Raw genomic sequence first — 41,096 nt, 5'->3', positions numbered from 1 at the left:
AGAACCGCGGGGCACGCGGGGATAGCTTATTGATACTTAGCCCTATCGGGTTATTGAGTAAGAAGCCCCTACTTCAAAGCTTTAGGGCTTAAGTAGTGGGAGCATGTCACAAATCATCCATTTAAGGTCAAAGAAGATGAGGCTATGGCTCAGCTCATGGAAAGCATTGAGCGATATGGAATTATGAATCCGTTGATCGTGATGCCGACGAGAGAAGGAGTATATCAGATCGTTTCCGGACATCGAAGAAAGTATTGTGCCGAGAAGCTTGGATATACTCAGGTGCCGGTAATCATCCGATACATGAAAGAGGATGATTCAATTATCTCCATGGTAGACTCCGTGCGCCCGTAAGGCGCTTGGGGTGGACACCCAAGCGGCGTGGGTCATTATGATTTTGCTCTGAGAAAGCAATAAGAAAAATTATCAAGTGTGAAAAACACAATCTTATCGCCAACAACTAACCTCGAGTGGAAACATAAAGGGGACAACAGCACGTTTGTAAAGGCACAAGTCAGCGAAGCTTCCAAGCTGCGACTGAGTGTCGAGGCGAAAGGTACTATATGAGGATGAAGGCTACACTGCTTGAAGGAAAGTCAGAGGCTGGAGCTAACCATCTCCACACCGAAGGGAAGATGTTACGGTGGTGCATTGGCGGATTAGTATTTTGCTGTCTGCAATCCGTGGGATAATCGATGCAAGCTAGCCATAAGTAATGGAAAATGACGAAAACTCCCATACCGACAATAGTACAACTTATCATAATGATGCTAAACGGGGATTACCTAAACTGAAATGCCCATGGGCTATGAGTAATGCCGAAAGGTGATAAATCTCAAGTGTAAAAAGCAAGAGAGATGACTCTGAATATTCAGCATGGTAACGGAGCCGTCGTAGTAGTCCGCGGACCTTGGATTGACAAGGATAGCCGTAAAAACCATTCATCTTGGAATATAGCATGTATAAGACCTTTGGACTTAAATATCAAAAGAGCGTTTACAAGATACAGAGAAAATACCGTTCCGGTATGGCTGCTCCTTGCTTTTAACGGAGTATGTGTCAGCGCAGTCGTGAATCTCTACTGCGTGGCAAAGGGACTTGCTGGTCTGCTTCTTGGAGCAATGCTTGTGTGTACCTTTATCTGGTACCGCACCCGGTTCATGAACTATATCCTTTTGGGAGTTGCTGAATTCATGCTGGCAGGAGTATTGGCTGCAGGAGCATTTATCCTGGCACTTGTAACAGAAGCAAGAGACGGTGTAGGAAGATTTATTATCGGAGGTTGAGAAGATGAGAAAAGAAAAATATATTCAGTTGCCGCCAATTCCAGAAGAACTGGATGGAAATGTCGTTCGTATGATTTGGGAATATACAAAACTTCCAGAGAAGGAACAGCAGTTTGTTTATGAGCAGTATAAAGTATTAAGCGATGATCCCAGAAACGAAAGTGATGTGGACGCTGTTTTAATTAAGCCTGATTATCCGGAAAATATAGAAGAATTCGGAAATAATATGAAGGCTGTCATTGCAGAATTATTCCGGGAAGCGGTAGGATTAGCCCAATATGTTTATGAGGAATGTTTTGTAAATGGTAAAGACGTAGAAGAAATTTTGAGTGATGATCCCAGAAAGACGGAAGCTATTCTTGCAACGTATATGCTGTTTTTGAATAATGGGAACGGAGATGTAGGGATGCCGTCATAATAATTCAATAACATATAATATCACCACAGAAGAATTCTGAATTTATAAACAAAAAGACTGTTCGCAATTACCGGACAGTCTTTTTTTTATGGACATGCTGTAGATTTAATTTACGATTGCGAGTACAATATATAAATAGATCAACATAGAGAAAATATAAAAATGAGGAGAAGATATGCAGACAAGGCAGGAGGCAATACAATATTGTCATTCATTTCAAGATGTATATGAAGATTATCCTTTTCATGATGATAACTGGTGTGTTATGCGTCATAAGGGAAATAAGAAAACATTTGCGCTTATTTATGATAAAGATGGTTATGTATGGATAAATGTAAAATGTGATCCGGAATGGAGAGAGTTCTGGAGAAATGCTTTTGAATCTGTTGTCCCGGCTTATCACATGAACAAAACACACTGGAATTCTATTATCCTGGATGCCTCTATTCCGAATAAAGATATCCAGCGTATGATTGGGGAAAGTTATGATCTGACGAAAGGAAAGAAAAAATGAGGATATTAGTAGATGCGGATGCCTGTCCGGTAGTGTCCATCGTAGAAAAAACAGCAAAGAAATATGAAATTCCGGTTGTTCTCTTATGTGATACAAACCATGTTTTATATTCAGATTACAGTGAAGTGATCACAGTGGGAGCCGGAGCCGATGCTGTAGATTTTAAACTGGTCAGTCTGTGCCAGAAGGGAGATATTGTTGTAACACAGGATTATGGTGTGGCTGCAATGATTCTGGGAAAAAGTGCTTACGGTATTCATCAGAGCGGTAAATGGTATACAAATGAAAATATCGACCAGATGCTGATGGAACGTCATCTGGCGAAGAAGGCAAGAAATGCAAAGAAAAAGCATCATTTGAAAGGTCCGGCAAAACGGACGGAGGAAGATGATCAACGATTTGAAGTATCTTTGGAGAAACTCATCTCAGTAGTAGATCGAAATCCCCTACTGAGACAAAATTAGAATGAGAATGAAAAAACCTCGCTATGGTAGAAATATAATATTGTTGATATAATCACTATATGGTTCGGAGGGATTGAAAAAGAGATAATATGACATGGAGGAATGAAAGATGGTAAAACCGATAATGAAAGATGTGTTCTTTCTGGGACAAAAATCAGAACCTGCTACAAAGGCAGATCTGCAGGTAGGAAAGGATTTACAGGACACTTTACAGGCAAATCGTGCCGGTTGTGTAGGTATGGCTGCAAATATGATTGGTGTGAAAAAGAGGGTGATCATTGTAAATATGGGATTCGTAGATGTTGTGATGTTTAATCCGGTTCTTCTGAGCAAGGATACTCCGTATGAAACAGAAGAAGGATGTCTGTCGCTAACCGGTGTGAGGAAAACAACACGATATGAAAATATCGAAGTGGAATATTATGATATGAATTGGAAAAAGCAGCGGCAGAAACTGAGTGGATGGCCGGCACAAATTTGTCAGCATGAGTTGGATCATCTGGAAGGAATTTTAATTTAAGAATATCAGATGGAATATGACTTCCGCTTCTTCAGGCGGTGAACAAGAAATATATATCAGTGGCGGGTGTCAATCCCCATCTGATATACGCTCCGCGAGGATGCGCAGGGATTCGGATTAGTGTTTTGTCTGCTTTGCAGACCCGAATCGAGGATCTGGTGGATGAGATGCTTGCAATCTTAAGTGACAGAGATGCAATCATTCAGAAAAAAGAGATGGAACATGCCCAGGCGGTGATCAATGAGATTTACAGAAATGGGTTGTAAAAAAGTTTAGTAATTATGGTATAAGAAAAATGATTCGAAGATTTGAAACAAGAGATCTGGATGAGATAATGGAATTATGGCTTCATGCAAATATAGAGAGCCATTCTTTTATAGAAGCAGATTACTGGAAAAAGAATTATGATATGGTCAGAAAATTGATTTCTGAAGCAGAAGTATTTGTGGCAGAAGAAAATGAGAAGATTCAGGGATTTATTGGTTTGACGGATACTTATATAGCCGGGATCTTTGTAAAGGAAAAAGAACAATCAAAAGGAATCGGAACAGAACTGCTTCGCACCGTTATGAAGTTAAAGGATCAATTGAATCTTAACGTGTATAAGAAAAATATGAGAGCGGTAGTGTTCTATCAGCATCGTGGATTTAAAATTGTGAATCAGAAAATAGATGAAAATACATCAGAAGAAGAATATACGATGGAATGGCATCGTCAAGCGGGAGGTAAAAATGAAGACAGTAATTATTTATGCGTCTGTACATCATGGAAATACAAAGAAACTGGTGGAGAAAATTGCAGAGGAATGCAAGGTTGATCTGATTGATGCCGTGCAGCAGCCAAAGGCAGATTTGTCGGATTATGACCGGATTGGTTTTGCATCCGGTATTTATTTTTCAAAATTTCATCAGACAATCTTAAAGTTTGCTTCAGAAAATCTGCCGGAAAATAAAAAGGTATTTATGATCTGTACTTATGGTGGAAATGCAGCTTATAAATCACTGGAAGTTATTTTGAAAGAAAAGAAAACGGACATTATTGGAAAATTTGGCTGTAAAGGATATGACACTTTTGGACCGTTTAAATTGGTGGGTGGTATTGCAAAAGGTCATCCGGATGAAAAAGATCTGGAAGCAGCGGTCTCCTTCGTGGCTGGATTGCAGTGATCAGAATGATAAGAAAATCGGGATTTGTGGAGGAGAGTAATTTGCTGGTATTAAATAAATTAGAGCGGTTGCTAACGGTATGTAAAGTCAAAAACATTGATGATATAGATTTAAGCAAGGAATTCTACTTCATTGGTAAAACAGATGAAGAAATTTCTCTTGTGTGTGAAACAAATGACGTTCCTGAAAACACAATAGAACGTGAAGATGGGTGGCGTGGTTTCCGTATTCAAGGAATTTTGGATTTTTCACTCATTGGCATTCTTTCAAAGTTGTCTGGAATACTTGCAGATAATGAAATTGGAATTTTTGCGGTATCTACATTCAACACAGATTATATTTTAGTGAAAGATGCGGATTTTGAAAAATCATTAGCTGTATTATTAAATGCCGGATATACAGTGATATAGATTTCAGATGCTTTAAACCCAAAGAAAATTATACGAGGAGTGAATTATTAGCATGAAAGTTCAGCATATTGCAATCGAAGGAAAATGTTTCTTTATCAACACTGATATGATTATCAGACGCAGTTCATACCCTTCTGATCTGCAGGAGTATAATATCGTATCTAAACTTCCAGGACTTGCGTGCAGAGGAGGAAGCTGCATTATTGATTCATATGGGCATTATTTGACAAAACCTGTCTGGGATAAAGAAACTATCATTTACGCAGAACTTGATATGAATTTGCCTGCCGCCTGCAAAATGGAGCATGATGCAATCGGACATTATGCCCGTCCGGATGTACTTGAATTAAAAGTCAATGAAAAATAACAATAAAAAAACACTAAAGAAATTGGCAATCCTTGTAATAGGTTCTATAATTGCGGCTTATGGAATTACACTTGCACTGTATGCTGGATTTGGCGGAGCTACGCTTGCGGTGCTGTGGCAGGGGATTGCAAGAACATTTCACATAAGCATTGGCACAGCATCTTTTGTTGTAGCATTGGGAATGATTTTGTTTGCGCTCATTTACGATAAAAGTCAGATTCATATAGGAACTGTGTTGTACCAGATTGTATACAGTACCTGTGTAGATTTGTTTGCTAACTGCCATATTTACAGTACCTATAAGTGGATCAATTTTTTAATTATGTTGTTAGGAGTGGTTTTGTTTGCTGTCGGAACAGGACTATATGCGTCGGCATCCCTTGGTAGAGGCTCCTATGAGGCAGTCACTTTTGCTTTAGCAGAAAAAAATCACTGGCAGATTAAATTTGTCCGAATGGCATTGGATATTTTGGTTGTTGTTACAGGTGTTTTGTTTGGCGGAAAGTTTGGTGTATGCACGCTTATTACAGTTATCATTTCAGGCCCAATTATCCAATTTGTTAATGCGAAAGCAAAACAAGTTTTAAAGATATGATAGTAAAGAAACATACAACTTAGAAATTGGAGGGATAGATTTCTATGATTATCAGATATGCAGAAGAGAAAAATTTTATAGAATTGCGACAGTTTTATGACGGTATGTGTAAAGTTTTGAGCGGAAAAGATTTTCTGCCGGAGGGAGATAAAGGTGGTTTCCCTCCAGATGAAATGATCAAAGATGCAATCAAAGAGAGAAATCAGTTTATCGGTATTGAAGATGGTCGAATTGTTGCGGCGTATATTATGAATCATGATCGTGATGAGGCGTATCACGCAGTTAAATGGCTTATTGATGCAAATGATAACGAGACAGTAGTTCTTCATGCCTTGCGTGTCCTTCCGGAATATGGGGGTCGTGGATACTCGAAGCAGTTAGTTCAACACGCAATAGACACAGCAAGGGAAAGAAACCTTAAATCAATTCGTCTTGATTGCATAGAGGGAAATGATATTCCACAGAAAATGTATATGTCGTTTGGATTTAAGTATGTGGATAAGGTTGAAATCACATATGTTGATATTGGAGTACCGAGGAAGTTCCTCTTATATGAGTTTGTACTCTAATCAAGACATAATAACAGTTATATCTTGAACATTGTACAAACAAATTCCAGTTTGCCGAATAAATTTGCTGATCAAAAGGGATCATTTCTTACCAGCGCGATACACTCAGAGCGTGACATCAGAAATGGTGTTACGATCCGTTTATTTCGTTATGTGGTGTTCGCTGCGCGATTGACTCAGAAGCTATAAAACGGACACATTCAGCTGAATAATTTGCCTATCAGGAAAATGAAAGATAATGTAGAATGAATATGTAAGCCGAGGAGGATACCTTTATGAATATAGAAGCGCAATTTAATTCAATAGCTAAAGAATATGATTGTAATCGTAAAAAGTTCATTCCATGTTTTGATGATTTCTATGAAAATTCAACAAAATTTGTTCTTTCAAGTATAAAGAAGCCAAAGGGAGTACTGGATTTAGGGGCAGGAACAGGTTTGCTGTCTTTTTACTGGTATGAACAATGCCCGTCAGCGGAATATATATTGGTTGATATAGCTGACGAAATGTTTGATGTATCGAGAAAGAGGTTTTTTGGATTAAATAATGTCGCGCATATAATAATGGATTATACAAAGACACTTCCTGAAGATGATTTTGATGCTGTTATATCAGCATTATCCATTCATCATTTGGATGATGCTCAAAAAGAGAAATTGTTTATAAAGATTTATGACATGCTGCCAGAGGATGGAATATTCGTGAATTATGATCAGTTTTGTGCGGATACACCTGTGATGAATGACTTATTTGATACATATTGGGAGAGTCAGTTGTATTCCAGTGGATTGACTGAACGGGATATCGAATTATGGAAAGAACGAAGAAAATTAGATAAGGAGTGTTCTGTAGAAACAGAAATACAAATGCTGGACAGATGTGGATTTTCAGAAGTCAAGTGCATCTATTCTTATCACAAATTCTCTGTCATTATGGCATTTAAGTAATTATTATGATAACTACAGATTCCATATTTCAGATCTGAATCTATAGGAAGTTGATTGATTAAAATGTTAATCATGCCATATGGCTTGATTATAAAAGCAAAGATAAAAACGCAATGTGCATTGAAAAAATGTGCTAGAGCTGGTAGGTAGCCCAGCCGTCCTATTTTAATAGGGTAAGTAACCTGCCCCTCCGGGTTGTCCATTCTTTGTTCAACAAATATTTAGGAGGGATTCTTATGGACAAAGTAAATGGAAAACTGACAGTATACTTTGAAGAGCCTTTTTGGGTGGGTGTATTCGAACATATTGAAAATAGCAGGCTGACTGTAGCAAAGGTGACTTTTGGTGCAGAGCCGAAGGTTTATGAAATTCAGGAATATATTCAAAGATACTATTTCAGTTTGAAATTCAGTCCGGCTGTTGATACTGTTGTAAAGGAGACAAAAAGAAATCCCAAAAGAATACAGCGCGAAGCGAAAAAACAGATGCAGGAAACAGGCATAGGAACAAAATCGCAGCAGGCGTTGAAGTTACAACAGGAACAAAATAAGCAGGAGCGTAAAGTGAGAAGCCGCGAGAAGAGAGAAGCGGATCAACTGCGAATGTTTGAACAAAAACAGCAAAAGAAACGGGAAAAGCACAAGGGGCATTAGTGCCTCTTGGCTTTTTTCTCATATTGGGACTATTTGAAATGAAATATATGATTTTGATGGTAAATTTTTATGTAAGGAATGATAATGGATTTATATAACAAAATCGGAGAATAAAACCTATGGAATTTAGACTGGGAACAATGAATGATTTATAGAATATATGCAACTTGGTAGCGGCGGCAATCGAAACGATGGAAGAACAGGGAATTCACCAATGGGATAAGGTGTATCCGACAAGGGAGGATTTTGCCAATGATATTGCCAACGGTACTCTATACACAGTAGAGGAATAGGAAAAATCGTATTAAATCATATAGAAAATCAACTTCAGAATATAGGGTTTGAATCTGTGCGTCTGGATGTGTTTTCGGAGAATCCGTATGCAATCAGCCTGTATAAAAAAAGCGGATACAAAAGGTGTGGATATGCAAATTGGCGAAAAGGGCGATTCTGGCTGATGGAGAAGAAGTTGTAGGAAATAGAAAACTTCTGGTTTTTAGAACTCGAGAGATCGGAATTTGCGGAGAATAATAATCACAGAATGAGAGGCAAAAAATATGGAATTAAAATTTTGTGCAAAAGTTCTTCAAAATGAGAATATGGATGCCGCCTATGTAGAGGTTCCTTACGATATCAAAGAGCTTTTTGGAAAAGGTCGTTTGTTGGTAAATGCTACATTTGACGGTATTCCGTATCGTGGACAAGTGGTAAAAATGGGAACTCCGTGTTACATCATCGGTGTTACAAAACAGATACGCAAGCAGATTGGCAAGAGTTTTGGAGATATGGTTGAAGTGGTTCTTCATGAAAGAGACAGTGAGAAAAGCCCAATGTGGCAATGTCCCAAATGTGGTAGGGAGTTTTAGAAAAAAGGGCAAAGTCATTACTGCGGTGAAAAGCCAAAGTCGATTGATGAATATATCCTGAGCCAGGATGAGGAGAAACAGGAAGATCTGCGCTATATCCGTCAGATTCTTCGCAGCGCATTACCGGAAGCGGAAGAACGCATTTCATGGAGTATGCCGACCTACTGGAAAGGTCATAACATTGTTCATTTTGCTGCTTCGAATAAACACATCGGCTTGTATCCGGGCCCTGCAGCAGTCGAAGAATTTGCTGAAGCATTGAAAGGGTATAAGACGGATAAAGGAACGATTCGCATTCCGTACGGCAAGGTCGATGCAGAGTTGATAAAAAGAATTGTCTTGTGATGCTGCGAAACCGGAAACCATGCATGAGGAGGAATATCATGAAGCAGATAGAAGAGATCATACGAAATACAACAGAAGAAGAACAGGAAAAGGTGGACTGGACCAAGGCCTGGAGTACAAAGTATCCTGTGCTTGCCACTTATCAGAAAGAAGTGGATATTCCGAAGTATGCCGCTGAGATCCGTCGCATGTTCACGGAACTGCAGGAAGATTACAATTATTCAGAACAGGATGCCATGCTGGTTCTGAAGGATATCCTGGCTCATGAGTACATGGATAACCGACCGAAGAAAAATAAAAAACACAAGTAATGGAGAAAAAGAATCATGGAGAATGAAAAGGTATTTGCTATGTCCTTTTCCAAAGTATATGGCCTTCTGATAGCAAAAGCTGAGCGTAAAGGACGTACCAGAGCAGAAGTTGAAGAAGTCACCTCCTGGCTTACCGGGTACACCGCACAGCAGATTGATGAGCTCATGGATAGTGAGATTTCCTATGGCGATTTCTTCCGACAGGCTCCGGAAATGAATCCGAACCGGGAGAAGATTACCGGCGTTGTATGTGGTGTTCGAGTCGAAAATGTTGAGAATTCGCTGATGCGTGATATTCGGTATCTCGATAAGCTGGTGGATGAACTTGCCAAAGGCAAGGCAATGGAGAAAATATTGAGGGAATAGAAAGATTTAATCCGATGGGATATACAATGGAGGAACTGGGAAGCACAGGTGAAGATCCGGAGATGTTGGAACTTCTTGAAAATCTGATGGAACAGCTTGAAATCTGTACGAATAAGGAGTTTTTCCAGATGAAAAAGGAGCATCAGCTTGATTCGGAGGAAGAGGAGTCGGAGACGCCGCCTGAGATGTAAAGTGACAATTTTGCCCACTGGAGGACTGTTTATACAGCAGGTCTTTCAGTGGGCTTTTTTCGTTGCTGGTTATTCATGTGAAATATCGTAAAGCTCCTGAATCTCTTCCGGGAGTTTGTCCGGCAGCATGGCATTGATGCCATCTTCATTGCCGTCTTTTATCGCAGTCTCGTAGTACCAGCATTTAAATTTCAGCAGAGCAAGGGTTCTCTCCAGGGCTTTGATCTCGTCTTCCACGGCAGCTTTTCTGGTCTCGAACATTTCTTTTCTCTTCCCATAGCTGGAAGGGCCTTCCATAACCCACCGGAAGAACTGCTTGATATCCTTGATCTCAAGACCGGAGCGTTTGAGGCACTCAATCACGCGGATAGCCTCCAGTTCATCGTCGCTGAAGTAACGGATATTGCCCTTTCTCATCAGATTAGGGAAGAATCCTTCCTTGTCATAATATCTTAAAGTCGAAATAGGGAGATTGTACATCTCCGAAACCTGACCAATCGTGTACATGATGCACCTTTCTTCAAAAAAAGTTCTTGACCTAAAGTTAGGTTTAGGTTGTATGATAAGATCATTATAAGATATATTCCAGTAATATTCAACATTTCAGAAGGAGTCCCCCGCTTCAAGCGCGCAGAGCGCTAAGCGGTGGGTAATTAACCAATTTCAGTAGCGGGTGACAATCCCCTTCTGAAATGTTGAGCCTCCGGCGGATTGCAGAGATGCGCATTTGAAATTTGTCATGCTAATGCATGACGCGCATCTCGCAGCAAGAACGCCGAGGCGTTCTTGAAGAAAAATGACCGCAAGGAGGATAAAAATAATGATGAAGACAGAAGAACTTAAGTTGGTTGCTGAATGGGATAAGACATTTCCAAAAAGCGACAAGGTAGATCACAAGAAGGTGACATTCATTAACCGTTACGGAATTACCCTGGCAGCTGATATGTATACACCAAAGAATGCAGAAGGCGAGCTTCCAGCAATCGCAGTTTCCGGACCTTTTGGCGCCGTAAAGGAGCAGTGTTCAGGACTCTATGCCCAGACTATGGCTGAGAGAGGATACCTGACCATCGCATTTGATCCTTCTTTCACAGGTGAGAGTGGTGGACAGCCAAGATATATGGCATCTCCTGATATCAACACCGAGGATTTCATGGCTGCAGTAGATTTCTTATCCGTTCAGGAAAATGTTGATGCAGATCAAATCGGTATCATCGGTATCTGTGGATGGGGCGGCATGGCTCTTAATACAGCAGCCCTTGACACCAGGATCAAGGCAACAATTGCATCTACCATGTACGATATGACCAGAGTCAATGCCAACGGATATTTCGATTCAGAAGCCAGCGAGGAGGTACGATTTGCAAAGAAGCAGGCTATGAATGCCCTCAGAACAGAGGAATACAAAAAGGGTGAATACTCAAGAGCCGGCGGATGTCTTCCACTTCCGGTACCGGAAGATGCTCCATTCTATGTAAAGGATTACAGCGAATACTACAAGGGAAGATGCTACCATGCGAGAAGCCTTAACTCTAATGAAGGCTGGAATAGTCTTGGCTGCCAGTCCTTTATGAATCAGCCTATTCTTACATACAGCAATGAGATCAGAAGTGCCGTATTGATTATGCACGGTGATAAGGCGCACAGCTATTACTTTGGCAAGGATGCTTATGAAGCTATGATCAAGGACAGCAAATATACAGAGAACAAAGAACTTCTCACCATCCCGGGTGCAGTACATACAGATCTGTATGACAACCTGAAAGTCATTCCATTTGACAAGATGCAGCAGTTCTTAAAGGGAAACGGGGTAGGTTAAGATGGCAAAGAAAGTACTTATTATTTCGACAAGCCTTCGTGGCGGCAGTAATTCCGACATTCTTGCAAAGGAATGTGAAAAGGGAGCAAAAGAGGCCGGACACGAGGTAGAATACATTTCCCTGAAGGGAAAGGACATTAGGTTTTGTATCGGATGTTTGACCTGTCAGACAAAAGGCAGCTGCGTACTTACAGATGATGTGGCAGAGATCATGGAAAAGGTTCTGGCTGCCGAGGTTATCGTCTATGCAACTCCAATCTACTATTATGAGATGAGCGGACAGATGAAGACGCTTCTGGACAGAATGAACCCGATGTATCCGATGGATTATGCTTTCCGCGATATCTATATGATCGCAACGGCCGCAGAGGAAGAGGAAAGCGCATTTGAAAAAGCCTACAACGGTCTTCAAGGCTGGGTGGACTGCTTTGAGAAGGCCAAGCTCAAGGGTCTCGTAACCGGTGGCGGCATCGGTGATGCGAATGACGCTCCGAATCATGAAGAGATCATGAAGAGGGCCTATGAGCTAGGAAAGGCTCTGTAAAAATGAGAAAAATAGGGGATAGATATTATGAAGAAGATAGTACAGACAGCAGGCAGAGCTGCTCTCGGTGAATTCGCGCCGGAGTTTGCTCATTATAATGACGATGTTCTCTTTGGAGAGAACTGGAATAATCAGGATATCGATGTAAAGACAAGAAGCATTATCACTGTAGTTGCATTGATGTCCTCAGGCATTACGGATTCTTCTCTGAAATATCATCTGCAGAATGCGAAAGCCCATGGTGTGACCCAGAAGGAAATCGCAGCAGTGATCACGCATGTGGCATTCTATGCAGGATGGCCAAAGGGCTGGGCCGTATTCAACCTGGCAAAAGAAGTTTGGGAGAATGGCGAAGGTGATCTTCCTTACGAAGATGAAGCTATGAGAGCCCATGCAAAGAAAATGGTATTCCCGATCGGAGCACCAAATGATGGATTTACACAATATTTTACTGGTAAAAGCTTTCTTGCACCTATATCAACAAGTCAGGTTGGAATCTTTAATGTAACTTTTGAGCCGGGGTGCAGAAATAACTGGCACATTCATCATGCAACAGAAGGCGGCGGACAGATCCTTGTCTGTGTGGCAGGCCGTGGTTACTATCAGGAATGGGGCAAGGATGCAGTGGAAATGAAGCCGGGAGACTGCATCAATATTCCGGTAGGCGTAAAGCACTGGCATGGGGCTGCACCGGATTCCTGGTTCAGCCATCTTGCAATTGAAGTGCCAGGCAAAGATGGATCCAATGAGTGGCTGGAAGCAGTAGATGATGAGCATTATGGCAAACTCGATTAATGATAGAGGCGGATTGCAGAGATGCGCAGATGTATTGTGTCATGCAAAGCATGACGCGCACCTCGCAGCAAGTACGCCGAGGCGTACTTGAATATAAAGGGACTGGGTCCGCAGCAAAACAATTTGCAAGGGAAATGACAGAAAGCGGAACGGTGGATGCTATCAGGAAATTACGAGAAAAGTATAATCTTCATATGAAGGTTGAGCGTTATGTATCAGAGGATGGCATATCGGATTCGGACAAGAAATTCATAAAGGAATAGGTGACAATTATGGCAAAAACATTAGTAGCATATTTCAGTGCCAGTGGCGTAACAAAGAAGACTGCGGAAAAACTGGCCGCAGCTGCAAAAGCAGATATCTATGAGATCAAGCCTGCAGTTCCATATACCAAGGCTGATCTTAATTGGATGGACAAGAAATCGAGAAGCAGCGTAGAGATGGGCGACAAGTCCTTCAGACCAGAAATCGTAAAAGATGGTTTAGTGCTGACTCAGTATGACACTGTACTGATCGGATTCCCAATCTGGTGGTATGTGGCTCCAACCATCATCAATACCTTCCTTGAAAGCTATGACTTCTCTGATAAGAAGATTGTACTCTTTGCAACATCTGGTGGAAGTGGTTTTGGAAACACAGTAGCAGAGCTGAAACCATCCGCTCCTGGAGCAGAAATCGTAGAAGGAAAGCTTCTGAATCGTGCGACAGATAAAGATATCGATGCCCTGATCAAGATGCTGTAAGGGAGACGACTCCGGATGAAAAAGTTATGGGCAGTTCTCCTTTGCTTTGTACTTCTCTTTGCTATGACTGCGTGCGGAAACAGTGCTCCGGCTGCAAGCTCAGGGAAGCAGGATGTAGAGAATGAAGGAATCGTTCTCGTATTGAGAGATCCTGACATCGGCGCTGGCTGCAGGGAAGCCAATCATCTGTCCGAGATATTTGATTCGTGTTCCAATAGTGATCATGATAATACATCCTCCTGTGTTCTTTGTGATGGCTCTTCCTCCAGTTTCATCTGTTGTTGCTATAGCTTGTCGGCAGACGGAAGTTTGTGAATGCCAAGCGCAGTCAGTTCTTTTAAAGTGACATCATGTAGCTGATACTCTGCCTGATGCTTCTTGCGATAGAGTGCTTTGTCCGGAGCATCTTTCTCGGCACGAACCATATCACGACATGCACGATAAACTTCACAGTGTTTCTTAATAATCTTTTGATTCTGAAGTTCCTTTTGAGTTTGTTGAATTTTTTCATTTCTTCCGGGGTAACAGCACCAGTGGAATTTGCAAGTTTTGCCAGCTGGTTCACGTTCACACCGATCTTGTGCATCTCAAAAAACGTTTCTAAGGTAAGTCGTATCTGTGTTTACGATGATTCCATCAATAGCCATCTTGCGAAGATAGGCTCCCATATTTGCTGTTTTGGACAGGAGAATTTTCTTACGAATCATCTTTTTCTCTTCAGCGGTTACAAAAAACTGAATTGGGATATCTCTGGTTCTGTTAGCTATGTAAATCTCCATTCTGAGGATAGAGCTTTCAACCTCGATTACGCTGTGCTTCATCTCGGTCACGGCTGTCGCCGTATGAAGACATACCGACTTTTAAATACAAAAATGTCCGGAGAAGTTTAGATACATTTTTGGACCTGCTCTGAAAAAATGTTCGGATAGGGTAGATTTGGGCACAAAACCCGCCCGGAGACCATTTGGCTGTCGGGATTTTTGCACAGCTATTTGTTGTAAACTGGTAGCATCAGAAAAGGAATCAAGGAGGACGGCAAATGAAGGGATATGTTACAAGCAACGGATACATGGGATACGTAGATGGCAAGTACATTTTATTTGCTAGCGATAAAGAATATTATGAATTCATGGAAGACTAAGGAGGAAGGGCAATGAGTAAAATTTATTTCACATTGACAGGAACCAAATATTATCACGGCAATGAATTCCTGAAGCCGCGAATGAAACTGAAACTTAAGAAGGAACCGGATAACAATTTCGATAAAGAGGCCATTGTTGTAAAGATGGAAGGACTCGGCGAGATCGGACATGTGGCAAATAGCGCACACACCGTTATCGGTGAGAGCATGAGTGCCGGACGCATCTATGACAAGATCGGTGACACTGCAAAGGCCAAGGTTGTCCTGGTAACACCACATGGAACGATCTGCAGTATCAGTAAGAAGAGTCTGATTGATAACAAACATAAGAAGATTGAGGAAGCAGTCGATGAATAAAGTAATTCTCATGGGACGATTGACCAGAGATCCGGAAGTAAGGTATGGAGCCGGAGAGAATTCTACTGCAGTTGCAAGATATACTATCGCAGTTGATCGCGGATTCAAAAGAGACGGTGAGCAGAGTGCAGACTTCATCGGCTGTGTTGCCTTCGGGCGTAACGCAGAATTTGCAGAGAAGTATTTGCGTCAGGGAACAAAGATTGTATTGACGGGAAGAATTCAGACAGGCAGTTACACGAATCGTGATGGCCAGAAAGTATACACAACGGATATCGTTGTAGAGGAGCAGGAGTTTGCAGAAAACAAAGCAGCTGCAAGTAATGGTGGTCAGGGGAATTACAGCAGACCATCAGCAGCACCTTCGGATGCAGATGGATTCATGAATATTCCGGATGGCATCGATGATGAATTGCCATTTTCATAAAGAAATTTGGGAGGATAAATTATGTTTGGATTTGATAAGATGTTTGATTTTAACCGTGATGGACGTTTGGATGCATTCGAGAGAGCTGCTCAGTTTCAGTTTATGGATGAAATGCTGAAGAGCGGAGAAGCTGATTCTTTCGATGATGATGACGAGCAAGATATCTTTGCTGAGGCAGGGCTTGATTACGATGAGCTAGAGTTTATGGATCCGGAAGAAAGAAGGGAAGTGCTGGAAGACGCAGGATTGGATCCAGATGAGTTTGATTTTTAGTGGATAGGGAAGAGGAGATAGAGTGCAGAAAGCAGATTTCTAATTTAAAGATGGCGTGTTTATTTAGAACTATAAATATATTCTGAAGTAATTAGTTGGCTGAGATTGTTTGTTCGATCTCAGCTATCGGTGTGTTTGAAGGTGAAGAACACAACGATAGCTGAGAAAAAATGTAGAAATTGTTTTCGACCAAAAAACTACTAAGTACGACAAGAAAGTTTCGAGATTTCGTTGAATGTGTCAGCGTCTATCGTAAACGAAGTATTAATTTTTTGAATAACCGGACTTTTATTGTTTACGGTAGGCGCGACCAGTGTCTTTTAGGTTCAACGAGTACTTTTAGTCAATAAATTTTATATTTAATTGCTATCGAACAAGTATCGGATGCTTAACTAAATGGCATTGTGAAGGTGTGTTGCATTGCCTTGAATGTCAATAAAAAAGAGCATAAGAAAACTGGCTGTTTAAGCCGATGTCTCATACTCGTCATTTCATATCCTAGGAATATAATCTTGTTATGGTTTGTGTTGTAATTATTCTATAATACCATCTAGTTAATATCAATATTTCCACGAAAAAATTAGAATTAAAGAAAGCCTATAAAATCAAGGGAAAACCCTCAAAAAACAGATTGTTATTATTAAAAAAATAATATATAATATATGATAATTGTAAGAATAATATTATTAGAATTTTAATAATAAATGGCGGTGAGAAGTTGGGTAAACAGGATATTGAAATGTTTATGAATGATAATTTCAAAGTGCTGTATTGGTTACATATCAATCAGGTAAAAATTAATAGAACGTATATCTGCCCAGCTACACAGCAGGAGATTGGAGAAGGGTTGGGATTTAGCCTAATGAAAGTAAATGCCATAATGCAGACCTTACGACAAGAGGGGTACATAGACAAATATAAGAACAGTAGAGGACGTTATGTCATTACAACTAAAGGTAAAAATGTTCTTAAAATATTTTCTGAGAGTACATACTAACGGATATTGCATGATTTGTGATATATTTTGAATAGAAACAGGAGTTGATACAATGGGCGAGAATTTAAAAAATTTACAGTATATTGCAGGAGAGATTAAAAACTGAAGGATAATGGTGTTGTACTTAATGATATATGTGCAGTTGTAAGAACAGGATCTTTGATTGATAATTACGTGAAGCAACTGAAAAACGAAGGTATCAATACCTTTGTGATTAAGAAAAACAAGAACGATGACAGAGGTTTGATGGGAGTCTGTGTTCAAACTATGCACTGAGTAAAAGGACTTGAATACATATATGTAGTTGTTGTTGCTGCAAACAATCGAATCGTTCCATTGTCGGCTGCAATTAACCATACAGATGCTATTTCAGAAGCTGAGTCGATTACCTCAGAGAAGTGTCTTCAGTATGTGGCACTGACAAGAGCGCAGAAAGGTGCTTAAATTACAAGTTATGGAAAGAAATCAGAGTTCTTGAAGCAGGAACAGAAAGGGAGCGACCGAAATGATAAAAACAATATCAGATGAATATGTGTATAAAAAAGAAGTTGATTGGTCGCTTCTTATGGAAGGACTTACCTTGCCAGTAGATAATCAAGTGGTCTTTGGACAAATAATGGGAAGGTTTATACAGCGCGGTGAATCGAAGGATATAACACTATATCTTGAAGGTAAAGCTTATCATGCAAAGATTGTGAATGTTAATTTTGATCCCAAATTTAAACGAAAAAAGGATACATACCAAATTCGTTACAGTAAAAATGGTGAATTGGCAAGAGCATTACAAGCATACTTCTTTAAAAGCTTTCAGTTTATAAAAACAACTCGTGAGAATCGAGATCCGTCAGATAGAAGTATGATTAAGCTCCCAGATGAATATAAAGAGTATTTGGCAATATATGCCACTGAATATGATGACTCATATATTTTAGAGCCCATTCTTGTAGATGACATGCAAGTTCTTAGAGAAGTTGTTAAGGGTCAAAAGGAAAGAGAATTAGAAGCAGGACTTGAATCTGATATTCAGGATGAAACTGCGGGGTATGATCAGATGAATCAATTGATTAAAATTCGTAAATTGAACAAAAAAATTGGTGATAATTTGAAACGGCTTTATCAATATCGTTGTCAGATTTGCGGAAGACTTATTGGTGAGGAATACGGATCACATGTGGTAGAGGCGCACCATATTGAGTATTTTGTTAAGAGTTTGAATAACGATGCAAGTAATCAGATTATAGTGTGCCCGAACCATCATAGTATTATCCATGATGTGGATCCAGTGTTTGACAGAAAGCGGTTACTATACATTTATCCGAATGGATTTGAAGAAAAATTTGTGCTTAATATGCACTTGTAGAGGGTGAAGCGATGCAAATGTATGTTGGAATTACCGATTATGATTGGTATGAATTCCTCAAAAGTAAGAAAGCAGAAGAGGTAAACTTCTGGAAACCAGGTACTCAACCTTTCAAAGCATTGCAAGAGAATGATATGTTTCTTTTTAAACTTCATCACCCACACAATTATATTGTCGGCGGCGGTTTTTTCGTAAAGTATTCGTTGCTGCCAACATATCTTGCATGGGAAGCTTTTGGAGAAAAGAATGGAACTAAAACTCTGAGAGAATTGAATGATGCTATAGGAAAATACAGAGCACGAAACAATATGCCCATCACCAATCCTCAAATTGGATGCATTATTTTGACAGATGTCTTTTATTTCAAGGAAGAGGATTGGATACCTGTTCCTTCAAGTTTTAGTAAGAGTATTGTACAAGGCAAACGATATCATACAGAAGAGCCAGAAGGACAAGCCCTTTATGCTCAGGTCCAGGAGAGACTTCAACATAAAAATATATCACAGATAGGACTCGAGCAAAGAGTTGAAAGATATGCAGAACACTTGACTAAGCATCGATTGGGACAAGGAGCATTTCGTGTTGTAGTAACAGATGCATATCAGAGAAGATGTGCCATTACCGGGGAGAAAACTCTGCCGGTATTGGAAGCAGCACATATTAAACCATATGCAGAAGAGGGGCCTCATGCTGTAAACAATGGTTTATTGTTAAAGTCAGACTTCCATACATTGTTTGATGGAGGATACATTACCATTGATAAAGATTACCGTATTGATGTTAGTAAGCGCTTGCACGAAGATTATGGTAATGGAAAAGATTATTACAAATATCACGGAGAAAAGTTATTAATTCTTCCGGAAAAACAAATAGAATTGCCATCTAAAGAATATTTAGAATGGCATAATGAACACGTATTTTTAGGATAATTTAGGAGATATTAGATGCAACTGGGATGGATTGATTTTTCAAAAGAAGATCGAGATAAAGTCCATGATGTCATGAACTTACTGCAAGAACAAGGTGCAGTAGACGAGCTTGGCATAGGGCTTGTTCGTGATGCCTTTGCGAATTACTTTTTTCCAGGCACATCAACTGTCCAGACCAGGGCAAAGTATTTCCTGATTGTTCCGTATGTATTAAAAGAAGCTGTTGATGGCAAATATGGAAGTAACCTGTCAACGGTTCTTAAGCAAATTGATGATGCGGAACGGGACTGTGGAAAGCGTCTTTATGCGAAACACAATGGTTCTTCGAATATTGGGATTATTGGTGCCAGAGTTCTTCCGCGCGGATGGGTGGCGAGAAGACCATCCAGTATCTATTGGAATGGCATTCGTACATATGGCATTTTTGCACAGGGTGATATGTCTATCACCGAAATGGTGACGCTTTCTATCTTTCTGCGAAAACAGGAAAACTCTATGAAGCTGGGTAATCGTAGGGATGATGCTGAAGAAGGAGATAAGGATGATAAGAATGCCGGCAAAGAATACGCAGGACGTTTCTTTGAACTTCCGGAGAATCATTCTGAAAACTGGAGAGAGAATCTTTCCATTGAGCTGACAGCGGAGGAGGCAGTATTTTTAAGAGAGCGAATTGAGCATTCTGTCCCGGGAACATTAATAACTTATTTGCTGAAAAATAATATTGATCTGACAAAATATGATAGCTTTGAAGTACTTTATGAGGACCTGCAGGAAAGGGTACCGGAAAAGATGGCACATATGATGAAATTGGCATGTGATTTTAATCGCATTGTGTACGCGGCAAGAGTTCGGTACAACATGATTTTATCAGATGGAATGAATGTGGATGCGAAAGAAGAGTGGAATTGGATTTGTGAAACTATTTCCAGAATTACGGCAATTGACCTGGACGATGTGTTTCAGTCGCTTTCTATAGTTAATTTTAAGCTGCGTAGATTCCTGACAAGTATGATTACAGCCTTAAAGGAAAAAAATTTTGAGTTGTTAGATGAAATCATTATCAAACGGGAGATTGAATTAAAGACCAGAAGCCGCGCAAAACTTCTTCATAAAGAAGATTACGATCCGAATAAGTGGGTTGGCGGCGGATGGCTGGATTATAGATTTTCAGATGCGAAGCAGATTATTCTCGATATCTATCAGGGAGAGGAGGGGATTCATGTTTCAAACGAATAACAATAAAGACAGATTGAATTATGGAGAGATGCTTCTTCCGCCGCAGGGATATGTTCTTGAGCAGGCGGTAGGAACGACATATTCCCTGGATTTGGAAGCATTAACTGCAATTTCGATTGCGCTGGGATTAAAAGAGGATACAGATAGTGAACTCCTTCAAAATCCGATCAGTATGTTAAATGCTCTGCAGAAGGTCTCGGAAAAGGTGCTTATCTTCTGTGAAGCTGGTCAGATTACAGTACCAGGAAAACCTTCTCCGCTAAACATACTTTTAGAAAAAATGGTTATCCCGGTAGCTTTGCCTAAGGTAAGAGGATTAAATGGTTATCCGGCATTCCATCCAAAGACATGGATCTTACAGTATGTTAATCCAGAAGGTGATAGAAAATATCGATTTGCTGTGCTGAGTAGAAATCTGACCTTTGACCGTAGCTGGGATATCAGTATGTGCATGGATAGTTCAGATGAAGCTGATCAGCCAGAGAAGACGAAACCGCTTATGGATTTTCTTTCTTTTTTGCGTTCTCAAATTAAAAATACCATTTCGCAGGCAGGGACAAAACGTAACAGCATAAAGAGATTAATAAGAAATCTGGAGACAGTATCTTTTGCATTAAATAGTCATGAATTTGGTGAAGAATTTCAAATCATGCCACTGGGCATAGGAAGTGCCGGATATAAGATGACAGAGGATCCGCTTTTTTGCTCAGATGTCTGGAGCGCTGATTATACTTTTAATGATCTGGTAGTATTTTCGCCATTTCTCAGTGCTTCTTTAGTAGAGGAATGGAACAAGAAAGAACATAACATTACCGGAACAAAAAGGACGCTGATCACTCGAAAAACCGAACTGGCGAAGCTAAAACCGGAGCAGGGAAGTCGTTTTGATATCTATACGCTAAAAGATGACATTATTGACGGAGAAGATCAGCTTTCTGATGAACAGCAGGAGAAGATGAAACAAGATATCCATGCAAAAATCTTCCTGCGAAGGAAGTATTCGGATACAAGTCTGTATATTGGATCCATGAATGCATCTTATGCTGCATATCAAAAGAATGTTGAGATGGTAATGCAGCTGAAGACCAAGAACCGCTATTTAAACGGAGACAGTTTTCTGAGAGATATTTTCTGCGGTGAAGCTGATAATCCTGCCAATCCATTTGAAAAAACAGAGATTAAAGAGGCAAAACCAGATGATGCTGAAGAAGAGTCTAAGGTACTTGAAAAAATAATCAAGGATATCTGTAGAAGAAAAATGAAGGCGACGGTCATTTTGAATGATGAGGCATATGATGTCTCGGTTACGGTGGATGGCGAAGTATCTGAGGAATGGGACAATGTCCGCATTGGACCTCTTCGAAGAAAAGTACTAAGTCCATTTGCAAAGGAAATGATCTTTGAGAGGCTGGATGTTTTGCAGCTTACAGAATTCTATCAGCTTCAGATCAAGGGCGATAAGGGTACCTCGGTTTCAAGAATTATTATGATACCAACAACAGGATTTCCAGAGGAACGTGAAAGTGCGGTTGTAAATAGTGTGGTGAAAGACAAAAGAAGTTTTGTTGAGTATGTGGCATTTGTGCTTGGAGAAGATTACTTGTTGACTATGCTTGAAGATAATAATCTCCGGAAATCAGGTTTTTCCGGTACGGAAATACAAAGAATGCCAGCACTATATGAGAAGATGTTAAAGACTGCGCTTGAAGAACCTGCCCGCTTAAAAGAGATTGATTATCTTTTAAAGATGATCACAGATGCTGAGATTATCCCGGATGAATTCAGGGAACTATATGAAACCTTTAAAACAACCTTGCGACTGAAGTAGAAAGAAGGAGCTGGCATGGTGAAATTTGATATTGATAAAACAGAATATGCAACCATGCATGGCTTAAAGGACTTTCAGCGTGCTACAGTTGAACGTATCGATACTCTTTTTCGAAATGGTCAGAAAAGAGTTCTGGTTGCAGATGAAGTTGGTATGGGAAAGACTCTGATCGCCAGAGGTGCCATTGTAAAGACTGCGAGGCTTAGAATCGAAGAGAAAGACGATTTATTTAAGGTTGTCTATATATGTTCCAATATCAGTATTGCGAACCAGAATATCAGGAAGCTGAAGGTATCGGACACGGCAAGAATCGAAGGGGTATCCGACACCAGACTTTCCATGCAGCACTTAAAGATTACACAGCAGGAGAAGGATCCAAGGCTTTTAGAAGGATATATTCAGCTGATTCCACTGACACCGGATACGTCATTTCGTTTGACAAATGGCGGTGGAACGGTTCAGGAAAGGGCGCTGATGTTTGCTGTTTTGAGGAGAATGCCACAATTCCGGCATCGTTAGAAATTGCTTGAAAAGCTATTTGTATTCTCTGCAAATACTGCATGGGACTCATGGGCCAAGAAGTGGTATGAACATCAGGTAGTCGAATGTGAGGAGAAGACTGGTGGAAGATACCCGGCAGATCTTATTGAAAAAATTCAGAAGTTCAATGAACAGGAGCATACGATTGATATGCTGGAAAAGCATATTAAGGAGAGACGATATAATAAATCGAAGCATTCAGACAGCTTTGTATTAAATAAGCTGCGTGTAATGTTTGCGAGAATAAGCGCTCAGATGCTGAAACCGGATCTTGTAATCATGGATGAATTTCAGCGTTTCAAATTTCTGATAGATTCTAATGGGGAAACAGAGACTGGTATTTTGGCAAATCAATTTCTGAATTCGGAAAGTACAAGAATTCTCTTGCTTTCAGCAACCCCGTATAAGCTTTATTCAACACTGGAAGAAATTGATGATGCATCAGGTGTGGATGAGCATTACAGGGAATTCCTGCAGGTAATGGATTTTCTGTTTACTGATTCGAGACAGCAATTCAGAAAAGTATGGTCTGATTACAATATTGCGCTGCATGAGATGAAGAATGGAGATTCTGCGATCATCCAGATTAAAAAAAATGCAGAAGATGCGATGTATGCCGGTGTGTGCAGAACTGAACGTATTTCGGTTATGGAATCCGGTGATTATACCGATGACAGCAGTGTAAAACAGCCCATTAAAGTTAGCGGTGAAGATATTCTTTCCTACATTGCGATGGGAAAATTACTAAAAGAGATGAATGCTAATTTTTCGCTTCCAATTGATTATGCAAAGAGCTCTCCGTATCTGCTTTCTTATATGAAGAATTATAAAATCAAGGAGCAGATCGAAAAATACTTTAAGGCACATAAAGAAGAGATAGCCTTGGCCAGTGATAAGATACTTTGGGTGGATCCGAAAAAGGTATATGATTATCAGCCATTGCCAAAAACAAATGCGAGGCTGGAGAAGTTGAAAGAGATTGCTTTTGAAGGTCATGCGGAACGATATCTTTGGATACCACCTTCTAAACCATATTATGAATTGCAGGGAGTATACCGAGATAGCAGGCACTTTTCAAAAATACTGGTATTTTCATCATGGGAAATGGTGCCAAGAATGATTGGATCCATGATCTCTTATGAAGCTGAGCGGCTTACTGTAGGAAAAGTCTGCGAAAATGCAGGAAATATTGGAAGGCAGAATACGAATTATTATGCCAAAACAAGATATCCGTACCAAAGACTTCGATTTACGCTTTCCGGTGGAGAACCTCAGAGAATGACTTTATTTACTCTGCTTTATCCATCCAGGACATTAGCACAGATGTATCAGCCGATACAGGCTATGAATGATAAATGGAACTTGACGGATATTGAGAGGGAACTCAGACAACAGGTTAGAGAAAAACTGAAATCTTTGAAGATTTACCGAAAGATTTCAAATCGAAACGAGGATGCCAGATGGTACTATCTGGCACCGATGCTGATGGATGGAAAGGAATATGTTACTGCCTGGATAGACATTATGAAACAGGCCATGAATAATGCAGGAGAAGATGGAGAAGATGGAATTAGTTCTGATCGTGGAAATAAGGCTTTTTTAGGGCATATCCATCGCCTTGAGGGACTGATTGGTCTTGGTAATGAATTATTTCTTGGTGGTATGCCGGAAGATCTGGTGAATACCATTGTTGACATGATCCTTGGATCACCGGCGGTATGCATTTACAGATCAAATGGCGGAAATATGTCTTATGCAACAGCATTAGCTAAGACATTCGTTAATTATTTTAATTCTACGGAATCAACTGCGATTGTACAGCTGGCTGCAGAAATACATCATAAAAAGAAATCTGATGACAATGCTCATTGGCAGGACGTACTGCTTTATTGCAAAGATGGCTGTTTCCAGGCTATGTTTGACGAGTATCTGCATCTGATAAAAGAGGCGACAGATTTTTCGACCGGTGATAGTCAGCAAGAACAGATTCAAAAAACTATGTTGCAGGATCTGCGAGTGCACACAGCATCCTATGATGTTGATACCTATCAGAATTTTGTGAAAAAGATAAACGGTGAGAAGGCAACAAACCTTATGCGTGCACATTATGCAGTAGGATTTGTTAGTAATGATGGCGCCGATAATGTAAAGAATGCAAATCGTAAAGACAGCATTCGAGGAGCATTTAACTCGCCATTAAAACCATTTGTTTTGGCAACTACATCAATTGGTCAGGAAGGTTTAGACTTCCATAATTATTGCAGAAAGATTATGCATTGGAATCTTCCGAGCAATCCAATTGACCTGGAGCAGAGAGAAGGCAGAATCAATCGCTTTAAGTGTCTGGCGATTAGGCAGAATGTGGCAGATAAATATGGATCTATTACTTTCCAAAAAGATCCATGGACAGAAATGTTTGATGCTGCTACTGCCGAAAGAACAGAAGGCCAATCAGAGCTGGTTCCATTCTGGTGCTTTGGTAAGAATCAGAAAATTAAGATTGAGCGAATTGTTCCGATGTATCCGATGAGTAAAGATGAGATCAAATATGAGCGATTGATCAAGATTTTATCGCTTTATAGATTGACATTAGGACAAGCCAGACAGGAAGAACTGTTAGAGTGTCTATTCAAGGAGTGCCAGGATCTGGACGAGTTAAAAGAACTATTTATTGATCTCAGTCCGTTTTCCAAAAAGGGATAATGCTACTAACAGATGTTAAGATAAAATGGGTGAGATAATGGAGAAGATTGTTTATACAAAAGAGAAGATGGATGCGATAAAAGAAAAAATTCAGAAGCTCATTTCCATAGTGAAAGAATTAGAGACTGATTTTCCGGGCAGACATTTTACCCTAGATGGACATCTTGTGGGCAGTATCGGTGAAGTTATGGCTGCATATTACTATGGTATAGAACTTTACGCTGCATCTGCTGTAGCTCATGATGGTGAGATTGATGGAAAAAAGGTTCAGATTAAAATAAGTCAGCAGGATGACATCGTGATTAACCACGAACCAGAATACCTGATTGTTTTATATCTTAGAAAGAACGGCGACGTCTTTGAGGTTTATAATGGTCCCGGAGAAGCTCCGTGGAATTCGGCGAGTAAAAGGGATAGTCATAATAACAGGCACATGCGAGTTAATAAATTGATGGAACTTGATAAGCAAGTCTCGGATGAATTCCGAATTGCTGTAGTAAATGTAATTTCAAAAATGAAGCCAGAATATAAGAACAAACGATAGAAGAGGTTATTTATGGACCAGACAATTGATTACTACAATCTCAATGCAAAAAACTTCATAGAGAATACGCAGAATGTTGATATGCATCTGGCTCAGGATAAATTTCTTCATTTGTTGAATGAGGGAGCCGTTATCCTTGATTTCGGTTGTGGTTCTGGCCGTGACACGAAATATTTCTTGGATCAGGGTTATCAGGTAACAGCGACCGATGGATCTGCAGAACTTTGTCGGTTGGCCAGTGTTTTTACCGGCATTGAAGTGCAAGAAATGCTATTTCAGGAATTGGATGATATAGACACTTATGATGGTATATGGGCTTGTTCTTCTATTTTGCATCTGCCAAAGAATGAGCTGCTTTTGGTGATACGAAAAATGTGTGATGCGCTTAAAAGTACCGGCGTAATCTACACTTCTTTCAAGTACAGTGATTTTGAAGGCGTACGTAATGGCCGGTACTTTACAGATTTTACAGAGGATTCCTTTCAGGAATTCATAGCAGAGATTCCGGAACTTACGATAGAAGATTATTGGATCACTAGCGATGTCAGACCAGGAAGGGGTGATGAGAGGTGGCTGAATTTAATACTCCGCAAATAGGATATTCCTTACATATCAATGGAGAGTACCACAACACCCTGGATATAGAAGGCTTCTCTCAGATGATGAAGGATCCGTCATACTGTTATAAGTTCTATTGGCTGGAATCCATTGTAGATATCATTTCGGAGGGTATTCAGGATACTACGTTCGATGCAATCATTGATGATATGATCTGCAATGCATGGTATTCCGTAAGAGAATTTCATATTCACCTTAGTGGCATGCAGGCGGACGGCCTTGTGAGAGATGGTCTGGAACGTGCTGTTCTTAAACTGACAGAACTCAGTGATTTGCCGGCAAATGCATCCAAAGTGGAAATCAAAAATGCGATCCGGGAGCACAATGCCGACCTGAAACTTGCTAAGGAACAGCTGACCAATATGGTTCCCGGTCGGGCATTGGCAGGTTTTTTCTCAAAAAGCTCAGAGGAAGTGCCGTGGGGAAGCATCCGCAGATTAACGGAGTATATCAGACGAATCGATAGTACTGTAATTCGCCTGCCTTATACCTTTGGAGATAGCAGTAAACTGAAAAAGGAAGTTCATTTCAATCCGGATTGGATGCGCATGATTCAGGACAATACGGTAAATATTCTGGGATGGATTCAATACGAAAAGGTGAAATGGCTGCAGAATAATAATCCGGAGGTTCCGGGCCTGATCTACAAGCTGGCTCCGATGGATGAAAAGATGCGAAAGCTGAATAACGTACGTAAACTTTGGGAAGGCATCCTGGAAGTAAGAGAAGTATGCGATGTCTTTACGGGTAATCCGATTATCACAAAGCAGTATGATGTAGATCATTTTATTCCATGGTCTTTTGTCATGAATGATGAACTTTGGAACCTGATGCCGATGGATTCTTCTTTGAATTCGTCGAAGAGTAACAAGCTTCCCAAATGGGATCCTTTCTTCGCAGTATTCGCAGAAAACCAGTACGGAATGTACAATCTGATCCACGAGCGAGCAGGCCTTCATAAGCTGTTTGAGGCCTGCTATCGGGATAATCTGCATTCTATTTGGGCAGGACAGGAATTGTACAGACCGGGAAATTCAAAGGAAGAATTCTATCATATCCTGCAGAAAAACATGCAGCCGGTCTATGATTCGGCCAGACGACAGGGATATGAAATCTGGAATTATAGTTAGAGGTATTACACCCCTTGTTTTGGCCGTGTATCTGAAGGAGGAAAAATATCTTGGAACATCAGTTTTTAACAAATTATACAGAGATTACTTTTCTGGACAAGATCAAAGATAATCTAAGGCATTGTAAGTCTTTTGATTTCTCTGTCAGCTTTATTAAGAAAGCTGGCCTTGTTTTGTTGTTCAAGGATATTGAAGCAGCTGTGGAAAGAGGGTGTAAGGGACGTATCATCACCTCAACTTACCAGAATTTCACAGATATTGAATCCTTGAAGAGTTTCTATGCGCTCATGGGAAGATGTTCTAATTTTCAATGCCATTTGGATTATGAGAGCTTTCATGGTACCGATTATTCGACTCTTGGCTACCATTCCAAGGGTTATCTTTTCGAATTCGATGATCACAGAGAGTTAGTGATTGGTTCTTCAAATATCACACGATATGCGCTTCTTAAAAATATTGAATGGGATGTATCGGTAAAGGACTATTTTGTAAACGGTGCATATGATGATGCGTTGAAAGAATTTGAAGAAAAATGGTCCGCGACGAAATTACTGAATGCAGAACTGATCGTTAAATATGCCCAGAGACTAAGTTATGCAATTGAGCGCTGGGATATGGATTATGATCTGTCGGCGTCAAAGATCAAGCCGAATTATATGCAGAAGAAGGCCTTGAAGGAGTTGAATCGTTACCGTGCCATAGGTGTTAACCGTGCGCTCACGATTGCATCGGCAGGTAGTGGAAAAACTTATCTGGCAGCTTTTGATGCATTGAATTTCAACCCGAAGAGATTGCTTTACATTGTACATGAAGGATCTATTTTGAGAAAATCCCTGGAGACCTTCCAGGAGGTATTCGGTAAAAATGTATCCTATGGAATCTATAGCGGTACCAGTAAACAATCGGATGCAGATTTTGTATTTGCCACGAACATTACCATGTGCAAAACACTGGAGCTATTCTCAAAGAATGAATTTGATTATATTATTATTGATGAGTGTCATCATGCCACAGCAGAGACTTATAAAAAGATTATCGGTTATTTTGAACCGGAATTCTTACTTGGTTTGACTGCTACACCGGAACGTATGGACAACCAGGATGTTTTCGAATTGTTTGACCATAATGTGCCTTATGAGCTAAGATTGCGTGATGCGATCGCCAATGATCTGGTTGTTCCGTTTAAATATTTTGGTATTCGAGACAAGCTGGTGGATTATGGGCTGACCGGAAATGAAGAACGCAGAATGATTGCGCAGATGGCAAAGGAAGATCACTGCGATTTTATTGCCGAGCAGATTGAGAAGCATCGTCCACAAGGAAAGCTGAAAGCACTTGCGTTCTGTAGAAATGTTACCCATGCCAGAATGATGTGTGAAGCTTTGGGAGAGCGGTATCATACCGCTTATCTGACTGGTCGCAATGATATCGGTGAGCGTGTCAGAGCTTATAATGATTTGCAAAATGATGCTCATAATCTTGAGATTCTGTTCACGGTGGATATCCTGAATGAAGGTGTCGATATTCCCGGTGTGAATATGGTGCTGTTCCTTAGACCAACCGAGTCTACGACGATCTTTATTCAGCAGCTTGGCCGTGGATTGCGTAAATATACCAATAAGGAGTATGTTACCGTGCTGGACTTTATCGGCAATAGCTATAAGCGAAGTGTGCAGATCGCTTTTGCGTTGGGGTCTTTATCTGAGAACTTTGTTATGGAGAAAAGATTGCTTGCATCATTAGTGAAGGATGATTTTACAGCTCTTGGTTTGGCTGATTACGGTGTAGAGATTCATATTGATGATTTGAGCAAGGAAGAGATCCTGGAATACATTGATAAAGAGAATTTCAACTCTCTGAAGTATCTGAAGCAGGATTATTTCAATTTCAAAAAATACATCGGATCAGAATTTTATCCGCGTCATGTAGATTATATCAACAATGACTGTGCTCCGGATTTGATTCGTTTTATGAGTATTAAGACGAGGGGAAAGAAGAACTGCAGCTATTATAATTTTCTCAGAGGTATCGGCGAGGAGAACCTGCCGGTCTTCACGGAGAAACAGATAGATTTTATCAATTATCTGTCTGGTTTGCTTCCACTTGTGCGTGTACATGAGTATCAGATCGTGAAGTTACTGCTCGACGGACCGAAAACATATCAGGAGATAGTAATGTACCTGACAGAAACAGTTCAAGGATTTGTTCTGGCAGAGCTGGAGCATGTGTTGACATATCTGCAGTTTGTTGAAAAAGACAAGAATATTCTGAGACTTTCTGTACCTATGGATGATCAGCTTCTGGAGTATGTGCAGGATCTCATCGAGTATGGTTTGATCCGCTATGTAATCGACAATGGAAACGAGACGGGCTTTAAGCTTTGGCTGAATTACCGAATGGATCAGGTGCAATTAAAGCTCCTGAAGAACCCTGGAAATATTATGGTAGGAACCTACTATTATGATGACTATGTAGTGATTTTCGCATCATTGAAGAAGGATCTGGAGGAAGCAGATAAGCTGAATTATAAGGATAAATTCCTGCAGCCGGATTTGTTCCAGTGGGAGTCTATGACAAATCTCCCGCAGTCACATCTTGAAAAACTGATGAAGAGCACATTTGCACATGTATTTATCCGCAAGATGACCACAGAGAATGGTTTGGTTCTTCCCTTTACTTATGTAGGAAAAGGAAAAATGTCGAATCCTCGCAAGACAGACGGGGATAATGGAACATACCTGTTTGATATTCATATGGAGAATGAATTGCCAGAGTATCTGCAATATGATTTTGGATTGACGAAGGAATAATATGAAGACAATGAAAGTAGTCGCAGCCATTATTTGTAACGATATGGAGCGAAAGAATAAGATTTTTGCAACCGCCAGGGGCTATGGTGACCTGAAAGGCGGATGGGAGTTCCCTGGTGGCAAGGTTGAGCCGGGTGAAACTCCGCAGCAGGCACTGAAAAGAGAAATCATGGAAGAACTTAGCACGGAAATCAAAGTTGGAGAATTAATTGATACGATAGAATATGATTATCCGACATTCCATCTTTCTATGGATTGTTTTTGGGCTGAAGTTATCACAGGTCAATTGGAACTCAAAGAGGCTGAGGCGGCGAAATGGCTTACCAAAGATCAGCTGGAGAGTGTTGCCTGGCTGCCGGCAGATATTACATTGATTGATAAAATCAGACAGCATATGAACTAAAACAGAGAAATTTAATGGACCACTAAGGTGGTGAAGTAAGAATATGCAGATTGATATGCAAAAGTTGGAAGTTGCCATGAAATATATTGAACGTATTGCTGATGGCAAGAATCCTGTTAATAATAAACCTGCGGAAGAGAAGAGCACATACGAATGCGAAAAGAAATGGAGGAAGAAGAACATGGGATGTGTATATTTTGTCCGACATGGACAGACAGTGTGGAATGTAGAAAATAAAATATGTGGTGCGACGGACATTGCCCTGACAGATATAGGTCATCAGCAGGCAATGGAGACTGGAAAAAGGATTCTGGAAGAAGGAATTCAGGCAGATGAAATTTTGTATTCTCCGCTAGTGCGTGCTGCAGATACTGCCAGACATATCGCGGAGATCACGGGAATTCCTGCCAGGGTTGAGCCGAGATTGATTGAACAAAACTTTGGAAAGTGGGAGTCCACTGCCAGAGATGGGTTGGAATTTAAGAAAGCCAAGGAAGATTTTTGTTGCAGATATGAAGGTGGCGAATCTATGCTGCACTTAGCCCAGAGAATTTACAATCTTTTGGATGAGATTAAGGAAGAATCGGATCATAAGACCTATATCCTGGTAGCACATAATGGTATATCCAGAGTCGTTCAATCGTATTTCTACGAGATGACAAATGCAGAATACGCCGCATTTGGAGTGAAAAACTGCCAGATTCTGCGATATGATTTTGAATGATGAGAAAATAGCAAAAAATTGGAATGATATATATCGGAGATAACAAATCATGTATACTGTAAAAAGAATTGAGGAAGACCTGGATTTTGGTTGTGAAGAACGGGAAGAAGGTGCACCGGTTATGGCTGTCGTTACACTCGTTGATTCTTTTGGTGAAGAGATGCGAGTGAAGGAAGAAGATGCCATGCTCTATGAACGAGATATTAATGAAGGTGATAAGGTCTATTTTGACAAAGATAAATTAGAAAAATCATAAGGAGGATTGATCGAGATGGCTTCCTTTGATCAGAAGCTCCGTACTTTATATTTGATGGAAATCCTTCTGGAACGTACCGATGATACGCACATGCTGAATGCATCGGAATTATGCACGATTCTGGATCAGGAATATGGCATCAGTACGGATCGAAGAACGATATATACAGAGATGGAGATCCTTGATAAATTCGGACTGGATATCCAGCAGAAGAAAGGAAAGAATCCTGGCTATTATATTGGGGCCAGAGATTTTGAATTGCCTGAGTTAAAGCTCCTGGTAGATGCTGTACAGTCCTCTAAGTTTATCACGGAGAAGAAATCCAAGGAACTGATAACGAAATTAGAGAAGCTCTGCTGTAGGACGGATGCGGCAATGCTTTCCAAATATGTTTTCATTGTAAACCGTCCGAAGACAGAGAATGAAACTGTTTATTACAATGTGGACTACATTCATACTGCAATTTACGAGAATAAGGAAATTAAGTTCCATTATGCAGAGTGGACTGTTAAGAAAGAACTGAAACTGAAAAAAGACGGTGCATTCTATGTTGTCAGCCCGTGGGCACTGACCTGGGATGATGAGAATTATTATCTGGTAGCTTATGATGCATCGGCTGGAATTATCAAGCATTATCGTGTAGATAAGATGCAGAATACTGAGATCCTGGAAACAGACCGTAAAGGGGAAGATTCCTTCAGGAACTTTGATCTGGCTGCATTCGCTAAGAAGACCTTTGGAATGTACGGCGGTGTAGATGCGGAAGTCACGCTGGAATGCAGGAATGAACTGGCCGGTGTTATCATCGATCGCTTTGGACATGATGTCTGGTTGATCCCGCAGGGAGAGGGTCATTTTAAAACCAGAGTTCTGGTATCAGTAAGTCCGCAGTTCTTTGGGTGGGTAACTGGTATCGGATCCGGGATGAAGATTACCGGTCCGGAGAATGTGAAGGAAGAATATAAGGCATATCTGCAGGATGTTCTAAGAAGCTATTGAATGCGTGATAAGTGCTATTTACTAATAGGGAGTGATTATTGATGAAAATTTCAGATGTTGTTGAAAAATTTAATACAACACCCTTTTTATTCTTGGGTTCAGGAATAACACGACGGTATTGTAACCTTCCAGACTGGAAGGGCTTACTTGAGCACTTTGCAAAGCAAGTGAATAATGATGACTTTGCGTATAGTGCATATGAAAATAGGGCAAAGAAAATGGACTGTCCTGTTGGTGTGATGACCAAAATAGCAGAATTAATTCAGGCTGATTACGATGAAAAATGGTTTGCTGATCCGTCGATCAGAACCGTAAGTACAGGATAAAAATTAAGGATGGATTATCTCCTTTTAAAGCGGAAGTTTCATCATATATCACAGCGGGTTTCTCTGTTGATGATAGATACAAAGAAGAAATAGATATGCTATCGAGATTATCTGAGAAAAATCTGGCTGGTGTTATCACAACAAATTATGATAACTTTATTGAAAATCATTTTAATGGCTATACAGTGTATGTTGGGCAAAAAGAACTCATATTTTCTGCAATACAAGGTGTCGCTGAAATATTTAACCAGACTTGTAGTTTGCGAAAATGTCAGATAATAATTAATAAATAAAAAAATAATTACATAATAGTATTGACAAACGAAAAGGAAAATGATAATATATAATCAACAAAAGAAAAGAAGAGACAACTTCAAAAAACAGGAGGTCGGTCCAATGAAATAGATAAATTTAATTGGACAAAATTAATAGAAAGAGAGGTTATATAGTGAAACTTCTAGAATTTCATTAAAAGAGCTATTTGATTTGTAAAGAAAGATCAAATAGCTCTTAATTTTGGGCTTTTATTAGAAAGTCAATTTGCACATTGATAATATATCAGTGCCGCATTATAATAAAAGACAAAGAAGGGAGGGTTCGATATGAGATACGATGTTGATATAGAAGAGATGAAGAAAGATGCGGTTGAAATCTTCCAGCAAGGCTTTGCCTGTTCAGAAGCAGTCATTTACGCAATCAAAAAAGGCTTTGAATTAGATTTATCAGATGATGCCATTGCAATGTCATCCGGTTTTCCGTGGGGACTTGGAGGAGGAGGATGCATTTGTGGTGCTCTGGCCGGCGGAACGATGTGTCTCGGTTATTTCTTTGGAAGAAGAATCCCGGGAGATCCTGCATTTACCAAATGTCAGGAAGTGACAAAAGAACTGCAGGATTTCTTTAAAGAGACCTGTGGCGCGACATGCTGCAGAGTATTAACACGTGGAAAAGAAAAGAATTCTCCGGAGAGAAAAGCACAGTGTATTACATTTGTTGAAGCAACTGTTGGAAAAGTTGCAGAAATTGTTATCAGAGAGAAAAGTTCTGAAGAAATGTGATTTTCGCTGAGGCGTACTTGAATTAAGCCGCTTATTAAAGCTGATGACTTCTGCGACTAAATTCACGCAGAAAGTATCAGCTTTTTCTGCGTCTGTAAGGAGGATTTTTCATGTTGCTAAGTATTTCCTTAATTCTGATTTTAGGTATGTCTATGGGATGGATATGCCAAAAGATTAAATTACCAAGTTTGCTCGGAATGTTAGTTACCGGCGTTGTGCTTGGACCTTATGTACTGAATCTCCTGGATGAGAGTATTCTTGGGATTTCCCCGGAACTTCGTAAAATTGCGCTAATCATCATATTGACAAGAGCTGGCCTTGGTTTGGATTTATCGGGACTGAAAAAAATAGGAAGACCTGCGGTTCTAATGTGTTTTGTCCCTGCGAGCTTTGAAATTTTGGGAATGATTTTATTTGCACCTAAACTTATGGGAATCACATTATTGGAAGCTGCTGTTATGGGAGCTGTGCTTGCTGCGGTTTCCCCTGCTGTTGTGGTTCCAAGAATGGTGAAACTTATGGAGGAAGGATATGGTGTAAAAGAAGGAATCCCTCAGCTTATACTTGCCGGTGCATCCGTAGATGATGTTTATGTTATTGTATTATTCTCTACGTTTGTTGGAATGATGCAGGGGGAAGGTGCTTCAATAATCAGATTTATCAATATTCCGGTTTCGATATTCCTGGGAATTGCAATAGGACTTATAATTGGAGTTATGCTGGCATATTTCTTTAAGAAAGTTCATATCAGAGATACTTCGAAAGTACTTATTATTTTAAGTATCTCACTTTTACTCGTTGTAATAGAAGATAGGTTAACAACTTCAATTACTTTTTCAGCATTGATAGCAATTATGTTTATTGGAATAGGATTGCAGAAGAAAAGAGAAGTAGTTGCAAAAAGGCTTTCAGTCAAATATGGGAAATTATGGGTCGCGGCAGAGGTGTTCTTATTTGTACTGGTGGGCGCAACAGTGAATATTGGATACCTTGGTAAAGTTGGCATTAAGGCTATTATCGTCATTGTTGGAGCACTATTCTTTAGAATGCTTGGTGTATTTGTGTGTTTGTTAGGTACTAGCCTTAATAGAAAAGAGAGATTATTTACTATGATGGCATATACTCCAAAAGCAACGGTACAGGCTGCGATTGGAGGAATACCTCTCGCGTTAGGTTTGGCCTGTGGAGATATCGTGCTGACAGTAGCGGTACTTGCAATAGTTCTCACAGCACCGCTTGGGGCATTTGCCATTGATTTGTCGTATAAGAGCTTTTTGGCAAAGGCCGTCTGCAGGTGAATGCCACTTTCGATGGTATTCCGTACCGTGGGCAAGTCGTAAAAATGGGAACTCCGTGTTACATCATTGGCGTTACAAAACAGATACGTAAGCAGCTTGGTAAGAATTTTGGTGATATTGTTGAAGTGGTTCTTCAGGAAAGAGACAGAGAGGAAATCCCTATGTGGAAATGCCCCAAATGTGGCAGAGAGTTCAAGAAAAAGGGGCAGAGTCATTACTGCGGTGAAAAGCCAAAGACGATTGATGAATATATCTTGAGCCAGGATGAGGATAAGCAGGAAGACCTGCGCTATATCCGTCAGATTCTTCACAGTGCATTACCGGAGGCGGAAGAACGCATTTCATGGAGTATGCCAACCTACTGGAAAGGTCATAACATTATTCATTTTGCTGCCTCGAAGAAACATATCGGCTTGTATCCGGGCCCTGCTGCTGTAGTACAGTTTTCTAAAGGGCTTCCTTATCCGCTGGAATCTGAGCGTGTAGCAGTAAAAACAGAACCTTACCCCGGACGATGGACAACGCATATTGTAATCGGTAAAATGTCTGATTTGGACGAAGAACTGTTTGCATGGGTGGTACAGGCCTATGAGTTTTCGGAGAAAAAATAGTTTAATAAAGGCCTTTCAGTTCTGAAAGACCTTACTAAATGAAAGTGGGATTATTTGAGCTGTAAACCGTCTTTGAATGCTTCACCCACTCTTTCACTTACTCGATAGTAACCGTGTGTATATGGGTCGAATGCGATAGCGTTTACTAAAGACATATCAAGTTTATCATCAATCATAACCTTTTCATCTGCGGTAACGTTAACTACTTTTCCGATGACACCAACGCCGTATGTATTATTTTGGTATTCAATAAATTTACATTCTAGACAGAGGGGGAATTCATTGATGATAGGTGCGTCTATATTTGGAGATTTACTTGCGGTAAGACCACTTTTTTCAAATTTGTTTGAAACTCTGTTTCCTGATTCAACACCAAAATAGTCTGCTTCTACGACGTGAGAGGCATCAGCAATGCTTATCGTAAAGGCACCTCTTGCCTTGATGTTTTTTACTGTTTTATGAGATTCTGTTAATTGGAGAGCTACAGTGTTTCTTGCTTGCATAGTGCCCCAGGCAGCATTCATAACATTGACCGAACCATCATCATTGTATGTTGTTACCATTAAGACCGGCATAGGGAAAATCCCTTCTGTTATATCAAGTTTCTTTCTCATTATGATTACCTCGCTTCTTATACTGAATTGACAGGAATTTTATCTGTGTATATAATTGTAACAAGTAACGGAAAAATTACAAGTACTGTCTTTTAAAACAGGTACTATCTTAAAGGAAAGTATCAAATGATTAAAAATTATATTGAGAACGCAAATTTTGAGGATACTGGATTCAGCTATACACTTTCGCTTATATCAGGCAAACATAAGATGGTTATTCTTTATTGTCTGATGGAATTTGAAGTTGTAAGATTCAATGAACTGAGACGTTATCTGAAAAATGTATCGGACAAAACACTTAGCAATAATTTGAAAGAATTGGAAGCAGATAGACTTATTATTAGAAAAGAATATCCTCAGATACCACCAAAAGTTGAATATAGTTTGAGTGATCGCGGTAAATCACTTATGGAAGTTTTAGACCAGTTATGTGTTTGGGGGGAAAAGAACAGAGAATAATATTATAAGCGTCAAAGACAGCGAATAAGAATTTGTCGAACACATGAAATTTTCAGTAATGCGCTCTGTTACCTTTCAATGCTGAAGTTAGTTTTCTTGAATTGACTTTTTTACCAATAGCGAGTATAATAAATGAATTAGCGGCGGGTGACTGTGCCTGCCGCTATTTTAGAAGGTTGATGTTAGAATAGACTAACTTTAATAAGAGCATGTTTGATCTTGCTTCTGGGAATACTTTGTGTAAACCAATGTGGTATGCGACAACGTGTGATGCCGAAGGCTTTATCTTCTTTCAAGAAAAACTAAAATTGCATACATCTAAAGCGAGGAAATAGTATGGGTAAGGAAATTAAAGAGATAACAGAATATTCATTTAATGACGAAACGGGCGATGCTCATATTACTGTTTATCATCTGTTTCCCGGTGTAGAAGTCGCATATGTGTCTGCTCACATGGGTGATTTTGATTTCGCTCTGATAGAACAGAAATATCGACATAATTACGTGGGTATCCATTTTTGCAAAGAAGGTCGTATTGAGCGGGAAATTGGTAATGAGTTTTTATATCTGATGCCGGATGATTGCTTGATTATTCTTGAAAATAAGCGTGAGAAAAAATACAAACTGCCGCTGAAGCACTATCACGGAATCAGTATCGGAATTGACATTGAAAATGTACCCCCAAAATTTACGGAATATATCGGTAATGATCATGTGGATGCCGTGTAAAAAGAGATGGCTACATCCTCTACATATACGACTCAAAAATGACAAAAGTGCTCACATCACATGATGTTACATGGAGTCGCCGGGACAGCTTCTGCAAAGACCAGTATGTTACAGAACAACCGGAAGAAAGACCTACTGCACCGGTAAAGATACATATCCAACAGCTTAATCCGCCTCCGTATGATTCCGGTTTTAGTAAATTTAACTTTGAGGAGGGACTGTGGGATGAATAAATCGTTTTTTGAACAGATCCAGGATGCTGCTGATTATTTAAATCTTGATCTGAATGCACAGGAAATGGCACAGCTCGCAGTCGACCATGAATATAGTGAAGAAAATATACGGATAGTTGCTGAAATGTTCACTTATCTGCAGCAAAAGAAGAAAGAAAACATTGTTTCAACATTGCTCCGATTGAGCCGCCTTCCATTAAAAGAGCCAAAAACTTTTGAAAATTTTGATTTCGGTCAGCTTCATGGAAAACAAACAGATGCCCTGCACAATCTGCCATCCCTTTCGACTCTCTACGCACATAAAAATCTTGCGTTCATTGGCCCGCAGGGAGTTGGAAAAACACATCTTGCGATGGCATATGGACGCAAATGCTGCCAGAATGGTCTGAAAGCGTATTTCTTAAAAGCAACTGAACTAAACCAACGCTTGACTGATGCCCGGAAGTATGGCCGGGAAAGCAGTACCATAAATGGCCTGGTAAAACCATCTTGTCTGATCATTGATGAGATAGGCAGATGCGTTTTTGACAAAGAAAACACCCGAATGTTTTTTGATGTCATTGACCGAAGATACAATAAGGAAGGGCCAAACACTATGATATTTACAAGCAATAAAGGACCGGATAAATGGGGAGAATTCTTCAACGAAGATTCCTCCCTGTTATGTGCCCTTGACCGTATATTTGACGATGCCACAGTATTCATGATTAAAGGAAACAGTTACCGTGGAAAAAACTATGAAACAATAGCATTATCAGCCGGTGCTCCATCAGCACTACCTAAAGCACAACATTAAAGAAAGGAAAAGCTGATGCATTGGTTATTTCTGTCCGACTGAGATTGGTCATTTTCTCCCGACAATAAATGGCTAATTTCTCCCGACGCTAACATGGGAAAGATTTGTGTTTTTTTATTAGTTTGCCAGATTATACGATAAAAAAGCTTATGAAAATGGGGGATTTTGCTATTAATGAAGTGAACTATCTTAGAAAAAAATGGGGATATAGCCATATTGAAATGTAAATAGTTTGAGGAATGCAGTGACTATATGGAATCTTCGATGGAATACACATCTACGTAAATATAATAAAAAACTAGGTGGAAAAACATTATGCGTTTAGAATTTTACCAGGAGGAGAAAGATGACTAAACAAGAATTTTTAGATTTTTGCCATGAAGAATTTACAAAACGAGGTTTTAAAAAAAGGAAAAAAACTTATTATTTGAACGGTGAAGGAATTTTGGTTGGCCTTTATTTGCAAAAATCAATGGCTGAGGCATATTATGTTGAATTTGATTTTTTCATTGGGGAATTCAAAAATCCTAAATTATACCCGACTACGTATGAATCAGATTATTATGGGCGTGTATGTGTTTTGTCGAAGGATATAGATGAAGGAGACTATTATATGACTGCTTTGATAGAATATGAGTTATATACACCGGAAGAATTAAAGCCGTATTTTGATAAAGCATTTGATGAATTTATTATGCCACCACTACTTGAAGGGAAAGAAACTGTATTAAAGATCATGGAATATTATGATGATTATACACTAGAGGAAAAAGAAAATATTATAAAAAAGCTACAGCTTGATCAATAGTATGGTGCTTAAGGAGTTTTGGGCTTCTATATGGCTCTGGGAATGGACTGGCGGAGAGAAATCCGTTCAGGTATAGAGGGTATTATTACGATGCGGAAGTATGTCTGTATTATCTGAATGGAAGAGCGAGAAGAGAAAACGATTTATAAAAGATCCATTAATTCTATTGTGAAATGGGTTTATGTGAGGTTAAAATAAAGCTGATATTTATACAATAATTTTGTTATGTTTGAGATATTTTGAAGGGAGGAATCAGTCTTGACCAGGAGAAGAACATATCAGGATAAAGAACTCCTGTTAAGAAATTATGTGAGACTAAATAGAATTACAAAGACAGAGTTCAAACAGTTGATGCGGCTTTCAAAAGATAAAAGCTCAGTGATTAGATTTGAAGTGGCTACAATTCTCTTTGATGTTAAGAATCAAGCTTCAAAGAAATTATTATTTCAACTTGCGAAGGATAGAGATTCCTTAGTAAGAGCAGAAGCATATACCTCTTTGTCTGGATTTAAATTTGCTGATGTAGAAGAATTTTTACGAAAGGCAATTGAAAGAGAAAAGGATGAACTTGCTTGTTCTTATGCTATAACATCATGGGGCGAAGTTGCGCTCAAATTATTTGACGAACATGATGAAGATATAAATTATGTTAATAAATTATTGAGAACACATAAAATTATGGTATCAGAACGTTGTAGATTAGAGTGTTATTATGCATTATATGGATTTGGTGATAAAAAAATGCTTAAGAAAATCATGAAATTTTTAAAAAGTACTAATCCATATATTCGTTATATTGTATATGATACACTGGAATTAAGTGTAGACCAGGATAATCGTTCTGAAATAATCGATGTGCTCGAGAAAATGCTAGTAAAAGAAGAACTTCCGTAAGCGCCAAATATTCCTGCGGATTTCCTGATCCTCAAGTTTTGCCTATAATTGTAGTCGATAGATATTTAGACTATTTCACTACAATTATGGAGGATAGGTTATGGCA

Annotated in this window: 58 protein-coding genes and 2 pseudogenes; 56 read left to right on the top strand and 4 right to left on the bottom strand. The window is 39.7% G+C overall.

What is annotated here, in order from left to right:
• Positions 1 to 123 precede the first annotated feature (123 nt).
• The 22 genes and pseudogenes from ACTNA4_RS12235 to ACTNA4_RS12130 form a co-directional block, all read left to right on the top strand.
• Positions 124 to 354 (top strand): annotated as a pseudogene (locus ACTNA4_RS12235) (ParB N-terminal domain-containing protein); the annotation flags it as partial.
• 503 nt (positions 355 to 857) lie between these two features.
• The gene (locus ACTNA4_RS12230) at positions 858 to 1,286 is read left to right on the top strand and encodes a hypothetical protein (protein WP_441030326.1); all 429 of its coding nucleotides are present in this window, start codon (positions 858 to 860) and stop codon (positions 1,284 to 1,286) included.
• Positions 1,287 to 1,290: 4 nt separating this feature from the next.
• Positions 1,291 to 1,704, top strand: coding sequence for a hypothetical protein (locus ACTNA4_RS12225; RefSeq protein WP_441018841.1), 414 nt, complete (start codon positions 1,291 to 1,293; stop codon positions 1,702 to 1,704).
• Between the two features lie 175 nt (positions 1,705 to 1,879).
• Positions 1,880 to 2,218 (top strand): MmcQ/YjbR family DNA-binding protein, encoded by a 339-nt coding sequence (locus ACTNA4_RS12220; protein WP_441030324.1) that lies wholly within the window; start codon positions 1,880 to 1,882, stop codon positions 2,216 to 2,218.
• Positions 2,215 to 2,682, top strand: a complete 468-nt coding sequence (locus ACTNA4_RS12215; RefSeq protein ID WP_427808781.1) for a YaiI/YqxD family protein — start codon at positions 2,215 to 2,217, stop codon at positions 2,680 to 2,682. Before ACTNA4_RS12220 ends, ACTNA4_RS12215 begins: the two co-directional genes overlap by 4 nt.
• 109 nt (positions 2,683 to 2,791) lie before the next feature.
• Positions 2,792 to 3,202 carry a peptide deformylase gene (locus tag ACTNA4_RS12210; protein WP_441019231.1) on the top strand — a complete coding sequence of 137 codons (411 nt, stop codon included), beginning with the start codon at positions 2,792 to 2,794 and terminating at the stop codon, positions 3,200 to 3,202.
• Positions 3,203 to 3,327: 125 nt separating this feature from the next.
• The gene (locus ACTNA4_RS12205) at positions 3,328 to 3,468 is read left to right on the top strand and encodes a hypothetical protein (protein ID WP_441030340.1); all 141 of its coding nucleotides are present in this window, start codon (positions 3,328 to 3,330) and stop codon (positions 3,466 to 3,468) included.
• A 29-nt stretch (positions 3,469 to 3,497) separates the two neighbouring features.
• Positions 3,498 to 4,019, top strand: coding sequence for an N-acetyltransferase (locus tag ACTNA4_RS12200; protein WP_441030322.1), 522 nt, complete (start codon positions 3,498 to 3,500; stop codon positions 4,017 to 4,019).
• Positions 3,934 to 4,368, top strand: a complete 435-nt coding sequence (locus tag ACTNA4_RS12195) for a flavodoxin family protein (RefSeq protein WP_441030320.1) — start codon at positions 3,934 to 3,936, stop codon at positions 4,366 to 4,368. Before ACTNA4_RS12200 ends, ACTNA4_RS12195 begins: the two co-directional genes overlap by 86 nt.
• A 44-nt stretch (positions 4,369 to 4,412) precedes the next feature.
• On the top strand, positions 4,413 to 4,778 hold the full coding sequence (locus tag ACTNA4_RS12190) for an ACT domain-containing protein (RefSeq protein WP_441030338.1): 366 nt from the start codon (positions 4,413 to 4,415) through the stop codon (positions 4,776 to 4,778).
• 52 nt (positions 4,779 to 4,830) lie between these two features.
• Positions 4,831 to 5,145, top strand: coding sequence for a nitrilase-related carbon-nitrogen hydrolase (locus ACTNA4_RS12185; protein WP_441030318.1), 315 nt, complete (start codon positions 4,831 to 4,833; stop codon positions 5,143 to 5,145).
• The gene (locus ACTNA4_RS12180; protein ID WP_021885137.1) at positions 5,135 to 5,740 is read left to right on the top strand and encodes a YczE/YyaS/YitT family protein; all 606 of its coding nucleotides are present in this window, start codon (positions 5,135 to 5,137) and stop codon (positions 5,738 to 5,740) included. Before ACTNA4_RS12185 ends, ACTNA4_RS12180 begins: the two co-directional genes overlap by 11 nt.
• Positions 5,741 to 5,784: 44 nt before the next feature.
• The gene (locus ACTNA4_RS12175; RefSeq protein ID WP_235249066.1) at positions 5,785 to 6,309 is read left to right on the top strand and encodes a GNAT family N-acetyltransferase; all 525 of its coding nucleotides are present in this window, start codon (positions 5,785 to 5,787) and stop codon (positions 6,307 to 6,309) included.
• 275 nt (positions 6,310 to 6,584) lie between these two features.
• The gene (locus ACTNA4_RS12170; RefSeq protein ID WP_441027222.1) at positions 6,585 to 7,256 is read left to right on the top strand and encodes a class I SAM-dependent methyltransferase; all 672 of its coding nucleotides are present in this window, start codon (positions 6,585 to 6,587) and stop codon (positions 7,254 to 7,256) included.
• A gap of 236 nt (positions 7,257 to 7,492) precedes the next feature.
• A complete protein-coding gene (locus ACTNA4_RS12165) occupies positions 7,493 to 7,909 on the top strand; it encodes a YjdF family protein (protein ID WP_441030316.1) in 417 nt (138 codons plus the stop codon).
• A 167-nt stretch (positions 7,910 to 8,076) separates the two neighbouring features.
• Positions 8,077 to 8,202 carry a hypothetical protein gene (locus ACTNA4_RS12160; RefSeq protein WP_441030314.1) on the top strand — a complete coding sequence of 42 codons (126 nt, stop codon included), beginning with the start codon at positions 8,077 to 8,079 and terminating at the stop codon, positions 8,200 to 8,202.
• Complete coding sequence (locus tag ACTNA4_RS12155; RefSeq protein ID WP_441030336.1) at positions 8,184 to 8,384, top strand: GNAT family N-acetyltransferase; 201 nt, start codon at positions 8,184 to 8,186, stop codon at positions 8,382 to 8,384. Before ACTNA4_RS12160 ends, ACTNA4_RS12155 begins: the two co-directional genes overlap by 19 nt.
• Before the next feature lie 82 nt (positions 8,385 to 8,466).
• Complete coding sequence (locus ACTNA4_RS12150) at positions 8,467 to 8,775, top strand: DUF1905 domain-containing protein (protein WP_441030312.1); 309 nt, start codon at positions 8,467 to 8,469, stop codon at positions 8,773 to 8,775.
• A 42-nt stretch (positions 8,776 to 8,817) separates the two neighbouring features.
• A complete protein-coding gene (locus tag ACTNA4_RS12145; protein WP_441030334.1) occupies positions 8,818 to 9,120 on the top strand; it encodes an iron chaperone in 303 nt (100 codons plus the stop codon).
• Positions 9,121 to 9,158: 38 nt separating this feature from the next.
• Positions 9,159 to 9,431 carry a hypothetical protein gene (locus ACTNA4_RS12140; protein WP_320856187.1) on the top strand — a complete coding sequence of 91 codons (273 nt, stop codon included), beginning with the start codon at positions 9,159 to 9,161 and terminating at the stop codon, positions 9,429 to 9,431.
• Between the two features lie 15 nt (positions 9,432 to 9,446).
• Positions 9,447 to 9,797 (top strand): DUF2200 domain-containing protein, encoded by a 351-nt coding sequence (locus ACTNA4_RS12135; RefSeq protein WP_441030310.1) that lies wholly within the window; start codon positions 9,447 to 9,449, stop codon positions 9,795 to 9,797.
• Between the two features lie 14 nt (positions 9,798 to 9,811).
• Positions 9,812 to 9,988 (top strand): hypothetical protein, encoded by a 177-nt coding sequence (locus ACTNA4_RS12130; protein ID WP_441030308.1) that lies wholly within the window; start codon positions 9,812 to 9,814, stop codon positions 9,986 to 9,988.
• Positions 9,989 to 10,057: 69 nt separating this feature from the next.
• On the opposite strand, the gene ACTNA4_RS12125 is transcribed toward ACTNA4_RS12130, so the two are convergent.
• A complete protein-coding gene (locus tag ACTNA4_RS12125) occupies positions 10,058 to 10,495 on the bottom strand; it encodes a MerR family transcriptional regulator (RefSeq protein ID WP_441026949.1) in 438 nt (145 codons plus the stop codon).
• Between the two features lie 313 nt (positions 10,496 to 10,808).
• Between ACTNA4_RS12125 and ACTNA4_RS12120 the strand changes: the two genes are divergently transcribed.
• Genes ACTNA4_RS12120 through ACTNA4_RS12095 form a run of 6 tightly spaced genes read left to right on the top strand, consistent with a single transcriptional unit; the run spans position 10,809 to position 14,204 of the window.
• Positions 10,809 to 11,807: an alpha/beta hydrolase gene (locus tag ACTNA4_RS12120; RefSeq protein ID WP_441030306.1), complete on the top strand. Its 999-nt coding sequence runs from the start codon at positions 10,809 to 10,811 to the stop codon at positions 11,805 to 11,807.
• A gap of 1 nt (position 11,808) precedes the next feature.
• A complete protein-coding gene (locus ACTNA4_RS12115; protein WP_427808505.1) occupies positions 11,809 to 12,351 on the top strand; it encodes a flavodoxin family protein in 543 nt (180 codons plus the stop codon).
• 27 nt (positions 12,352 to 12,378) lie between these two features.
• Positions 12,379 to 13,146 carry a carboxymuconolactone decarboxylase family protein gene (locus tag ACTNA4_RS12110; protein WP_441030304.1) on the top strand — a complete coding sequence of 256 codons (768 nt, stop codon included), beginning with the start codon at positions 12,379 to 12,381 and terminating at the stop codon, positions 13,144 to 13,146.
• On the top strand, positions 13,146 to 13,409 hold the full coding sequence (locus ACTNA4_RS12105; protein ID WP_441030302.1) for a hypothetical protein: 264 nt from the start codon (positions 13,146 to 13,148) through the stop codon (positions 13,407 to 13,409). Before ACTNA4_RS12110 ends, ACTNA4_RS12105 begins: the two co-directional genes overlap by 1 nt.
• 9 nt (positions 13,410 to 13,418) lie before the next feature.
• On the top strand, positions 13,419 to 13,889 hold the full coding sequence (locus ACTNA4_RS12100; protein WP_427808499.1) for a flavodoxin: 471 nt from the start codon (positions 13,419 to 13,421) through the stop codon (positions 13,887 to 13,889).
• A 15-nt stretch (positions 13,890 to 13,904) separates the two neighbouring features.
• Positions 13,905 to 14,204 carry a hypothetical protein gene (locus tag ACTNA4_RS12095; protein ID WP_441030300.1) on the top strand — a complete coding sequence of 100 codons (300 nt, stop codon included), beginning with the start codon at positions 13,905 to 13,907 and terminating at the stop codon, positions 14,202 to 14,204.
• Between the two features lie 22 nt (positions 14,205 to 14,226).
• On the opposite strand, the gene mobC is transcribed toward ACTNA4_RS12095, so the two are convergent.
• Positions 14,227 to 14,475, bottom strand: coding sequence for a plasmid mobilization relaxosome protein MobC (mobC, locus tag ACTNA4_RS12090; protein WP_441030298.1), 249 nt, complete (start codon positions 14,473 to 14,475; stop codon positions 14,227 to 14,229).
• A gap of 1 nt (position 14,476) precedes the next feature.
• On the bottom strand, positions 14,477 to 14,710 hold the full coding sequence (locus ACTNA4_RS12085) for a plasmid mobilization protein (RefSeq protein ID WP_441030332.1): 234 nt from the start codon (positions 14,708 to 14,710) through the stop codon (positions 14,477 to 14,479).
• A gap of 332 nt (positions 14,711 to 15,042) precedes the next feature.
• On the opposite strand from ACTNA4_RS12085, the gene ACTNA4_RS12080 reads away from it, so the two are divergent.
• From ACTNA4_RS12080 to ACTNA4_RS11970, 23 genes and pseudogenes are all read left to right on the top strand, one after another.
• The gene (locus ACTNA4_RS12080; protein ID WP_441030296.1) at positions 15,043 to 15,387 is read left to right on the top strand and encodes an HIRAN domain-containing protein; all 345 of its coding nucleotides are present in this window, start codon (positions 15,043 to 15,045) and stop codon (positions 15,385 to 15,387) included.
• Positions 15,380 to 15,814: a single-stranded DNA-binding protein gene (locus tag ACTNA4_RS12075; protein ID WP_441030294.1), complete on the top strand. Its 435-nt coding sequence runs from the start codon at positions 15,380 to 15,382 to the stop codon at positions 15,812 to 15,814. The genes ACTNA4_RS12080 and ACTNA4_RS12075 overlap by 8 nt, the downstream gene beginning before the upstream one ends.
• A gap of 21 nt (positions 15,815 to 15,835) precedes the next feature.
• Positions 15,836 to 16,087 carry a hypothetical protein gene (locus ACTNA4_RS12070; RefSeq protein ID WP_441030292.1) on the top strand — a complete coding sequence of 84 codons (252 nt, stop codon included), beginning with the start codon at positions 15,836 to 15,838 and terminating at the stop codon, positions 16,085 to 16,087.
• Positions 16,088 to 16,826: 739 nt separating this feature from the next.
• Positions 16,827 to 17,084: a replication/maintenance protein RepL gene (locus tag ACTNA4_RS12065; RefSeq protein ID WP_441030330.1), complete on the top strand. Its 258-nt coding sequence runs from the start codon at positions 16,827 to 16,829 to the stop codon at positions 17,082 to 17,084.
• Positions 17,085 to 17,375: 291 nt separating this feature from the next.
• Positions 17,376 to 17,528 (top strand): annotated as a pseudogene (locus ACTNA4_RS12060) (hypothetical protein); the annotation flags it as partial.
• A 61-nt stretch (positions 17,529 to 17,589) separates the two neighbouring features.
• Complete coding sequence (locus tag ACTNA4_RS12055; protein ID WP_441030290.1) at positions 17,590 to 18,444, top strand: HNH endonuclease; 855 nt, start codon at positions 17,590 to 17,592, stop codon at positions 18,442 to 18,444.
• 11 nt (positions 18,445 to 18,455) lie between these two features.
• Complete coding sequence (locus tag ACTNA4_RS12050) at positions 18,456 to 19,373, top strand: HNH endonuclease (RefSeq protein ID WP_441030288.1); 918 nt, start codon at positions 18,456 to 18,458, stop codon at positions 19,371 to 19,373.
• A 15-nt stretch (positions 19,374 to 19,388) separates the two neighbouring features.
• Positions 19,389 to 20,609, top strand: a complete 1,221-nt coding sequence (locus ACTNA4_RS12045; protein WP_441030286.1) for a DUF6361 family protein — start codon at positions 19,389 to 19,391, stop codon at positions 20,607 to 20,609.
• The gene (locus ACTNA4_RS12040) at positions 20,593 to 22,437 is read left to right on the top strand and encodes a phospholipase D family protein (RefSeq protein WP_441030284.1); all 1,845 of its coding nucleotides are present in this window, start codon (positions 20,593 to 20,595) and stop codon (positions 22,435 to 22,437) included. The genes ACTNA4_RS12045 and ACTNA4_RS12040 overlap by 17 nt, the downstream gene beginning before the upstream one ends.
• Before the next feature lie 15 nt (positions 22,438 to 22,452).
• Positions 22,453 to 22,956, top strand: coding sequence for a DEAD/DEAH box helicase family protein (locus tag ACTNA4_RS12035; protein WP_441030282.1), 504 nt, complete (start codon positions 22,453 to 22,455; stop codon positions 22,954 to 22,956).
• Positions 22,957 to 22,959: 3 nt separating this feature from the next.
• Positions 22,960 to 25,680: a C-terminal helicase domain-containing protein gene (locus ACTNA4_RS12030; RefSeq protein WP_441030281.1), complete on the top strand. Its 2,721-nt coding sequence runs from the start codon at positions 22,960 to 22,962 to the stop codon at positions 25,678 to 25,680.
• A 37-nt stretch (positions 25,681 to 25,717) separates the two neighbouring features.
• Complete coding sequence (locus tag ACTNA4_RS12025; protein ID WP_441030279.1) at positions 25,718 to 26,224, top strand: DUF6998 domain-containing protein; 507 nt, start codon at positions 25,718 to 25,720, stop codon at positions 26,222 to 26,224.
• A 12-nt stretch (positions 26,225 to 26,236) separates the two neighbouring features.
• Complete coding sequence (locus tag ACTNA4_RS12020; RefSeq protein ID WP_441030277.1) at positions 26,237 to 26,821, top strand: class I SAM-dependent methyltransferase; 585 nt, start codon at positions 26,237 to 26,239, stop codon at positions 26,819 to 26,821.
• Positions 26,794 to 27,972 carry an HNH endonuclease domain-containing protein gene (locus ACTNA4_RS12015; RefSeq protein ID WP_441030275.1) on the top strand — a complete coding sequence of 393 codons (1,179 nt, stop codon included), beginning with the start codon at positions 26,794 to 26,796 and terminating at the stop codon, positions 27,970 to 27,972. The genes ACTNA4_RS12020 and ACTNA4_RS12015 overlap by 28 nt, the downstream gene beginning before the upstream one ends.
• A gap of 50 nt (positions 27,973 to 28,022) precedes the next feature.
• Complete coding sequence (locus tag ACTNA4_RS12010; protein ID WP_441030273.1) at positions 28,023 to 30,782, top strand: DUF3427 domain-containing protein; 2,760 nt, start codon at positions 28,023 to 28,025, stop codon at positions 30,780 to 30,782.
• Between the two features lies 1 nt (position 30,783).
• A complete protein-coding gene (locus ACTNA4_RS12005; protein ID WP_154433191.1) occupies positions 30,784 to 31,185 on the top strand; it encodes a (deoxy)nucleoside triphosphate pyrophosphohydrolase in 402 nt (133 codons plus the stop codon).
• A gap of 181 nt (positions 31,186 to 31,366) precedes the next feature.
• Complete coding sequence (locus ACTNA4_RS12000) at positions 31,367 to 31,909, top strand: histidine phosphatase family protein (protein WP_441030328.1); 543 nt, start codon at positions 31,367 to 31,369, stop codon at positions 31,907 to 31,909.
• 49 nt (positions 31,910 to 31,958) lie between these two features.
• Positions 31,959 to 32,165 (top strand): hypothetical protein, encoded by a 207-nt coding sequence (locus tag ACTNA4_RS11995; protein WP_441030271.1) that lies wholly within the window; start codon positions 31,959 to 31,961, stop codon positions 32,163 to 32,165.
• 15 nt (positions 32,166 to 32,180) lie between these two features.
• The gene (locus tag ACTNA4_RS11990; RefSeq protein ID WP_441030269.1) at positions 32,181 to 33,164 is read left to right on the top strand and encodes a helix-turn-helix transcriptional regulator; all 984 of its coding nucleotides are present in this window, start codon (positions 32,181 to 32,183) and stop codon (positions 33,162 to 33,164) included.
• A 41-nt stretch (positions 33,165 to 33,205) separates the two neighbouring features.
• The gene (locus ACTNA4_RS11985) at positions 33,206 to 33,490 is read left to right on the top strand and encodes a hypothetical protein (protein ID WP_441030267.1); all 285 of its coding nucleotides are present in this window, start codon (positions 33,206 to 33,208) and stop codon (positions 33,488 to 33,490) included.
• 602 nt (positions 33,491 to 34,092) lie between these two features.
• A complete protein-coding gene (locus tag ACTNA4_RS11980; protein WP_441030265.1) occupies positions 34,093 to 34,548 on the top strand; it encodes a C-GCAxxG-C-C family protein in 456 nt (151 codons plus the stop codon).
• Between the two features lie 110 nt (positions 34,549 to 34,658).
• Positions 34,659 to 35,846: a cation:proton antiporter gene (locus tag ACTNA4_RS11975; protein WP_441030263.1), complete on the top strand. Its 1,188-nt coding sequence runs from the start codon at positions 34,659 to 34,661 to the stop codon at positions 35,844 to 35,846.
• Positions 35,843 to 36,457 (top strand): DUF1801 domain-containing protein, encoded by a 615-nt coding sequence (locus ACTNA4_RS11970; protein ID WP_441030262.1) that lies wholly within the window; start codon positions 35,843 to 35,845, stop codon positions 36,455 to 36,457. The genes ACTNA4_RS11975 and ACTNA4_RS11970 overlap by 4 nt, the downstream gene beginning before the upstream one ends.
• A gap of 50 nt (positions 36,458 to 36,507) precedes the next feature.
• On the opposite strand, the gene ACTNA4_RS11965 is transcribed toward ACTNA4_RS11970, so the two are convergent.
• A complete protein-coding gene (locus ACTNA4_RS11965) occupies positions 36,508 to 37,071 on the bottom strand; it encodes a flavin reductase family protein (RefSeq protein WP_441030260.1) in 564 nt (187 codons plus the stop codon).
• A 126-nt stretch (positions 37,072 to 37,197) separates the two neighbouring features.
• On the opposite strand from ACTNA4_RS11965, the gene ACTNA4_RS11960 reads away from it, so the two are divergent.
• The 5 genes from ACTNA4_RS11960 (at position 37,198) to ACTNA4_RS11940 (ending at position 40,990) form a co-directional block, all read left to right on the top strand.
• Positions 37,198 to 37,530: a winged helix-turn-helix transcriptional regulator gene (locus ACTNA4_RS11960; protein ID WP_427808446.1), complete on the top strand. Its 333-nt coding sequence runs from the start codon at positions 37,198 to 37,200 to the stop codon at positions 37,528 to 37,530.
• Between the two features lie 336 nt (positions 37,531 to 37,866).
• A complete protein-coding gene (locus ACTNA4_RS11955; RefSeq protein ID WP_441030258.1) occupies positions 37,867 to 38,259 on the top strand; it encodes a hypothetical protein in 393 nt (130 codons plus the stop codon).
• Positions 38,260 to 38,484: 225 nt separating this feature from the next.
• Positions 38,485 to 39,288: an ATP-binding protein gene (locus tag ACTNA4_RS11950; protein WP_441030256.1), complete on the top strand. Its 804-nt coding sequence runs from the start codon at positions 38,485 to 38,487 to the stop codon at positions 39,286 to 39,288.
• Between the two features lie 346 nt (positions 39,289 to 39,634).
• Entirely contained in the window at positions 39,635 to 40,096 is a 462-nt protein-coding gene (locus tag ACTNA4_RS11945; RefSeq protein ID WP_441030254.1) for a DUF4304 domain-containing protein, read from the top strand.
• Positions 40,097 to 40,354: 258 nt separating this feature from the next.
• The gene (locus tag ACTNA4_RS11940; protein ID WP_441030252.1) at positions 40,355 to 40,990 is read left to right on the top strand and encodes a HEAT repeat domain-containing protein; all 636 of its coding nucleotides are present in this window, start codon (positions 40,355 to 40,357) and stop codon (positions 40,988 to 40,990) included.
• Positions 40,991 to 41,096: the final 106 nt, after the last annotated feature.

It is taken from the genome of Bariatricus sp. HCP28S3_A7 (assembly GCF_052066375.1).
Taxonomy (GTDB): Bacteria; Bacillota; Clostridia; order Lachnospirales; family Lachnospiraceae; genus Allocoprococcus.
This window is presented reverse-complemented; position numbering and strand designations above follow the sequence as displayed.

Coding starts and splice junctions, on each gene's coding strand:
- ACTNA4_RS12085 (WP_441030332.1), bottom strand. CDS start 14,710: ATGAAGCACAGCGTAATCGAGGTTGAAAGCTCTATCCTCAGAATGGAG.
- ACTNA4_RS12005 (WP_154433191.1), top strand. CDS start 30,784: ATGAAGACAATGAAAGTAGTCGCAGCCATTATTTGTAACGATATGGAG.
- ACTNA4_RS12215 (WP_427808781.1), top strand. CDS start 2,215: ATGAGGATATTAGTAGATGCGGATGCCTGTCCGGTAGTGTCCATCGTA.
- ACTNA4_RS12180 (WP_021885137.1), top strand. CDS start 5,135: ATGAAAAATAACAATAAAAAAACACTAAAGAAATTGGCAATCCTTGTA.
- ACTNA4_RS12150 (WP_441030312.1), top strand. CDS start 8,467: ATGGAATTAAAATTTTGTGCAAAAGTTCTTCAAAATGAGAATATGGAT.
- ACTNA4_RS12020 (WP_441030277.1), top strand. CDS start 26,237: ATGGACCAGACAATTGATTACTACAATCTCAATGCAAAAAACTTCATA.
- ACTNA4_RS12100 (WP_427808499.1), top strand. CDS start 13,419: ATGGCAAAAACATTAGTAGCATATTTCAGTGCCAGTGGCGTAACAAAG.
- ACTNA4_RS12025 (WP_441030279.1), top strand. CDS start 25,718: ATGGAGAAGATTGTTTATACAAAAGAGAAGATGGATGCGATAAAAGAA.
- ACTNA4_RS12075 (WP_441030294.1), top strand. CDS start 15,380: ATGAATAAAGTAATTCTCATGGGACGATTGACCAGAGATCCGGAAGTA.
- ACTNA4_RS12115 (WP_427808505.1), top strand. CDS start 11,809: ATGGCAAAGAAAGTACTTATTATTTCGACAAGCCTTCGTGGCGGCAGT.
- ACTNA4_RS12120 (WP_441030306.1), top strand. CDS start 10,809: ATGATGAAGACAGAAGAACTTAAGTTGGTTGCTGAATGGGATAAGACA.
- ACTNA4_RS12170 (WP_441027222.1), top strand. CDS start 6,585: ATGAATATAGAAGCGCAATTTAATTCAATAGCTAAAGAATATGATTGT.
- ACTNA4_RS12225 (WP_441018841.1), top strand. CDS start 1,291: ATGAGAAAAGAAAAATATATTCAGTTGCCGCCAATTCCAGAAGAACTG.
- ACTNA4_RS12050 (WP_441030288.1), top strand. CDS start 18,456: ATGCAAATGTATGTTGGAATTACCGATTATGATTGGTATGAATTCCTC.
- ACTNA4_RS11960 (WP_427808446.1), top strand. CDS start 37,198: ATGATTAAAAATTATATTGAGAACGCAAATTTTGAGGATACTGGATTC.
- ACTNA4_RS12125 (WP_441026949.1), bottom strand. CDS start 10,495: ATGTACACGATTGGTCAGGTTTCGGAGATGTACAATCTCCCTATTTCG.
- ACTNA4_RS12175 (WP_235249066.1), top strand. CDS start 5,785: ATGATTATCAGATATGCAGAAGAGAAAAATTTTATAGAATTGCGACAG.
- ACTNA4_RS12200 (WP_441030322.1), top strand. CDS start 3,498: ATGATTCGAAGATTTGAAACAAGAGATCTGGATGAGATAATGGAATTA.
- ACTNA4_RS11995 (WP_441030271.1), top strand. CDS start 31,959: ATGTATACTGTAAAAAGAATTGAGGAAGACCTGGATTTTGGTTGTGAA.
- ACTNA4_RS12065 (WP_441030330.1), top strand. CDS start 16,827: ATGTTTATGAATGATAATTTCAAAGTGCTGTATTGGTTACATATCAAT.
- ACTNA4_RS12220 (WP_441030324.1), top strand. CDS start 1,880: ATGCAGACAAGGCAGGAGGCAATACAATATTGTCATTCATTTCAAGAT.
- ACTNA4_RS11990 (WP_441030269.1), top strand. CDS start 32,181: ATGGCTTCCTTTGATCAGAAGCTCCGTACTTTATATTTGATGGAAATC.
- ACTNA4_RS12055 (WP_441030290.1), top strand. CDS start 17,590: ATGATAAAAACAATATCAGATGAATATGTGTATAAAAAAGAAGTTGAT.
- ACTNA4_RS12070 (WP_441030292.1), top strand. CDS start 15,836: ATGTTTGGATTTGATAAGATGTTTGATTTTAACCGTGATGGACGTTTG.
- ACTNA4_RS11975 (WP_441030263.1), top strand. CDS start 34,659: ATGTTGCTAAGTATTTCCTTAATTCTGATTTTAGGTATGTCTATGGGA.
- ACTNA4_RS11945 (WP_441030254.1), top strand. CDS start 39,635: ATGACTAAACAAGAATTTTTAGATTTTTGCCATGAAGAATTTACAAAA.
- ACTNA4_RS12035 (WP_441030282.1), top strand. CDS start 22,453: ATGGTGAAATTTGATATTGATAAAACAGAATATGCAACCATGCATGGC.
- ACTNA4_RS12000 (WP_441030328.1), top strand. CDS start 31,367: ATGGGATGTGTATATTTTGTCCGACATGGACAGACAGTGTGGAATGTA.
- ACTNA4_RS12195 (WP_441030320.1), top strand. CDS start 3,934: ATGAAGACAGTAATTATTTATGCGTCTGTACATCATGGAAATACAAAG.
- ACTNA4_RS12210 (WP_441019231.1), top strand. CDS start 2,792: ATGGTAAAACCGATAATGAAAGATGTGTTCTTTCTGGGACAAAAATCA.
- ACTNA4_RS12080 (WP_441030296.1), top strand. CDS start 15,043: ATGAGTAAAATTTATTTCACATTGACAGGAACCAAATATTATCACGGC.
- ACTNA4_RS11965 (WP_441030260.1), bottom strand. CDS start 37,071: ATGAGAAAGAAACTTGATATAACAGAAGGGATTTTCCCTATGCCGGTC.
- ACTNA4_RS11985 (WP_441030267.1), top strand. CDS start 33,206: ATGAAAATTTCAGATGTTGTTGAAAAATTTAATACAACACCCTTTTTA.
- ACTNA4_RS12045 (WP_441030286.1), top strand. CDS start 19,389: ATGCAACTGGGATGGATTGATTTTTCAAAAGAAGATCGAGATAAAGTC.
- ACTNA4_RS11980 (WP_441030265.1), top strand. CDS start 34,093: ATGAGATACGATGTTGATATAGAAGAGATGAAGAAAGATGCGGTTGAA.
- ACTNA4_RS12185 (WP_441030318.1), top strand. CDS start 4,831: ATGAAAGTTCAGCATATTGCAATCGAAGGAAAATGTTTCTTTATCAAC.
- ACTNA4_RS12105 (WP_441030302.1), top strand. CDS start 13,146: ATGATAGAGGCGGATTGCAGAGATGCGCAGATGTATTGTGTCATGCAA.
- ACTNA4_RS12140 (WP_320856187.1), top strand. CDS start 9,159: ATGAAGCAGATAGAAGAGATCATACGAAATACAACAGAAGAAGAACAG.
- ACTNA4_RS12040 (WP_441030284.1), top strand. CDS start 20,593: ATGTTTCAAACGAATAACAATAAAGACAGATTGAATTATGGAGAGATG.
- ACTNA4_RS12110 (WP_441030304.1), top strand. CDS start 12,379: ATGAAGAAGATAGTACAGACAGCAGGCAGAGCTGCTCTCGGTGAATTC.
- ACTNA4_RS12230 (WP_441030326.1), top strand. CDS start 858: ATGACTCTGAATATTCAGCATGGTAACGGAGCCGTCGTAGTAGTCCGC.
- ACTNA4_RS12095 (WP_441030300.1), top strand. CDS start 13,905: ATGAAAAAGTTATGGGCAGTTCTCCTTTGCTTTGTACTTCTCTTTGCT.
- ACTNA4_RS11950 (WP_441030256.1), top strand. CDS start 38,485: ATGAATAAATCGTTTTTTGAACAGATCCAGGATGCTGCTGATTATTTA.
- ACTNA4_RS11955 (WP_441030258.1), top strand. CDS start 37,867: ATGGGTAAGGAAATTAAAGAGATAACAGAATATTCATTTAATGACGAA.
- ACTNA4_RS12130 (WP_441030308.1), top strand. CDS start 9,812: ATGGGATATACAATGGAGGAACTGGGAAGCACAGGTGAAGATCCGGAG.
- ACTNA4_RS12135 (WP_441030310.1), top strand. CDS start 9,447: ATGGAGAATGAAAAGGTATTTGCTATGTCCTTTTCCAAAGTATATGGC.
- ACTNA4_RS12165 (WP_441030316.1), top strand. CDS start 7,493: ATGGACAAAGTAAATGGAAAACTGACAGTATACTTTGAAGAGCCTTTT.
- mobC (WP_441030298.1), bottom strand. CDS start 14,475: ATGCACAAGATCGGTGTGAACGTGAACCAGCTGGCAAAACTTGCAAAT.